Source organism: Streptomyces sp. NBC_01261 (assembly GCF_036226385.1).
Lineage (GTDB): Bacteria > Actinomycetota > Actinomycetes > Streptomycetales > Streptomycetaceae > Streptomyces.
Genome location: NZ_CP108463.1, coordinates 10,156,927 through 10,214,597 on the forward strand (window position 1 = coordinate 10,156,927; position 57,671 = coordinate 10,214,597).

General features: G+C 70.1%; 53 protein-coding genes and 1 pseudogene (1 of these 54 running past the window's edge). 33 read left to right on the forward strand and 21 right to left on the reverse strand.

The window, feature by feature from the left end:
- Positions 1–59: 59 nt before the first annotated feature.
- The 3 genes from OG226_RS45060 (at position 60) to OG226_RS45070 (ending at position 2,289) form a co-directional block, all read left to right on the forward strand.
- Positions 60–644 carry a dihydrofolate reductase family protein gene (locus OG226_RS45060; RefSeq protein WP_329352365.1) on the forward strand — a complete coding sequence of 195 codons (585 nt, stop codon included), beginning with the start codon at positions 60–62 and terminating at the stop codon, positions 642–644.
- Positions 641–1,054 (forward strand): VOC family protein, encoded by a 414-nt coding sequence (locus tag OG226_RS45065; protein WP_329352366.1) that lies wholly within the window; start codon positions 641–643, stop codon positions 1,052–1,054. The genes OG226_RS45060 and OG226_RS45065 overlap by 4 nt, the downstream gene beginning before the upstream one ends.
- A gap of 278 nt (positions 1,055–1,332) precedes the next feature.
- Positions 1,333–2,289, forward strand: a complete 957-nt coding sequence (locus tag OG226_RS45070) for a DUF4232 domain-containing protein (RefSeq protein WP_329352367.1) — start codon at positions 1,333–1,335, stop codon at positions 2,287–2,289.
- Between the two features lie 416 nt (positions 2,290–2,705).
- Here OG226_RS45070 and OG226_RS45075 read toward each other — a convergent pair whose 3' ends face one another.
- The gene (locus tag OG226_RS45075) at positions 2,706–3,344 is read right to left on the reverse strand and encodes a TetR family transcriptional regulator (protein ID WP_328685295.1); all 639 of its coding nucleotides are present in this window, start codon (positions 3,342–3,344) and stop codon (positions 2,706–2,708) included.
- Between the two features lie 231 nt (positions 3,345–3,575).
- Here OG226_RS45075 and OG226_RS45080 point away from each other — a divergent pair, with 231 nt between their 5' ends.
- From OG226_RS45080 to OG226_RS45130, 11 genes are all read left to right on the forward strand, one after another.
- On the forward strand, positions 3,576–4,229 hold the full coding sequence (locus tag OG226_RS45080; protein ID WP_329352368.1) for a nuclear transport factor 2 family protein: 654 nt from the start codon (positions 3,576–3,578) through the stop codon (positions 4,227–4,229).
- 14 nt (positions 4,230–4,243) lie between these two features.
- Positions 4,244–4,588, forward strand: coding sequence for a DUF6368 family protein (locus OG226_RS45085; RefSeq protein WP_329352369.1), 345 nt, complete (start codon positions 4,244–4,246; stop codon positions 4,586–4,588).
- 234 nt (positions 4,589–4,822) lie between these two features.
- The gene (locus OG226_RS45090; RefSeq protein WP_328685298.1) at positions 4,823–6,844 is read left to right on the forward strand and encodes an APC family permease; all 2,022 of its coding nucleotides are present in this window, start codon (positions 4,823–4,825) and stop codon (positions 6,842–6,844) included.
- Between the two features lie 93 nt (positions 6,845–6,937).
- The gene (locus tag OG226_RS45095; protein ID WP_328685299.1) at positions 6,938–7,453 is read left to right on the forward strand and encodes a potassium channel family protein; all 516 of its coding nucleotides are present in this window, start codon (positions 6,938–6,940) and stop codon (positions 7,451–7,453) included.
- A 417-nt stretch (positions 7,454–7,870) separates the two neighbouring features.
- Positions 7,871–9,073, forward strand: coding sequence for a 3-oxoacyl-ACP synthase III family protein (locus OG226_RS45100; protein WP_329352371.1), 1,203 nt, complete (start codon positions 7,871–7,873; stop codon positions 9,071–9,073).
- A gap of 590 nt (positions 9,074–9,663) precedes the next feature.
- A complete protein-coding gene (locus OG226_RS45105; RefSeq protein WP_329352372.1) occupies positions 9,664–10,557 on the forward strand; it encodes an SDR family NAD(P)-dependent oxidoreductase in 894 nt (297 codons plus the stop codon).
- 52 nt (positions 10,558–10,609) lie between these two features.
- Entirely contained in the window at positions 10,610–11,407 is a 798-nt protein-coding gene (locus tag OG226_RS45110) for an AfsA-related hotdog domain-containing protein (protein WP_328685302.1), read from the forward strand.
- Positions 11,404–13,275: an acyl-CoA dehydrogenase gene (locus OG226_RS45115; protein ID WP_329352374.1), complete on the forward strand. Its 1,872-nt coding sequence runs from the start codon at positions 11,404–11,406 to the stop codon at positions 13,273–13,275. Before OG226_RS45110 ends, OG226_RS45115 begins: the two co-directional genes overlap by 4 nt.
- Positions 13,272–14,342 (forward strand): beta-ketoacyl-ACP synthase III, encoded by a 1,071-nt coding sequence (locus tag OG226_RS45120; protein WP_328685304.1) that lies wholly within the window; start codon positions 13,272–13,274, stop codon positions 14,340–14,342. Before OG226_RS45115 ends, OG226_RS45120 begins: the two co-directional genes overlap by 4 nt.
- Positions 14,315–14,557: an acyl carrier protein gene (locus tag OG226_RS45125; RefSeq protein ID WP_328685305.1), complete on the forward strand. Its 243-nt coding sequence runs from the start codon at positions 14,315–14,317 to the stop codon at positions 14,555–14,557. Before OG226_RS45120 ends, OG226_RS45125 begins: the two co-directional genes overlap by 28 nt.
- A 29-nt stretch (positions 14,558–14,586) precedes the next feature.
- Positions 14,587–15,789: a beta-ketoacyl-[acyl-carrier-protein] synthase family protein gene (locus OG226_RS45130; protein WP_328685306.1), complete on the forward strand. Its 1,203-nt coding sequence runs from the start codon at positions 14,587–14,589 to the stop codon at positions 15,787–15,789.
- 503 nt (positions 15,790–16,292) lie between these two features.
- Here the strand turns inward: OG226_RS45130 and OG226_RS45135 are convergent.
- From OG226_RS45135 to OG226_RS45150, 4 genes are all read right to left on the reverse strand, one after another.
- Positions 16,293–17,510, reverse strand: a complete 1,218-nt coding sequence (locus OG226_RS45135) for an IS110 family transposase (protein ID WP_329352327.1) — start codon at positions 17,508–17,510, stop codon at positions 16,293–16,295.
- A 205-nt stretch (positions 17,511–17,715) separates the two neighbouring features.
- On the reverse strand, positions 17,716–18,012 hold the full coding sequence (locus OG226_RS45140) for a hypothetical protein (protein WP_329352376.1): 297 nt from the start codon (positions 18,010–18,012) through the stop codon (positions 17,716–17,718).
- A gap of 62 nt (positions 18,013–18,074) precedes the next feature.
- Positions 18,075–18,215, reverse strand: a complete 141-nt coding sequence (locus OG226_RS45145; protein ID WP_328685307.1) for a hypothetical protein — start codon at positions 18,213–18,215, stop codon at positions 18,075–18,077.
- A gap of 282 nt (positions 18,216–18,497) precedes the next feature.
- Positions 18,498–19,604: a hypothetical protein gene (locus tag OG226_RS45150; RefSeq protein ID WP_328685308.1), complete on the reverse strand. Its 1,107-nt coding sequence runs from the start codon at positions 19,602–19,604 to the stop codon at positions 18,498–18,500.
- A 207-nt stretch (positions 19,605–19,811) separates the two neighbouring features.
- Between OG226_RS45150 and OG226_RS45155 the strand changes: the two genes are divergently transcribed.
- Positions 19,812–20,936: an NAD(P)/FAD-dependent oxidoreductase gene (locus tag OG226_RS45155; protein WP_328685309.1), complete on the forward strand. Its 1,125-nt coding sequence runs from the start codon at positions 19,812–19,814 to the stop codon at positions 20,934–20,936.
- Between the two features lie 529 nt (positions 20,937–21,465).
- Positions 21,466–22,464: a L,D-transpeptidase gene (locus OG226_RS45160; RefSeq protein WP_328685310.1), complete on the forward strand. Its 999-nt coding sequence runs from the start codon at positions 21,466–21,468 to the stop codon at positions 22,462–22,464.
- 40 nt (positions 22,465–22,504) lie between these two features.
- Here OG226_RS45160 and OG226_RS45165 read toward each other — a convergent pair whose 3' ends face one another.
- Together OG226_RS45165 and dacB are read right to left on the reverse strand one after the other, a co-directional pair.
- Complete coding sequence (locus OG226_RS45165) at positions 22,505–22,792, reverse strand: DUF6355 family natural product biosynthesis protein (RefSeq protein WP_328685311.1); 288 nt, start codon at positions 22,790–22,792, stop codon at positions 22,505–22,507.
- Positions 22,793–23,014: 222 nt separating this feature from the next.
- Positions 23,015–24,346: a D-alanyl-D-alanine carboxypeptidase/D-alanyl-D-alanine endopeptidase gene (gene dacB, locus OG226_RS45170; RefSeq protein ID WP_328685312.1), complete on the reverse strand. Its 1,332-nt coding sequence runs from the start codon at positions 24,344–24,346 to the stop codon at positions 23,015–23,017.
- Between the two features lie 239 nt (positions 24,347–24,585).
- Between dacB and OG226_RS45175 the strand changes: the two are divergent.
- The 6 genes and pseudogenes from OG226_RS45175 (at position 24,586) to OG226_RS45200 (ending at position 29,563) form a co-directional block, all read left to right on the forward strand.
- Positions 24,586–25,382 (forward strand): annotated as a pseudogene (locus OG226_RS45175) (DUF1206 domain-containing protein).
- A gap of 389 nt (positions 25,383–25,771) precedes the next feature.
- Positions 25,772–26,521: an RNA polymerase sigma factor SigF gene (locus tag OG226_RS45180; RefSeq protein ID WP_328686612.1), complete on the forward strand. Its 750-nt coding sequence runs from the start codon at positions 25,772–25,774 to the stop codon at positions 26,519–26,521.
- Positions 26,522–26,573: 52 nt separating this feature from the next.
- On the forward strand, positions 26,574–27,020 hold the full coding sequence (locus OG226_RS45185) for a hypothetical protein (RefSeq protein WP_328685314.1): 447 nt from the start codon (positions 26,574–26,576) through the stop codon (positions 27,018–27,020).
- Positions 27,021–27,099: 79 nt separating this feature from the next.
- The gene (locus OG226_RS45190) at positions 27,100–27,909 is read left to right on the forward strand and encodes an alpha/beta fold hydrolase (protein WP_328685315.1); all 810 of its coding nucleotides are present in this window, start codon (positions 27,100–27,102) and stop codon (positions 27,907–27,909) included.
- A complete protein-coding gene (locus OG226_RS45195; protein ID WP_328685316.1) occupies positions 27,909–29,204 on the forward strand; it encodes a PP2C family protein-serine/threonine phosphatase in 1,296 nt (431 codons plus the stop codon). The genes OG226_RS45190 and OG226_RS45195 overlap by 1 nt, the downstream gene beginning before the upstream one ends.
- Positions 29,201–29,563: an STAS domain-containing protein gene (locus OG226_RS45200; protein ID WP_328685317.1), complete on the forward strand. Its 363-nt coding sequence runs from the start codon at positions 29,201–29,203 to the stop codon at positions 29,561–29,563. The genes OG226_RS45195 and OG226_RS45200 overlap by 4 nt, the downstream gene beginning before the upstream one ends.
- Positions 29,564–29,567: 4 nt before the next feature.
- On the opposite strand, the gene OG226_RS45205 is transcribed toward OG226_RS45200, so the two are convergent.
- The 6 genes from OG226_RS45205 to OG226_RS45230 form a co-directional block, all read right to left on the reverse strand.
- The gene (locus OG226_RS45205) at positions 29,568–30,503 is read right to left on the reverse strand and encodes an anti-sigma factor RsbA family regulatory protein (protein ID WP_329352379.1); all 936 of its coding nucleotides are present in this window, start codon (positions 30,501–30,503) and stop codon (positions 29,568–29,570) included.
- A 169-nt stretch (positions 30,504–30,672) separates the two neighbouring features.
- Positions 30,673–31,023: a PRC-barrel domain-containing protein gene (locus OG226_RS45210; protein ID WP_328685319.1), complete on the reverse strand. Its 351-nt coding sequence runs from the start codon at positions 31,021–31,023 to the stop codon at positions 30,673–30,675.
- Between the two features lie 49 nt (positions 31,024–31,072).
- Positions 31,073–31,243 carry a hydrophobic protein gene (locus OG226_RS45215; protein WP_078652406.1) on the reverse strand — a complete coding sequence of 57 codons (171 nt, stop codon included), beginning with the start codon at positions 31,241–31,243 and terminating at the stop codon, positions 31,073–31,075.
- A gap of 187 nt (positions 31,244–31,430) precedes the next feature.
- The gene (locus OG226_RS45220; protein ID WP_328685320.1) at positions 31,431–31,886 is read right to left on the reverse strand and encodes an RpiB/LacA/LacB family sugar-phosphate isomerase; all 456 of its coding nucleotides are present in this window, start codon (positions 31,884–31,886) and stop codon (positions 31,431–31,433) included.
- Positions 31,887–32,009: 123 nt separating this feature from the next.
- Positions 32,010–34,745: a ricin-type beta-trefoil lectin domain protein gene (locus OG226_RS45225; protein WP_443067027.1), complete on the reverse strand. Its 2,736-nt coding sequence runs from the start codon at positions 34,743–34,745 to the stop codon at positions 32,010–32,012.
- Between the two features lie 206 nt (positions 34,746–34,951).
- Complete coding sequence (locus OG226_RS45230) at positions 34,952–35,524, reverse strand: dihydrofolate reductase family protein (RefSeq protein WP_328685322.1); 573 nt, start codon at positions 35,522–35,524, stop codon at positions 34,952–34,954.
- A gap of 234 nt (positions 35,525–35,758) precedes the next feature.
- On the opposite strand from OG226_RS45230, the gene OG226_RS45235 reads away from it, so the two are divergent.
- Entirely contained in the window at positions 35,759–36,490 is a 732-nt protein-coding gene (locus tag OG226_RS45235) for an MgtC/SapB family protein (protein ID WP_328685323.1), read from the forward strand.
- Positions 36,491–36,671: 181 nt separating this feature from the next.
- Complete coding sequence (locus OG226_RS45240; RefSeq protein ID WP_328685324.1) at positions 36,672–37,394, forward strand: dienelactone hydrolase family protein; 723 nt, start codon at positions 36,672–36,674, stop codon at positions 37,392–37,394.
- 242 nt (positions 37,395–37,636) lie between these two features.
- Here the strand turns inward: OG226_RS45240 and OG226_RS45245 are convergent, their stop codons facing one another.
- From OG226_RS45245 to ppk2, 4 genes are all read right to left on the reverse strand, one after another.
- The gene (locus tag OG226_RS45245) at positions 37,637–38,296 is read right to left on the reverse strand and encodes an MSMEG_1061 family FMN-dependent PPOX-type flavoprotein (RefSeq protein ID WP_328685325.1); all 660 of its coding nucleotides are present in this window, start codon (positions 38,294–38,296) and stop codon (positions 37,637–37,639) included.
- Between the two features lie 185 nt (positions 38,297–38,481).
- Entirely contained in the window at positions 38,482–39,333 is an 852-nt protein-coding gene (locus OG226_RS45250) for an alpha/beta hydrolase (RefSeq protein WP_329352382.1), read from the reverse strand.
- Between the two features lie 365 nt (positions 39,334–39,698).
- Positions 39,699–41,441, reverse strand: a complete 1,743-nt coding sequence (locus OG226_RS45255) for a SulP family inorganic anion transporter (protein WP_328685327.1) — start codon at positions 41,439–41,441, stop codon at positions 39,699–39,701.
- A gap of 22 nt (positions 41,442–41,463) precedes the next feature.
- Positions 41,464–42,267 (reverse strand): polyphosphate kinase 2, encoded by an 804-nt coding sequence (ppk2, locus tag OG226_RS45260; RefSeq protein WP_328685328.1) that lies wholly within the window; start codon positions 42,265–42,267, stop codon positions 41,464–41,466.
- Between the two features lie 182 nt (positions 42,268–42,449).
- Between ppk2 and OG226_RS45265 the strand changes: the two genes are divergently transcribed.
- On the forward strand, positions 42,450–42,815 hold the full coding sequence (locus OG226_RS45265) for a ferredoxin (protein ID WP_328685329.1): 366 nt from the start codon (positions 42,450–42,452) through the stop codon (positions 42,813–42,815).
- Between the two features lie 200 nt (positions 42,816–43,015).
- Positions 43,016–44,194: an acyl-CoA dehydrogenase family protein gene (locus OG226_RS45270; RefSeq protein ID WP_328685330.1), complete on the forward strand. Its 1,179-nt coding sequence runs from the start codon at positions 43,016–43,018 to the stop codon at positions 44,192–44,194.
- A 51-nt stretch (positions 44,195–44,245) separates the two neighbouring features.
- On the opposite strand, the gene OG226_RS45275 is transcribed toward OG226_RS45270, so the two are convergent.
- Positions 44,246–45,127: a bacteriocin fulvocin C-related protein gene (locus tag OG226_RS45275; protein ID WP_328685331.1), complete on the reverse strand. Its 882-nt coding sequence runs from the start codon at positions 45,125–45,127 to the stop codon at positions 44,246–44,248.
- A 615-nt stretch (positions 45,128–45,742) separates the two neighbouring features.
- Here OG226_RS45275 and OG226_RS45280 point away from each other — a divergent pair.
- The 6 genes from OG226_RS45280 (at position 45,743) to OG226_RS45305 (ending at position 55,880) form a co-directional block, all read left to right on the forward strand.
- Positions 45,743–48,016, forward strand: coding sequence for a serine/threonine-protein kinase (locus tag OG226_RS45280; RefSeq protein WP_328685332.1), 2,274 nt, complete (start codon positions 45,743–45,745; stop codon positions 48,014–48,016).
- Between the two features lie 833 nt (positions 48,017–48,849).
- Positions 48,850–50,421 carry a phytoene desaturase family protein gene (locus tag OG226_RS45285; RefSeq protein WP_328685333.1) on the forward strand — a complete coding sequence of 524 codons (1,572 nt, stop codon included), beginning with the start codon at positions 48,850–48,852 and terminating at the stop codon, positions 50,419–50,421.
- Positions 50,418–51,191, forward strand: coding sequence for a class I SAM-dependent methyltransferase (locus OG226_RS45290; protein WP_329352384.1), 774 nt, complete (start codon positions 50,418–50,420; stop codon positions 51,189–51,191). Before OG226_RS45285 ends, OG226_RS45290 begins: the two co-directional genes overlap by 4 nt.
- A gap of 78 nt (positions 51,192–51,269) precedes the next feature.
- A complete protein-coding gene (locus OG226_RS45295; protein ID WP_329352386.1) occupies positions 51,270–52,382 on the forward strand; it encodes an NAD(P)H-dependent flavin oxidoreductase in 1,113 nt (370 codons plus the stop codon).
- A gap of 281 nt (positions 52,383–52,663) precedes the next feature.
- A complete protein-coding gene (locus tag OG226_RS45300) occupies positions 52,664–54,214 on the forward strand; it encodes an acyl-CoA synthetase (protein ID WP_329353705.1) in 1,551 nt (516 codons plus the stop codon).
- 169 nt (positions 54,215–54,383) lie between these two features.
- Positions 54,384–55,880, forward strand: a complete 1,497-nt coding sequence (locus OG226_RS45305; RefSeq protein WP_329352387.1) for an acyl-CoA synthetase — start codon at positions 54,384–54,386, stop codon at positions 55,878–55,880.
- Positions 55,881–55,894: 14 nt separating this feature from the next.
- On the opposite strand, the gene OG226_RS51745 is transcribed toward OG226_RS45305, so the two are convergent.
- Together OG226_RS51745 and OG226_RS51750 are read right to left on the reverse strand one after the other, a co-directional pair.
- A complete protein-coding gene (locus tag OG226_RS51745; protein ID WP_443066958.1) occupies positions 55,895–56,128 on the reverse strand; it encodes a MerR family DNA-binding protein in 234 nt (77 codons plus the stop codon).
- Positions 56,129–56,152: 24 nt separating this feature from the next.
- A complete protein-coding gene (locus OG226_RS51750) occupies positions 56,153–56,263 on the reverse strand; it encodes a MerR family DNA-binding transcriptional regulator (RefSeq protein ID WP_443066959.1) in 111 nt (36 codons plus the stop codon).
- Between the two features lie 106 nt (positions 56,264–56,369).
- On the opposite strand from OG226_RS51750, the gene OG226_RS45315 reads away from it, so the two are divergent.
- On the forward strand, positions 56,370–57,050 hold the full coding sequence (locus OG226_RS45315) for an amidohydrolase family protein (protein ID WP_329352388.1): 681 nt from the start codon (positions 56,370–56,372) through the stop codon (positions 57,048–57,050).
- Positions 57,051–57,182: 132 nt separating this feature from the next.
- Here the strand turns inward: OG226_RS45315 and OG226_RS45320 are convergent, their stop codons facing one another.
- A protein-coding gene (locus OG226_RS45320; protein ID WP_328685339.1) for a TIGR03620 family F420-dependent LLM class oxidoreductase crosses the window boundary here: on the reverse strand, positions 57,183–57,671 show its 3' portion. 402 nt of this gene lie beyond the right edge of the window; the window shows 489 of its 891 coding nt (coding positions 403–891); its start codon lies off the right edge, out of view; the stop codon is at positions 57,183–57,185.

The window sequence follows — 57,671 nt, forward strand, 5'->3', positions numbered from 1 at the left end:
TCGTCGGCGGGTCAGGAAACACCGGATCCCGGTGTCATGGAGGAGAGCTGGAGGCCAGGATGAGCAATCCGATTCGGCTGTACATGTCGATGGCGCTCGACGGCTGTATCGCCGGTCCGGACGATCGACCGGGCCAGGAGCTCGGACGCGCCGGCGGACGGCTCTTCAACTGGCTCGACGACCGGAAATCCGACGGTCCCAGCGGCCAGGTCTACCGCGAGGCGCCGGCGACCGGCGCCGTGATCTCCGGCCGACGGACCTTCGAACTCGCCGGGTGCTGGCAGGGCGACCATCACGACGGCGTGCCGATCCTCGTCCTCACCCATCACGTGGACGACGGGGACGTACCACCCGGCCACGCGCGATTCGTCACCGACGTCGAGGACTGCGTCCGTCAGGCTCGCGCGGCTGCCGGGGACCGGCCGGTCATGGTCCATGGCGCGGGCGCGGCGCAGGCGCTCCTCCGAGCCGGGCAGATCGACGAGGTGGAGATCCACCTGATCCCGGTCCTCCTCGGGGACGGCCGACGGCTGTTCGACCACCTCGGTGCCGATCACATCGAACTCGACCTCGTCCGACGGCTTGACGACCGAGATGTCACGCACCTCCGCTACCAGGTGCGTCGTACCGAGGAGGCTGCGTGAAGACGCTCTTCGTCTCCTACCGCGTCACCGATCTGGACCGCTCGCTCGCCCTCTACGCCGCTCTGGGCTACGGCGAGTTGGGCAGGGTCGAGACCGGCGACGGGGCTCGCCTCGTGATCCTCAAGTTCCCCGACGAACCGTCGGCCTCGCTCGAACTGGTCCACCGCCCCGGCGACGGACCGGTCGACGTGGGCAGCGGTTTCGACCACCTGGCGATCCAGGTGGACGCACTGGCCGCCACCCTGGAGCGGCTGACCGCAGCCGGCCTGGACCCGGGACCTGTCCAGCACCCGGGCGGCCCGCAAGGCCCGAAGACGTCGTGGCTCACGGACCCGGACGGCTACCGCATCGAGTTGGTGGAGTGGCCGTCCGGACAACCCGACGGCATGACCGCAGCGGACTTCGCCTGAGGCGGTGATGGTCTATGGAGAAGGTGTCGCGGAGGGTGTTGCTCTGGATGAGCGGGCGGTTCGCCGACGAAGGCGCCTCGGTCGCGCCGACGGCAGGGCAGGTGGACGGGCACGTGAACGGGCTGGATTTCGCAGGGTGCGCTGAGGCGGTGCCCACGCTGTCACGGCAGCCAGACACGCCCAACTACCCCCATCCTCAAGGAGCTTGTGACAGCCCTGTGACTGGAATTATGGCCTCCATCACATGCCCAGGGTGCACACGCTGATCAGATGACCGGATGCCCAGACCCGCCCCACTCCACCCAACTCTCGCCCGCACCGTGCCCTTCCTGTCGGCCCTCGCAGCGACCGCCCTGCTGCTCACGGCCTGCGGAACGGAGCGCACCGGTGCCGGGAACGCCGGCGCGACCACGGCCGAACCGTCGTCCCGCACGCAGGTCGACGACCCGGGCAAGGACGGCGTACGGATCACCTCCCTGACCCTCCCGTCGGTCTCCCCGTCGCCCACCCGCAGCACCTCTGTCTCCGCCGAGAGCCTCCCTGGGGACTCGGGGATCTCCGCCACCTACGAGGTGACCAACAAGGGCACCGAGACCCTGACCTACTCGGTCGTCTTCACCTTCATGAGCGCCGACGGCGGGGCCATGGCCAACCAGACCGCGACCGTCCGCGACGTCGGCCCCGGCAAGACCGTACGAGGCACGGTCCGGGCCGGCGAACTGCCGCCCAGCACACCGCGGGTGACGCAGGCCAAGGTGCTCGAAGTGCACAAGGTCCCCTCAAGCGAGGCGCCGGCCGCGGCGGGCACGTGCCCCGCCTCCGGGATCCGGGTCACCGCAGATCAGGGCGACGCCGCCATGGGGCTGCGCGTGGTGGGCCTGCGTCTCGACAACTGCGGTAAGCGCGACTACGGCGTCGACGGCCACCCGCTGCTGGAACTCCTGGACGACGATCTCAAGCACGTCGACGGCATCAAGATCCTCGACGGCGGTGGCGAGATCACCCCCGGCAGCGTGGACGACAAACAGCCCGGTCCCGTCACGCTCAGGCCCGGCGAGTCGGCGACCGCCAGCCTGGTCTGGCGCAACACCACCGAGTTCGGCACGCAGGTGAACGTGCCCTATGTGCGCGTCCGGGCGAAGGCCGGTGCCGACCCGGTGATCGTGACCCCGAACCTCGACCTCGGAACCACCGGAAAGCTCGGGGTCACAGCGTGGCAGAAGGACGAGGACTGAGCGGACCCTGCGAGAGGGATGATCACCGGTGTCCGGCGACGGATGGTTGTGCGTCGAATGCGGGTCCGCGGTGTCGCGTACAGCTACAGCTCAACGCCGTCGGGAGCGGGGTTGCTTGCGATGGCGGGCGTGGAACTGGCCGAACCGACAGCCCAGTTGAGGGCGGAAATCACCGAGGCCATGCGGGTTGGCGAGGAGGCCGGGCTGCGGTTCGAGCCGGGCCCGCCCGCCCCCACGCGTCACGGCATCCTGCCCGGCCGGCCCGGCGCCCGACGACGGGTGGGGCGCACGTCGGTCTGGCCGTCGATGTGGGGGAGTGCTCCCGAGCGAGGCCCTCTCGGATGTTCCACTTCCAAGATCCCTGACAGCGCCAAGCCAAGCGAAGGCGAGCCAAGCGAAGCCGAGCCGAGGCCAGGTCAGCGGTCGCCGCCGCCGTCCCCGCGAAACGCCCCGGCCACCACAGGCACCAACTGCCGCTCGATCTGCTCGGCTGACATGGCGGCTAGCTCGCTGCCGATCGGCGCGAGGGCGAGCCAGTTCAGCAGGCCGGCCGCGCAGCGCGTACGGAAGATCAGCTCCTGCTCGTCGACTCCGGGAACGTGAGGCGTCAGCACCCGCAGGACATCCCGGCGACTCTGGACGAACTTGGCGGTCAGCCGCTCCCACCCCTGGGGCGGTTCGATGCCGACCCGTGCCACGGTCCGCATCACGGCCAGATCCTGCCCACCGGCCGAAATCGCGCGCACCATCGGCCCGGCGAACGCCGCCGCCACCTCCTGGAGGGTCGGAGCGGAGCCAAGGGAATCGATGGCCTGCATCTGCGCGTCCAGATACCGTTCCAACGCGTGCTCGATCGCCGAGTCGCACAGCGCCTTCAGTGACCCGAAGTGGTAACTCACCGCGGCGACATTGGCTCCGGCGCGCTCCGTGATCTCGCGGAGCGTCAGGCCGTCCTGGCCTCGCTGAGCGAGCAACTCCAGGGCTGCCGCCTGTAGACCGTCCCGCGTGCGCTGGCCGGCCTCGCGACGCAGGTCTGTCTTTTCCACCCTGGTCATGGCGGGTATTCAAGCGGTTGCTTGAGTGCATTGTCAAGCGGTGGTCCCGCGGGTGGATCCGGTCCCGCCGGGCCTCCGGGGTCGCGTGATCACACAATTCAAACAGTCGCTTGACAGCTTGCGTCGCCGTTCATAAAGTCAAGCCAGCGTTTGATTTACTAAGAATCCGCGGAGGGTCGAGCCCGTTGCGACGGACCTCGGATCCTGTCGGCGAACCTGGAGGAATACGTCATGAAGCTGCTCAGCCGGAAGTCGATCACCGCCGCGACCGCGATAGCGATCCTGGGCGGTCTCTCCATCGCCGCCGTGCCGTCACAGGCGGCGAGCCCCGTCCACAACAAGTCGGCGGTGCAGGACAGTTCGGCGGCTCCGACCCTGACCGCCCGTCAGCTCGCGAAGCTGCCGCTCACCGACCGCCAGCTGACCAAGCACGAGAAGGCCAACCTCGCGATCGTCCTCCGCGACTACTACGTGGCGGAGGGCAGCCACATCGACGTCCCGACGTTCGTCAACAGCTTCACCAGGGACGGCGTCTTCGACGACATGGTCGCCGGCCAGGCCTACCGGGGTAAGGCGCTCGGCAGCGTGCTGCCGTACATGAAGGGCCTCTTCTCCGACGTTCACCGTGACCTCAAGCGCATCACCGTGAATGGCGACACGATCAGCATCGAGCTGTCGATCCAGGGCACGTTCGACGGACAACTCCCGTCGCCGACGGGCGGCTTCGTCCAGGGCAACGGCCGCAAGGTCGACGCGCCGACCGCCGACTTCTGGTACCTGAAGAACGGCAAGGTCACGACGTTCAACTGCTTCGTCGGCTACTCGAAGATGTACTCCGACATGGGCGTGAACTTCGACTGGGCCTCGGCCGTCAACAAGCACTGAGCCGACCGTCCCCGGTGCTGACGGTCCATCAATCAGCCAACTCCGTAGCCGTAGTCGGCGTCGCGTGCTCGGGTGCGACGAACCACGTGCCGCTCAGCCGTCTGACGCCGCCTCTCGCCCGCAGACTCGGCGCGCTGATCGACTTCGACGGTCTCCTGACCGACCACCCCACCGGAGGAGACGGCGCGGGGAACGAAGCAGTCCTGGCCCGGGCGAGAGCACTGGCATCAGCTCTCCCGGGAAGAGTCACGGAGGTTTCCTACGACACCTGCGGCGATGGGCGGTGGCTTCGACACGTCGGAGACGTGGAGTTCCTGGAAGCCTGGCTGCACCATCCCGAATTCCACTTGATCAAGTAGCGCCTCGGCGTCGATCCCACAAGCTGGGCAAGTCAGTGCCAGGAAGCCTCTCCGGCGCACTCCGGTCGCGACCGCCAAGGCGCGGGACGCCGTGATCATGTACCCACCGCGCGGGCCCCGTCCGCCCCCGTCCCGCCCGTCCCAAGGATCACCGTCCCCCCGGCCGGGTGCAGTTCAGGGACCTCACGGGTGATCCTCGACAGATGCCGTCACGAGTCCGGGTGTGATGGTTCCATGACCGACCCCGCCGTACCCGCCCCGGACGCGTCCGACCATTCCCAGGCGCCCCAGCCACCTACCGAGTACCTTCCCGAACCGCTCACCTACCGTCTCAAGCGTCGGCTGCTCGGGCCGCCGTTGGTCACCGGGCGCATCCAGCGGGAGAAGCTCGACAACCGGACGGCGCTCGGCGTCCTCGCCTCGGACTGCATCAGTTCGTCGGCGTACGGCAGTGAGGAGATGCTGCGGGTCCTGGTGCCGGTGGTCGGGGTCGCCGCCTTCACGCTGCTGATGCCGGTGACGGGCGCGATCCTGCTGATCCTGGTGCTGCTGACGCTCTGCTACAGCGACGTCGTCACGATCTACACGCGGGCCGGCGGGTCGTACGTCGTCGCCCGCGAGAACTTCGGCCCCGACGTCGCGCAGGTCGCCGCCGTGGCGCTCCTCGTCGACTACGTCGTGACGGTCGCCGTCCAGGTCTCGGCGGGCACCAACGCGCTCATCTCGCTCGCCCACCTCGTCGGCAACGGCTGGACCGGCATCGACCACCTCCAACTCCCCGTCAGCGTAGGGGTGGTGCTGATTCTGGTGTACGGCAATCTGCGCGGCCTGCGCGAGGCGGGGCGGGTGTTCGCGGTGCCCGCGTACCTGTTCATGGCGGCGGTCGGACTGATGCTCGCCGTGGGAGTGGCCCGCTGGGCGTTCGGGGATCTGCCGCACGCCGACGTCCACGCGCAGGGTGTCGTGCCGCTCGGTACGCCGGGGGACGGGTGGCTGTACGGGGCGTCGCTGTTCATGGTGCTGCGCGCGTTCGCGAACGGCGGCTCCTCGCTCACCGGCCTGGAGGCGATCTCCAACGGCATCTCCGTCTTCCGCGAACCGCAGGGCCGCAACGCCCGCCGCACGCTCATCACCATGAGCTGCGTCCTGGGCGTCCTCGTGCTCGGCGTCTCCGGTCTCGCCCACCTCACCCACGCCGTCCCCTACACGGACGGCACGCCGACCGTGATCGCACAGGAGGCCCGACTCGTCTTCGGCAGCGGGGTGTCCGGCACCGTGGGGCTGGTGTTCGTGCAGCTCGCCACCGCGCTGATCCTCTACACCGGGGCGAACACGCCCTTCACGGGCTTTCCCTACCTGGCCAGTTTCGTCGCCGAAGACCGCTTCCTGCCACGGCAGTTGACCCGGCGCGGGCACCGACTGTCCTTCTCCAACGGCATCATCACGCTCGCCGTCGTCGCCCTCGCCCTCCTGTTGGTGACCGACGCCAACGTGGACCGGCTCGTCGCGCTGTACGCCATCGGCGTGTTCACCGCGTTCACGATGGCGGGCGCCGGACTGACCGTCCACCACGCACGCCGACGCGAACCCGGCCGACGCTGGAAGATCGCGGTGAACGCGACGGCGGCCGTCGTCTCGGCGCTCGTGGTGCTCATCTTCGCGGTCACCAAGTTCACCGAGGGCGCGTGGCTGGTCGTCGTGGTCTTCCCGCTCGGGGTGTGGGCCCTGATCCGCATCAACCGCGAATACCGCGCGGAGACCGCCGAGGTGGAGTCACTCCCGCCCGCCGGGCAGAGCGACCGGCCACGCCGGCGCCGCCATGTCGTGTGCGTCCTCGTCGACGCCGTGGACCCGGCCGTCTTCCACGCGCTGCGCTACGCCCACGAGTTGAGGCCGGACGAGGTGCGGGCCGTGCACGTCGCGGTCGACGCGGTGCGCGCCCGGCATCTGGTGGCGCGCTGGGAGGCCGTAGGCACCACCGATGTCCCGCTGGAGATCGTCGACTGCCCCGACCGCCGACTGGAGCGGGCCCTGACCGAACTCGCCGCCCGCGAGACCGCCGACGGCCACACCGCGCTCACCCTGCTGATCGCCCGCCGCACCTACACCACCGTGCTCGGCCGCCTCCTGCACGGCGGCACCGCCGAACGCATCGCCCGCGCCCTGGAGGAACTGCCGTCCGTGGTGGTCACGATCCTGCCGTACAGCGTGGTGGTCGGCGGCGGTCCGGAATGCCGGCCGGACCCGCACGGGTGACCGGGGTCCGGACCACCTCCGTACGAGTGACCGAAGCCCTGGCGGAGCGTGCCGGACGTCGCTGACGTGCGGCCCGTCCCACACGATCCGAACATGCTGCCCGGATTCCTGACCAAGGCGATGAACCTGCTGCTCGCCCGGGAGGGCCGCTCGCTGCACCTGAAGACCGCGGGCGCCGCGACGGCCGTCCTCGTCGTGGTGATGCTCGTCGCTTCGTACGCGGTCGTGGCCGCCGAGGACGGGGCGAAGCGCGCCAACCTGACCACGTATCCAAGGGCGTTGTGGTGGTCGATCGAGACCGCGACCACGGTCGGCTACGGCGACTTCTACCCCGTGACGTTGTGGGGCCGGCTCGTCGGATCGGTCGTCATGGTCGTCGGGATCACCACGTACGGCCTCGTCACCGCGGCGCTCGCCACCTGGTTCGTCGGCCGGGAACAGACCCGCCGCCACCACCTCGTCCGGAGCGCGGAACACGACCTCCACGAGGCGTACGACGAGACCGCCCACGCCCTGCACGAACGGTTCGACCGCCTGGAACACCTGCTCACCACCAAGGGAGAGGCCAAGGGAGAGGCCAAGGGCGAGGCCAAGGGCGAGACGCAGTGAACGGCACCGGACGGGTGTGGTGCGTCTCCGGGCATGAACTGTTCGGCGTGGTCCGGCTGTTGTCGTATGTGCCGGGTGTCTCCGGAGTTTCTGCATTCCGGGGCTCACGTCGGAACTCGCCGAATGCCTTGTCCGTAGGCAGTAATTGACGCCAGAGGTACCGGAGTTCGCATAAGCCGGATTCAACACGCTCAACATTCCTGTGTGTTGCACGGCATCCCGTGGTGAATCGGCGTGGATCAGCGTGAATTGGGGTGTGTGGAATCGCGGGGGGTGTAAACCGAATTCGACGAGTGCTTCAACCTCTTCCTTCGCGCCCTGCTGGACATCGTGCCCGGCGGGCAATCTGGCGGAAGCCGACCGTGCGTACGGATTCCGGCGAACTGGCAAACCCCGCAAGCCATTTGGAGGTACACGGTGTCCCCAGCGCCGAGCATCGGCGTCCTCGCCACCGGCACGTGCTTACCCGAGGGCATCCTGACCAACGACGAGGTCGCCGAGGCGGCCGGCGTCGACCCCGACTGGATCGTCCAGCGGACCGGCGTACTGCGTCGGCACATCGCGGAGCCCGATCAGGCCGCCTCCGATCTCGCCGCCGAAGCCGTGCGGAAGGCACTCACCGCGGCCGGTCTCCCGGCATCCGCACTCGGTCTGCTCGTCCTCGCCACCTCCACCCCCGACGAGTTGGGACCGTCGACCGCGTGCAGGGTCCAGGCACTGGTGGGCGCGGACCGGGCGGTCGCCTTCGACGTGGCCGCGGCCTGCTCCGGCTGGCTGTTCGCCGCCCGGGTCGCCCACGACTGGCTCCGCTCCGGCACCGGCGAACGCTATGCCGCCGTGGTCGGCGTCGAGGTCTACTCCCGTTTCGTCGACCCGTCCGACCGCGCCACGGCGGTGCTGTTCGCCGACGGAGCGGCGGCGACGATCCTCGGGCCCGTCCAGGGAGGCAAGGGGTTCGCCTCGATCCGGCTGGGGTCGGACGGTACGGCGGCGGGCGACGTCCTCATCCCGGCCGGCGGCAGCCGACTGCCCGCCTCCCCGCAGACCCTCGCCGACCGGCGCCACAAGGTCCACATGAACGGCAAGGCCGTACGGGACTTCATCCTGCGGATCTTCCCCGAGGTCCTCGGCGACGCCCTGCACCGCAACGACCTGCGCCTGTCGGACATCGACCTGCTGATCTCCCACCAGCCCAACCCCCTCCTCCTACGTCGCGCCGCGGCCGACGCCGGAGTCCCCGAGGACCGGGTGGTGATCGTCGGGCACGAGGTCGGCAACATCGGCGCGGCCTCCATCCCGTACGCCCTGGCGAGCGCGGACCACGACGGACGGCTCCGGGCCGGCAGCCGGGTGCTCGTCACCGCGTTCGGCGCGGGCCTGACCTGGGGGAGCACGGTCCTGACCTGGACCAGAGCACAGCGGCACGGCATCGTCCCCGCACCCCGAACCGAAGCCCCCAACACGAAAGCATCTCGAACTGAGGTCCCCGAACTGAGGCCCCCGAACCGAACTCCCCGAACCGAAGCTCTCCGGACCGAAGCGCTTAGCGTCATAGCCCCTCGCATGGGAGCGCCCGGTGCCGAAGCCCCCGAACCGAAGCCCTCCGACCGAGGCGCTTAGCGCCGTAACTCCTCGCACGGGAACGTCCCGCGCCGAAGCCCTCGAATCGAAGCCCTCCGACCGAAGGGCTTAGCGCCGTAACCCCTCGCACGGGAGCGCCCCGCGCCGAAGCCCCTGTGCCGAAGCCCCGGACCGAAGGGCTTAGCGCCGTAACTCCTCGCACGGGAACGTCCCGCGCCGAAGCCCTCGAACCGATGCCCTCCGACCGAAGGGCTTAGCGCCGTAACCCCTCGCACGGGAGCGTCCCGCGCCGAAGCCCCCGAATCGAAGCCCTCCGACCGAAGGGCTTAGCGCCGTAACCCCTCGCACGGGAGCGTCCCGCGCCGAAGCCCCCGGACCGAAGCCCTCCGACCGAAGGGCTTAGCGCCGTAACCCCTCGCACGGGAGCGTCCCGCGCCGAAGCCCCCGGACCGAAGCCCCTCGCACCAAACGCCGTCGCACCGACGCCGCTTGCACCGATGCCTCTCGTGCCGAAGCGCCTCGTAGCGAAGCCCCCCGTACCGAAGCGCCTAGCACCGAATCAGCCCTCGCCGAAGCGCCCCGCACCGAAGTCCCTCGCACCGCGAACCCCGCCCCGAAGGAGCCCAGTCGTGACCGAGCCCCTCTCGTCCACCGCCACCGTCTCCACCGACCCCGCCGCTCTCGGCCCCCTCGCCTCCCTCTTCCGTCTCGACGGCGCCCGGGTCCTCGTGACCGGCGCCTCGCGCGGCATCGGCCGTGCCATCGCGGTCGCCTGCGCGGAGGCCGGGGCGGATGTCGCGCTGGCGGCCCGTAGCGACGACGCGCTGCACGACGCCGAGCAGGAGGTGCGCAAGCTCGGGCGGCAGACGGCGATCACGTGCGGTGACCTCGCCGACTCGGGGACGGCCGCACGCCTCGTCGACGAAGCGGTCACCGGTCTTGGCGGCCTCGACATCCTCGTCCACAACGCGAGCGCCTTCCCGGCCGACGACACCGGCACCTCGTACCTGGTCCCCTTCGCCGAGAGCAGCTCCGCCGAGTGGGACCCGCTGCTCGCCGTCAACATCGGCGCCACCGTCGACCTGTGCCGCGCCGCCCACCCCCACCTGGCAGCCTCCCCGAAGGCGGCCGTCGTCCTGGTGTCGTCCGTGGCCGGACTCATCGCGACGCCCGCGATGGAGGCGTACGCCGTCACCAAGGCAGCCCAACTCTCCCTGATGCGCTCGCTGTCCGTCGGCTGGGCCCGGCAGGGCATCCGGGTCAACGCCCTGTGCCCCGGCTGGGTGCGCACCGACATGACCGAGCCGATGCAGCAGCACGCGCCGCTGTCGGACTGGCTCATGAGCCATGTACCGCAAGGCCGTTGGCTGACGGCCACGGAGGTCGCCGCCGCCGCGCTCTTCCTGGCCGCACCCGCGGCCTCGTCCGTCACCGGACACGCCCTGGTCTGCGACGGCGGGGTCTCGGTCCCGGACGGCGGCCTCGCCGGCATCCCCAAGCCCGCCTCGCCCTTCGCCGCCTGACCCCGTACGCGCCCCGTCCCGGGACCCCCAACTGCAAGCGCAGGAGCGACAGATGACGGACTATCAGACGCGGTCGTCGGAGCCGAACGACACCGAGTCCCTCCACCAGGACGACGACTCCCGCCACCAGTGGGTGGTGGGCGAGTCCTTCCAACACGCCAGCGTCCAGCCGGACTTCACCACGGCGTCCCAACTCCGCGACCGACTGCGCCGCCGGCCCCCCGACCAGGACAACCCGCTGCGCATCCGTCCCGGACTCGGGGTCGACGACACCGAGTGGAGCGACCTGACCTCCGAACTCCTCAAGGCGTACGGCGCGGCCGTACTCCCCGAGGGCCGACCGCCGACCGCCGTGCCCCGGCACAGCGTCCTCAAGCACAGCCGCGACAACGTCCTCATCGGCGACGCACACGTCGAAGGCGACGCTTTCCAGGCGCAGTTGGCCGTCGTCAACGACACCGAGATGCTCCGGGACCACACCGCCGACCAGCAGCACGTACCCGGCATGCTCCTCATCGAGGCGTCGATCCAACTCGTCACCTGGGCGGTGTCGGAGATCTGGCTCCCACCCACCGGCCATCCGCCCTACTACGCGGTGATGCACGCCAGCGCCTTCGAGTTCAGCCGTTTCGTGTTCCCCCTGCCCACCCTCCTCACGGGCACGTTCACCCGCACCGGCCCGGCCGAGGACGACAAGATCCCCCTGAGCGCGGAGGTACGGGTGCGACAGGCCGGCCAGGACTGCAGCCGCGTCCGCATCGACCTGCACGCCTTCCGCCCCGCCCTCGTCTTCGCCATCGAGGACGGCCAGGCCCGGCGCACCCTGCTGCGCGCCGCCCCCGCCGCATGACCGCCGACCAGGCGGCCACTGACACCGCCCAGCTGCTACGGCGACTCGTCCATGGCGACACAAGGCCCGATGCCGACGCCCTGGACGGCCTGCTCGACACCCCGCCGTTCAAACGGTCCGCACCGCCCTGCGGCCCCGAACGCCACGCCCGGACCTACGACCGGCTGCGCGCCCTGGGGGAGTGGGTGGGCGGAGCGAACGCCCTGCAGCGCGACCCGGCCCGACTCCTCGCCGTACTGGAGTGGTCCGCCACCGTCGACCCACCCCTCTTCCTCGCCGGCACCGTGCAGTACGCGGTGTGCGTCGCCGCCATGACCGAACTCGGCAGGCCCGGCCCGTACTTGGACCCGCTGATCGGTGAAGTCGACCGGCACGAGACCTTCGGCTCCATCATGATCACCGAGATCGGCCGCGGCAACAGCCACCTCGCCACCCGCACCGAGGCCCGATTCGACCCCGCCACAAGGGAGTTCACCTTACGGACCCCCGACCCCACCGCGGCCAAGTTCATGTCCCACGTCGCCGGCACGGGTCGCTCCCACATGGCCATCGTCTACGCCCGCCTCCTCCTCGCCGGCCAGGAGTGCGGGGTGTTCCCCTTCGCGGTCCGCGTCCGCGACGCCGACCGCATCACGGACGGCATCCACATCACCGAACTCCCCGAGACCACCTCGGTCCCGCTGAACTACGCCCTCGTCACCTTCGACAACACCCGTGTCCCCTACGACGGTTGGCTCCGCGACGACGCCTCCATCGCGCCCGACGGCGAGTTCTCCGACCCCCTCGGCGACCCGGACCGACGTCTGGTGCGCTCCCTCTCGGTCTCCTCCAACGCCTCCACCGGTGCCGCGGCCGCCCTCACCGCGGCAGCCCGAGCCGCCGTCACCATCGGCATCCGCCACAGCCAACACCGCCTGACCATGGGCCGGTTGGGCACCGACCTCCCCGTCCTGAACTACCGCACCCAGCAGGACGCCCTCTACGGCGCCCTCGCCGAGGTGTACGCGTGCGGCTTCCTCGTCGCCCGGATCAAGGCGCAGTACGTACGACAGCGCAGGGCCCCCACGGACCTCTCCGCGGCGCGGCGCCCGGTGTGGGCACCCTGGGCCTCGGTCAGCCGCGAACAGGCCCTGACCAAGGTGGCCGCGACCCGCATCCTGCGGAACGCGGCCGGAGTCAGCCGCGAACGAGCGGGCGCCCAGGGCCTGTTGACCGTCAACCGGCTCCTTGAGTACGAGGGCCTGGCACAGGTGTACCAGGCCGCCGCGGGCGACAACCTCCTCATCCGGTTGGACGCGGGCAAGCAACTCGTCGAGGACCTCACCCACACGGTCCCCGTCCCGCCGGCCGTTGGCGAACTGGTCTCCCCGGCTGGGGCGTTGGCCTTGGCGCTCCTCCGCGAACGCGGCCTCCTCACCGAACTGCGCGGCTGCGTCGAAGGCCTCCCCGTGGAGGAGAAGACCGCCTTCGAGACCTGGAACCCCCTGCTCCCGGGCCTCGTCACACTCGCCGACGCACACCAACAGCGCCTGCTGCTGGAGGCGTTCGCGGCGGCGGTCGCCGAGGCCGAGTCCACCCGTACCGGCACCGACCCGGCGCCCCACCTCCCGGCGCTGCACGCCCTCCACGCCCTCTACGCCATGACGTCACTGGAACAGACGCTGAGTTGGCACCTGGAGAACGGATCACTCACCCCCTCGGACGCCCGCCGCGTGCACCAGGAACGCGACCGCGCCCTGGACGCCGTACACCCTCATCTCGCCGTACTCCTGGACGGATGCGCGCCGCCGGACGCGCGGTTGAGGGCTCCGATGGCCGAACAGGACGTCGTGGCGGCCCTGTTCGCGAGCGGTGGGCAGACAACATGACCGCCGCCGCGGTGATCACCGGGCTGGGGGCGGCTCTGCCACCGGACCGGATCACCAACGAACAACTGGTGCGCGAAGGTCTGGACACGTCAGACGCGTGGATCCGGGGCCGCACCGGAATCGAGAGCCGCCATCGCGTCCGACCAGGCACCTCGACCGGTGATCTGGCGGTGGCAGCCGCGCGCGGCGCACTGGAGTCGGCCGGCGCGCACGACGCCGGTCTGCTGATCCTCGCGACCACGACACCAGACCGCCGATGCCCGGCCACAGCACCCGAGTTGGCCGCCCGGCTCGGCATGACCGGCACCCCGGCGTTCGACCTCGCGGCCGTCTGCTCGGGCTTCGTCTACGCGGCCGCCGTCGCCTCGGCGCTGCTCATGGCGGGCGCGTACGACAGCGTGCTGCTCGTAGCGGCCGAGACGTACTCGACGATCGTGGACCCGCGCGACCGGGAGACCGCCGTCATCTTTGGCGACGGCGCGGGCGCCGCGTATCTGACGCGAGGAAACCGGCCGGATCCCGGAGCCCTGGTCCACTTCGACCTCGGCAGCGACGGCACGGGCAGCGACCTCATCACGATCCCCGCGGGCGGCTCCAGTTCGCCGTACACCGACGAACTGCCTCGCCAGGAACGCTACTTCCGCATGCGCGGCCGGGAGGTGTACGCCCGAGCCGTACGGCAGATGGCGGCCTCCTCGCGTACGGTTCTCGACCGGGCGGGCTGGACCACCGACTCCGTCGCCGCCTTCGTCGCGCACCAGGCCAACCAGCGCATCCTCGACTCCGTCGCCGACCGGCTGGGCATCCCGCCGACCCGCTGTCACGGCAACCTGCGCGAGGTGGGCAACACCGCGGCGGCCTCGCTTCCCCTGGCCCTCGCCGACACCGCCGCCCGAGGCGTCGTACGGCCAGGCGCCCGCACCCTGCTCACCGCCTTCGGCGGCGGCCTGACCTGGGGCTCCATCGCCATGACGTGGCCCGATGCGAAACCCGTGCGGCACACACCCCAACCCCGCCCCACACGCAAGGAGTTCGACTCATGTCCGCCGTCTACGACCACCTCGTGACCACACTGAGCGGCAAGTTCGAGGTACCCGCCGGCACCGTCCGCCCGGACATCTCCTACGACGACCTCGGCCTCGACTCCCTCGCCGTGATGGAACTGTTCCTGACCCTCCAGGAGGAGTGGGCGATACCGCTGGAGGACTCCGAGGCGGTGGGCACCCTCACCGTGCAGGAGACCGTCGACCTCGTCGAAAAGCTGAAAGCGGCGACGTCGTGACAACTTCCGCTGGCCGGGCGGAAGCTGTGGTGACCGGGATCGGTCTGGTCACCCCGGCAGGCATCGGGCGCGAGCGGACCTGGGAACGCGTCTGCTCGGGCCACCCCACGGCCACGGACGACCCGGAACTGGAAGGCCTGCCGGTTGGTTTCTCCTGTCGCGTCCCCGGCTTCGACCCGGCCACCCTGGTACCGGGAGTGCCGCACTGGCGCGTCGACCGCTACACGCTCCTCGCCCTCGCGGCGGCGCGGGAGGCGGTCGTCGACGCCGGGCTGACGCCGGAGACCTGGGACGGCGACCGGGTCGCCGTGGTCATGGGTTCGGCCGCCGGCGGTGTCGCGACCCTCGAAGCCCAGCAGGACCGCTTACGGGAACGGGGCCCGGGCCTGGTCTCGCCGCTCACGCTGCCCATGTTCCTGCCCAACATGGCGGCCGGCCACATAGCCGTCGACCTGCACACCCGCGGGCCGAACATGCACACGAGCACGGCCTGTGCCTCGGGCGCCACGGCGATCGGTATCGCCGTGGACCTGCTCCGCTCGGACGCCTGCGACATCGCGCTGGCGGGCGGCGCCGACGCCATGGTGACCCGGCTCTGTTCGGCGGCCTTCGCCCGGATGGGAGCCCTCTCCCGACGTGCCGAAGACCCGGCGACGGCATCCCGCCCCTTCGACAGAGACCGCGACGGATTCGTCCTGGCCGAGGGCGCGGGCGTCCTGGTCCTCGAACGCGCCCCCGACGCGACCGCCCGCCGCGTCCGCCGCTACGCCACCCTCGCGGGCCACGGCGCGTCCGCCGACGCCCACCACCAGACGGCACCCCACCCACAGGGAGCGGGCGCCGAACTCGCCCTGCGCCGCGCACTGTTGGATGCCGACGCCTCACCCGCAGACGTCGACCATGTCAACGCCCATGGAACCGGCACCCAGTTGAACGACCGAGTCGAAGGGGCACTGATCGAAAGGCTGTTGAGCGGCGGCCCGTCCGTGACCGGCACGAAGGGTGTCACCGGCCACACCATGGGCGCCGCCGGAGCGATCGAGGCCGCGCTCACCGCCCTGACGGTCTTCCATACGATCACCCCGCCCACGGCCAACCTCCAACACCCGCTCGACGATGCCGAGTTGGACCTGGTGAGCGGCACGGCCAGAACCGGCAAGGTCTCCCTGGCGCTCAGCAACTCGTTCGGCTTCGGCGGGCAGAACGCTGTGCTGGCCTTCCGGCCGGCCTGAGCGGTGCGCGGAGCGGCGGGCGGATTCGGCGTAGCGCGGGTCGAACGGATCAATCACAGTGATCGCGCCCCTCGATGAGCTGGCCAGTGATCTGGAAACGGCGGGCCGGGAATTGAGCGAAGGATAATGATCAATATCTTTCAACCGGTCCGAGGCGTGACGTGGAGCCGCTTGGGCCAGCCCTGCGCGCCCCAGTTGGCCCGCCCCTCGCGTGACGAGGTATCGCAGAATGCCGGGCCTCACAGCGCGACGGCGACCGCTCCCACGGTGGTCGCCGCCGCCGCGACGACAAGGGCCAGGACGCTGAAGACGATCTCGGATGCGCGGGAACGGTGTTCGGACGCGAGGTCCAGGGTGAAGACGGCCGGGTTGTCGGGCGTGTAGTGGATCGTGATGTCGCGGCCGTACGAGTTCGTCGGGTCGGGCAGCCCGTCGGGGGGGTGCCTCTATGTCCTTCGTCAAGGCGTCCCTGTGGGGTTTGGGGTGATTCGGTCTTGCTGGGGTCATGCGGCGAGCTCGACGTCCGCGGGCGTGCGGGATTCGTAGAAGGTGCCGTCTCGGAGCATGGCGAACAGGACGCTGATGCGTTGGCGGGCGAGGCGGAGGAGGGCCTGGGTGTGGTTTTTGCCGCGGGCTCGTTGCTTGTCGTAGTAGGTGCGTGAGGCGGGATCGGCGTTCATGCAGGCGAAGGCGGAGAGGAACATGGCGCGTTTGAGCTGGCGGTTTCCGCCTCGCGGGGCGTGTTCGCCGTGGACCGAGGTCCCCGACGACTTCGTGGTCGGGGCGAGTCCGGCGTAGGAGGCCAGGTGGGCGGCGCTCGGGAAGCTGGTGCCGTCGCCGACGGTGACCAGGAGGACGGCGGCGGTCCTGACGCCGACGCCGGGCATCGACGTCAGGACCGGGGAAAGAGGGTGGGCCTCCAGCAGGGCGTTGATCTGGGCTTCCAGGGCCCGGCGCTGTTCGTGGACAGCGGCGAGAGAGCGGGCCAGGGAGGGCACGACGATGTCGAGGGTGCCGGTCCCGGGGACCACGACGGTCTGCTCGTCCAAGGCCTGGAAGACGTCGTCGATCAGCCGCTGTGCCATGCGCGGGGCCTTGGGCCGGATGAGCTCGACGAGCCTGCGGCGGCCGGCTTTGCGCAGTGCGGCCGGGGAGCCGTAGCGCTCCAGCAGCCAGGTGACGGCCTGGTGGTCGAGGCGGGGGCCCAGGACGCGCTCCAGTGACGGGTGGAACTGGGTGAGCAGGCCGCGTATGCGGTTGGAGGTGCGGGTGGCCTCGGCCGCGAGGTCCTGGTCGAAGCCGACGAGGACCGTGAGTTCGGCGGTGATCTCGTCGGTGAGCTCCAGGGCGCGCAGGGTGTGCGGCATGGTCCGGGCCGCGTCCGCGATGACCGCGGCATCCTTCGCATCGGTCTTGGCCTCGCCCGGATACAGGTCGGCGATCCGCCGCATCGCGAGTCCGGGCAGGTAGGCGACTTTGCAGCCGGCGTCCCGGGCGACGGTGAGCGGGAGGGCTCCGATGGATGCGGCCTGGTCCACGATCACCAGGACCGTGCCGAACTTCGCGGCCAGTTTGTCGAACACGGCCCGCAGTTTCGGCTCGCTGTTGGGCAGTTGCTTGTCGAAGACCTTCTTGCCGGTGGGAGTCAGCCCGTGCCCGTGATGAAAGCTCTTGCCGACGTCCAGGCCGAGGAACACGCCCACGTCTTCGGTGTCGAACATCGCGCCCTTCCAAGGGAGTTGAACGTGCCGGCCTCGGCGTTGGTGTCGTACGCGCGCATCCACGTTATGCAGACCTGCCGCCCGCGAGCTGTCCGGCATTGCGCCGGACCGGGCGGTGGCCGGACCTCTCATCAGCGTCTCCGACGGCACCTCCCGGGCCCGGTGACACCACCCCCCAGGTCATGCCTTCGACAGGGGGCAACAGTCATACCGGGCCCGGAGGCCAGCGGCCCTCTTGCAGGACCGCGGAAAACATAACGGGGTAGGCGGTGACGGTCGTGCCCTCGTGGGTGGTGAAGGTGATGACCGGTGTGTGGCCGGTGGAGGTGTAGCCCTCGTTGTCGGTGCTGGTGTCCGTGAGGACGGCGACAATCCGGCCCTGGACGGGCAGTTGGGAGGCCGGCGCGTCGTACGGCGGCTTGCCGCGCGTGCGCTCTGCGGGAGGTGGCAGGCGACGGAGACGGTCCAGGGTGCGCCGAAGCCGAGCAGGGCCCAGGGCCAACCCCAGTCGTTCGCGGCGACGGCGACAAGACCGACGTAGAGGAGGAAGAGTGCGAAGTTGGGTCAGGCGCGGCCGTGTTGGTCGGCCTGGAGGTCGGTGGTGAAGCGGTAGGCGTGTGGTCTGCCGCGCCGGTAGCGGATGCCGATCTCGCGGACCGTCCAGGCGGCGGTGATCCGGTGGCCGTGGTCGGCGTCGTTCGTCACGGTGAACTCCCGTCCGGTGGAAGGGTCTTGGAAGGAGACGACCAGCGGAATCCCGTCCTTCTGGGAGCTTCCGTGCCGGGGTTCCCGTACCCGCTCGACCCGGCCATGACCCGAACCGTGCGCTGGGCCCGGGTCAACCTCGCCAGCGACATGCCGTATCCGAGCACGCCCACGCGCCTGACACCGCGCACCACAGCACCAGATATCCGTGCCAGCCCATGTCGCTTGCCCTTCTCCTGTTCTTGGTTGTCCATCGCGTCGCCGAACTGAGCCTCGGTGCTGTCAGCGGGCCGGGGTGCGCCGCACCACCTCGCCCTTGCCGTTCGCCTCAAGCGAGGCCGTGCCGTCGGAGCCGGTCACGCCGACGCGGATGGTGAGGGAACCGGTGAGGCGGTCGGTGGTGATCTGCCAGGTCTGTGGGGAACGGATGCCGAGGGCGGACCTGGCCTCTTCGACCAGGGCGGGGAAGCGTTCGTAGGGGACGGAACCCGGGTCGAAGTGCGGGGCCTGTGAGCCGGTGGGGGCGAACACCACTGACAGCAGGCGTTCTTGTACGACGACCGTGAGCGCCTGGCCGGTGTTCTTGCCTTTGCCCTTGGTCAACGAGTCGACAGCGCGGCGGAGTTCGCCCTTTTCGAGGAACGACTGGCCGGGGCCGAGGGCGACCGTGCCGGACGCCGACGACACGACCGTGGTCGAGGACGAGGAGGAGACGGAGGGCTCGGTGGAGGAGGGTTGCTGCGCGGAGGTGTCCTTGTCGAACAGGTCGGCGCGGAACAGCAGGATCACACCGGCCGCGGCGAGGAGCAGCGCGAGCAGCGTGACGAAGCCGACGGCACGGCCCGCGGAGGGTTCGCTGACCACGGCCGGGCCCGGTGCCGAGTCCAGGCGGGCGCCGGCCATCCGGTCCTGCCATTCCGGTGTCGGCCGTTTCACGATCCGGACCTTCCACAGCCGGTCCGGTGGGTACTCGACCACCACGACGCCGCCGGGGCGGTAGTCGGGCAGGTCGGCGAGGTTGATGTGCTGGGTGAACCGGACGCGGTACGCCGGTATGCCGTCGTCCGGGGCGACCGTGACATCGAAGCGGACCGCCACGTCGCTCGTCGCCTCGCCCCCGACGGCCTCCAGGCTCTCGATCTGCGCGAGTGCCGTGCGGGGCGGGATCGCCGCCTCCCGGGCGCGCCTCGGCATACCGGTGAGGAAGAAGAGCAGGCCGTAGACCGCGGGCAGGGCCACGCCCGTGACGCACAGCGGCACGCTCTCGATGACGCAGCCGACGACGAAAGCCGCCGACGACGCGCCGATCACACCGCCCGTCACCATCCCTCGGGCGAGGGCGACGGGAGTGTTGCGCGTGGGCGGCGGTGCGCCCTGGGTGATCGTCACACGGGGGATTGTGCCGGGCCCTGGTGATCGCCAGTAGGTACGGAAGGTGTCGATATCGGTACGTAGGCGGCATGGGTTGGACATCTTCGGCCGTTTCGCACGTCGATCGCGCAGCTTTCTCCGGCTCGTCCGTAGTGCTCGCCGTTCCCCGTCTTGCATGCTGGGAACGGGAGTTGAGTGCACCCGTGATCCAGGAAGGGGGCGTTCATGAGGGCCGAGTCCGGGAGGCAGTCTCGACGTGTCGCTGTCGTCGGCGTGGGCATCCTCGGAGCCTGCGTGGGCTGGAACCTGGCCCGGCGCGGTGCCGAGGTGGTCCTCATCGACGCCGGCCGGCCGGGCGAGGGCGTCACCGACTGGTCCTTCTCGTGGGCCAACGCCAGCAACAAGACCGTGACCAGGGCCTACTTCGACCTGAACGTCGCGGGTATGGCGGCGCACCGTGAGTTGGCCGGGATCATCGGGCCGGACTCGTGGTGGTATCCCAGCGGCCATCTGCGCTGGACGGACGATCCCGTGGCGGAGGCGAGGTTCCTGAAGACCGCCGAGTTGCTGGGCAGTTGGGGCTACCGGGTCGAGGTGTCCACGGGGGCCGAGGCGCGGCGCCGCCTCGAACCCGCTCTCGCGCTGCCCGACGAGGTTCCCGTCGTGCTCTACCCCGACGAGGCCTGGGTGCACGGACGTCGTCTCGTCGACCGCCTGGTCGGCCAAGCCGTCGCAGCAGGAGGGGAGTTACGCTCCGACACCGAGGTCCGTGACATCGGGACCGGAGCCGACGGGAGCGTCCGGACCGTCGACCTGTCCGACGGCAACACTCTCGCCGTGGACGTCGTGGTGAACGCGGCGGGCCCGCGTGCCTCCCACGTCGCCGGTTTCGTAGCACGGCAGTTGCCGATGCGCCGGGAGCCCGGCGTCGTCACCCGGATCGACTGTGCTCCGGTCCCGATCCACCGGACCGTGCACGCGCCGCACATCGAGATGCGCCCTGACGGAGACGCCTCGATGGTCCTCCACAGCCGTGAGGTCGACGCACTCATCGACACGGGCGAGGAACCGGCGGAACTCGCGCGGCTGCTCCACGAGTTGGCGCGGCGCGTCATTCCCGACCTCGCCAACTCCCGTATCGCACAGGCGCAGGTGGCGTTCCGGCCGATCCCGGCCGACGGATTCCCCTCGGTGGGAGCGGTGCCGTCCGTTCCCGGCTACTACGAGGCCGTCACTCACAGCGGCATCACGCTCGGGCCGGTGATCGGCCGGCTGCTCGCTGCGGAGATCCTCGGCGGGGAGAGGGACGAGTTGCTGGCGGACTTCCGGCCGGAGCGGTTCCCTCGGTGACGGTTCGGGCAGGCGCCACCGGTGCGGTGATCGTCTACGGGGTGCGACGGCGCGGGAGCCGCTCACGTCTGCGCCGGCGGAGACCGACGTGACTCGACGCCGACGTTGACCTTGGCCCCACTGATACCGGTGCGGATCACGCTGTGCCCTGGCCTGGAGAAGATCAGCCCGTTCGACGTGCCGAACCCCATGGGGACGCGGTGGTCGGAGTCGGTCAGGTCGAACCGCCGCGGCCTCCGTCGTCACCGAAACGACCCCGGCGAACTCGAACCGGTGCTCGGGTTCGGCATACCTCGGCCCTTTCGTGGTAGACGCCAGGGCGGCGGCAGAGGTCGCGATCGGGCTCGGGGCCGGGACCGGGATCGGGCGGGGTGCGGCAGCCGGAGGCGCCGGGCACTCGTCGTCACAGATCACTCGGTGCGTACCGAGTCTTGAGAGACGTTTTACGCGACGCACGCAACTGAGGCCCCCTCTGTCGCTGTCTGACAGTGAGTCGGGCCCGTCAGGGTCGAGGTCGAGGAGCTAGAGAGTGGGGCAAGTCGTGGGACGGCGCAAGGGCAGCATAGGGATCGCACTCGTCACGGGTGCGGTGCTGGTGGGTGCGACTGCCTGTGGTGGGGGCGGCAGCGACAAGGCGAGCGGGGACGACGCGAAGGCGTCGGACAAGGCGAGTGCGACCGCCTCTCCGTCGCCGACGAAGCCCTTGGGCCCGCCGATGCTGCTGGACACGATCACCCCGCAGACGGGAACCACGGTCGGCGTGGCCATGCCGATCTCGGTGATCTTCACGAACCCGGTGGCGTCCAAGGCGCGGGCCACGGTCGAGAAGCACATGAAGGTCAGCGCCTCGCAGTCGGTCGTCGGCGCCTGGCACTGGATGGGCGACAAGCGCGTCGACTGGCGCCCGAAGACGTACTGGCCCTCCGGTACGACGGTGAAGATCGACGCCGACATGAAGGGCGTCACCAACGGCAACGGCCGGTACGGCGTGCACAGTTACACGCACACCTTCAAGGTCGGCGACGACGTGCGCGCGGACGTCTCCGTCACCAACCACACCATGAAGGTGACCAAGAACGGCGCGGCGGTACGCACCCTGTCGATCAACGCGGGCAGCGCCGAGTACCCGACGTGGGACGGCACGATGGCCGTCATCGACAAGCAGAAGAAGGTCCACATGACCTCCTGCAGCGTCGGCATCAGCTGCGACAAGGGCAGCGCCAACTACTACGACCTGACGCTGCCGTGGGACATCCACCTCACCCAGTCCGGCACCTACGTCCACTACTCGACCGGCGACCCGAACCCGGGCAGCGGCAGCGCCCGCGGCTCGCACGGCTGCGTCCACCTGTCCCTGTCGGACGCCGAGTGGTTCTACGGCCAGGTCAAGCAGGGCGACCCCATCACCATCACCGGATCGCCCCGCGGCAAGGCCCCCGCCGACAACGGCTACGCCGACTTCAACCTCGACTGGGGCCAGTGGCTCGCGGGCAGCGGCTCCGGCGAGGGGACGACCGCGGCGCTGTGACGCGCCGCGGTGGGGTCACCGGGCAGCACGACGATCGATGTCAGCAGGTGCGCCCGGTGTAGTGGGCGCCCTGGATCTCACGGGCGGAGCCCAGCCAGGTCGTACCGTGCGCGACGCACCGCTCGTAGTCGCGTGCGCGGGCGACCTCGACCTTGATGACGACCCGCGAACCGTCGGTCGTGCAGTGCCGGTAGAAGGCGTCCGACCCGGTCTCGTAGAACCCGCAGGGCCCGGCCGCCGCGGAACTCGCGGCGGCCACCCCGCCGAGCGAGCCGAGCACGAGCGCGGCGGACCCGAGGGCGCTGATCACCGTACGACGAAAGCGCAAAGGAACTCCTTGGCCAGGGAAGGGGCAGTCCTGGAAGGACTGTCGCTGCCGAGCGGGACGACAGCCGTTCCAGGATTGCCGCACCGACCTGCGCGGCCGGTCGTAAGCCGCCTCGGTCACCCGGCGAAACGATTTGTCGCTACGTCGACCGGATGGTTCCGGCACCGGGGCCGCATAGGCCGCTGATGCCCGGAACCGGTCAGTGTGGGCTGGGCCGGGCGCCTACGCCCAGCATCCGTTCACCGTGGCCGCGAGCCCGTCAAGCGCATCCTTGGTCGCGTCCGGCGCGGCCGTCGAGTTGTTCTCGATGAACGAGAAGATCTTCCAGCGGCCGTCGTCGGCCTTGGTCAGGCCGCTCAGGGCGATCGCGCCGGTGAGCGTGCCTGTCTTGGCGCTGACCTTGCCGACGGCGCACTGGGAGTCCGCGGTGTCGAAGCGGCCCCACTCGGGGCCCAGGGTGGAGCCCGCCTCGCCCGCGACGGGAAGGCCGTCGACGATGTACTTCAGGGTCTGGGCGTTGGCGGGGTCGTCGGCCACGTCGAGGATGTCGGCGATCGTCTGGGCCGGGATGCGGTTGGAGCGGGAGAGGCCGCTGCCGTCGTGGATCTCGAAGTTGGCCAGGGATACGCCGTACTGGGTGAGGACTTGGCGGACGACGGCCGTGCCGTCCTCGAAGGTGGCCGGGCGGCCGGCGGCCAGCGCGGTGCTCCGGAGCAGGGTCTCGGCGATATCGTTGTCACTCACCTTGAGCATGTGCTCCACGATGGACGACAGCGTGCCGGACTCGTGCTGGGCCACGGGGACGGCTGCGGTGGCGGCGGTGCCGTGGGCGACGCTTCCGGTGACGGTGACACCCTGCCGGGCGAGGAGCTTCGCGAAGATCTGGCCGGCGTCCAGGGACGTGTCCGTGACGTGGCGGCCGTCGACCACCAACGCCCGTACGGGGGCTATGGAGTCGGGGTAGTAGCCGTCGTTCCAGCCGGTCGCGAGGGTGGGCGCGGGGAAGAGGCTGTCGTCCACCGTCACCTTCACCGTGGTCAGGCCCGCGTTCTTCAGGCCCGCCACGGCAGTTGTGGCCATCGCGGTGAGGTCGGCGGTGGTCAGGGTGCGGTCCCCGCCACCGACCAGGGTGAGGGTGCCGTTGCCGTAGACGACCTTCGTGGTGAAGCGGTGATCGGGGCCGAGGATCGTCAACGCGGCGGTCGACGTGGCGAGTTTGGTGTTCGACGCCGGCATCAGCGCCGTGGTCGCGTCGTGGCCCCATACGGCCTTCTTGGACTCCGAGTCGATCACGACGCCGCTGAGCGTGCTGCCCAGACGGACGTCCTGGACACGGGTGTTGAGGTTGTCCGCGATCTTCTGCTCGGCGGTGTCGAGCGTGGCGGCCGTGGTGGAGACGGTCTTCTCGGCGGCGAAGGCGGAGCTGCCGAACAGGATCGTCCCGGCGACGGGGGCGGTCACCGCTATGACGGCGGCGCGGCGGAGCGCCGGACTCATCGTCCTGCTCTTGCGGTGACGTCCGCTCGCGCCGTCTACGGAGGGGGAGTTGGGCATGGGGGCCTCGCCGCGGGGTGTGTGGGTGGGGGAGGGGACAGAAGATCCGGGGATCTTGGAAAGGAAAATAACAGCTGTGAGTGGCCTATGCGGCGCGATCGGACGAGGCCGTCCCCGCGACGCACGACGAGGCGTCCCCCGCTACGCACATCGAAGCCTGCGCCGGGGGCACGCGACAGTGGTGGACGCGTACCGCGCGACCGCTTCTCGGCTCGTCCAGTGCCCCGAGGAGAGGCATCATGACCTCGTCGCGCACGCACAAGTGGGGGTTCCGGAGGGCGAGTTCGACCGCCCGGAGCCACACACCGGGAGAGGCCGAGGAGAAGCGGGCGCTGTCCGTCACAGGGCGCGCCGGGTTCGTCGCACGCGGTGTCGTGTACGTCCTGGTGGGCGCGCTCGCCCTGCGGCCCGCCAGATCGCCATGCAGCCGAAGCCGACGACGAGCATCCACAGCATCACCTTCCCGAAGGGCTGCGCGGCCTCCCAGGCGCTGCTCGCGAACGGGCCGAAGAACAAGGTCGGTTCGCGCCTGCTGGACGGGGGCCGTGCCGTGTTCTACGGCTTCGTCTGCTGGGGTACGGCCTCCTTCGCCGCCGGGACCGGCGGGTCGTCCGGCAGCGACGCCAAGTCGCAGGACTGGACCGCCTCGGCGTTGAAACTCCCGGGCGGCCAGGTGCTGGTGGGGATCGTCGGCTGCGTCCTGATCGGGGTCGGCGCGACCCTCGCCGTGCGCGCGGTGACGCGGCGCTTCCTGCGGCGGCTGGATACCGGGAGGATGAGCCCCCGGGTACGGCAGGCCGTCACCGGCCTGGGCGTGGGCGGCGGTGCCGCGCGCGGTGTCGTGTTCGCCGGGGCGGGTGTGTTCGCGCTGGTGGCCGCCATCGGCTTCGACCCCCACCAGGCCAAGGGCATGGACGGCACCCTGCGTACCTTCGCGCACACTCCGGCGGGGCCGTGGCTGCTGGTCGCCGTCGCCACCGGGCTCGTCCTGTTCGGCGGCTTCTCGTTCGCCTCGGCATGCCGGCGCCGCCTGTGAACCCCGGCGGCGCGGCACCCGGCCGTGACCCGGCGGCGCGGCACCCGGCCGTCCGGCCGCGACCCCGCGCACGGCAGCGTCGTAGAACGGCCGAAGGGGTGTGAAGGAACCGCGAAGTGTGTGAAACCGCGTGGGTTTCCCGAGTCGGTTGAGCCCGAGGGGGCAGGCTTTTTGGGCCGGGTGCGGAATTGTGAGGTCCGGGGAGACATGGTTGTGCCCGAAGGGGGCACGCGACGTTCGTCCTGTTCTCCAGTTAAGGCGGCACCGTGGCTTCCTCCGTGAAGGCTCTCGAAGCAACTGCTCCTGTCAGCGCGGGAGCACCGGATGTCGTGGACGACCTCCCGTGGATCGAGGACGGGGCCAAGGTCGCTCCCAAGGACGCCCGGGCGATGTCCCGGATCTTCCTCGACCGGCTGCAGGAGCTGGAGGAGGGCACCCAGGAGTACCAGTACGCGCGGAACACGCTGATCGAGATGAACCTGTCGCTGGTGTCCTTCGCCGCGCGCCGGTTCCGCAACCGGGGCAGCGGTGACATGGAGGACGTCATCCAGGTCGGCACGATCGGTCTGATCAAGGCCATCGACCGCTTCGACCTGTCGCGCGAGGTCGAGTTCACCTCCTTCGCGATCCCCTACATACTCGGCGAGATCAAGCGCTTCTTCCGCGACACCACCTGGGCCGTGCACGTCCCGCGCCGCCTCCAGGAACTCCGGGTCGACCTCGCGAAGAGCAAGGAGACCCTCGGCACCGAGCTGGGCCGTACCCCTACGGTGAAGGAACTCGCCGCCCACCTGGAGCTGACCGAGGACGAGATCATCGAGGGCCTGGTCGCCGCGAACGGCTATGTCGCCGGATCCATCGACACCCCGAGCGGTGACGACGAGTCCGACAGCGCGCCGAAGTACGCGGACACGATGGGCGACGACGATCCGGCACTGGAGCTGTTCGAGGACCTGCACACGCTCGCCCCGCTGCTGCAGCAGCTCGACGAGCGGGAGCGGATCATCATCGAGATGCGCTTCGGCCAGGAGCTGACCCAGGCGGAGATCGGCCGCGAGCTGAACCTCTCGCAGATGCACATCTCCCGCCTGCTCAACCGCACCCTCGCCAAGCTGCGCACCGGCCTTCTGCCCACGTGATCCGCCCGCCCGACAGTCCTCCCCTCGCGCGGCACCGAAAGGATCACCCCGCATGAGCACCACGAGCACCGACCACGATCCCCTGCACCAGCCCGCCGCACCGATCGTGACCGAGCCCGTGCCCGACCTCCAACTCCAGATGCTGGTACGGCTGATCGGCCAGGACGCCGAGGCGGCCCTGCCCATCACGCTCACCGTCGGAGGCGTCTTCCTCTACGGCGACCTGATCTCCCACGAGGCCTGGACCACCGACTGGGCACGCAGCCTGCACGGGATGGACGGCACCGGCGCCCAGCTGCTGGAGCGGTTCCCGCAGCAGGTGGACGAGGTGGTCGAGGACAGGCAGGGAGGACCCGGCCCGCAACGGCTGCCGCAGTGGATCCATCTGCGCGACGCCACCGGAGTCGCCGGTGGGGGCGGAACCGCCGTCATGCCCTTGTGGCGCGGCCGGCTCACGGACGTGTCCGGCTGGTCCCTGGGCAAGCCGAAGCAGCCCTGAGGCGCCGTAGGCATCGGAGGCGTCGGTACAGGGTGGGCGCGGTGGGCGGAGAAGGAAGCGGTCTGTGAGGATGTGCCGCATGCGTATGCGGAGCAGGAACCATGTGACGGTGTCGGGCCGGGCCGGTGGGCCGGTCGTGATGCTGGCGCACGGCTTCGGGTGCGACCAGCACATGTGGCGGCTGGTGGTACCGCTCCTGGAACGCGACTTCACCGTGGTGCTCTTCGACCATGTGGGCGCCGGCCGCTCCGATCTGTCCGTCTGGAGCCCGGAGCGCTACTCCACGCTGGACGGCTACACCGATGACGTGCTGGAGATCTGCCGTGAACTGGCGCTCGGCCCGGTGACGTTCGTGGGGCACTCCGTGAGCGCGATGATGGGCGTCCTGGCCGCCGCACGCGAGCCGGAGGCGTTCGCCGGTCTGGTGCTCCTGGCCCCCTCGCCGTGCTTCGTCGACGACCCGGCCACCGGCTATCGCGGCGGGTTCAGCGCAGAGGACATCGACGAACTGCTGGAATCGCTGGACGCCAACTACCTGGGCTGGTCGGGCGCCATGGCACCTGTGATCATGGGCAACCCCGAACGCCCGGAACTGGGCGAGGAGTTGACCAACAGCTTCTGCCGCGCCGACCCCGACATCGCCCGCGTCTTCGCCCGCGTCACGTTCCTCTCCGACAACCGCGCCGACCTCGCCGAGGTGACCGTGCCCACGCTGGTCGCCCAGTGTTCCGTCGACGCGATCGCGCCCCCGGAGGTCGGAGCCTTCGTACGGGACCGGATCCCGGGCAGCCGGCTGGTCACCCTGAGCGCGACCGGGCACTGCCCGCAGCTCGCCGCCCCGGAGGAAACGGCCGCCGCGATCACCGACTTCGTCGAGTCCGTGCGCTGATGGGTGCGAGCGGCGACAGCGAGAGCGGCGACCATCGGCCGCCCGAGAGATCCCACGGGAAACCGCCCGGCAAACAGCCCGGTGACGACCACGCGGCGTTCTCCGCGCTCCTTGAGGACAGCGTCGAGGACCTGTACGAACACGCGCCGTGCGGCTACCTCTCCACGCTGCTCGACGGCACCATCGCGAAGATCAACACGACACTGCTCGACTGGCTCGGCTACGACCACGGGGACCTGGTGGGCCGTAGGACCTTCTCCGACCTGCTGACCGTGGGTGGCCGGCTCTACCACGAGACCCACTTCGGCCCGCTGCTGCGCATGCAGGGGGAGGTCAGCGGGATCGCCCTCGAACTCAAGGCGACCGACGGCAGCCGGCTGCCCGTGCTGGTCACCTCCACCGTCAAGACCGGTGGCGACGGTCATCCGCTGCTCATCCGCACCACCGTCTTCGACGCCCGCGACCGCCGCGCCTACGAGACGGAACTGCTGCGCGCCCGACAGCAGGCAGAACACGAACAGGAGGAACTCAAGCGCCTCAACGCCACCCTCCAGCAGACCCTGTTGCCCCCAACTCTCGTGAACGTGCCAGGACTTGACGTCGCCGCGCATTACCACGTCGCCTCCACCGACATGGTCGGCGGCGACTTCTACGACCTCTTCCCCCTCTCCGCCGGGACCTGGGGGCTGTTCCTCGGGGACGTGTGCGGCAAGGGCGCGGCGGCGGCCGCCGTCACCTCGCTGGCCCGCTACACGCTGCGGGCCGCCGCCGTCTACGACCCCGACCCGGCCGCCGTGCTGAGCAACCTCAACACCGTCCTCAACCACGAGTACAACGGCCACGACCCGCGGTTCTGCACCGTCGTGTTCGGACTGCTGACCCCCGAGGGCGACCGCGGCGGCTTCCGCATCACCCTGGCCAGCGGCGGCCACCCGCCGGCGCTGCTCCTGCGCGCGGACGGCAGCGCCGACCATGTGCACACCCCCGGAGGACAGCTCATCGGCGTGCTGCCCGACGCCCATATAGCCACCGCCACCGTCCACCTGGCGGCGGGCGACACCCTGCTGCTCCACACGGACGGGCTCACCGAAGCCCGCTCGGCCCACACCAGGGGCGCCGACCGATACGGCGACGACGCCCTCCTCGACTTCGCCCGCGCCCTGGCTCCCACCACCGCCTTCGCCGCCGTCGCCGCGATCCGCGACCTGCTCGACACCTTCGGTACCGGCGTCGACGACGACACCGCCGTCCTCGCCATCAACGTGCCCCGACCCACCAGCGAAGAGCAGCCGTGACCCAACTGGCCATCCGCACCCGGACCACGCCCGCAGGACCCGTCGTCGAACTCACCGGAGAACTCGACTACGACAGCTTCCCCCGGGTGCGTGAACTCCTGCCCCGGCTGGCGCTGTCGGACGGCCAGCAACTCGTCGTCGACCTGGCCGGCGTCACGTTCTGCGACTCCAGCGGCATCACCGCCCTGCTCGCGGCCCGCAACCACGCCCTCGCCGCCCGGGCGGGCATCGCGCTGGCGGCGGTCCCGGGTCACATCAGCCGCATCTTCCACATGGTCGGCCTCGACCAGGTCTTCCCGACCCATCCCACCGCTCAGGACGCGGAAGCGGCCTGGACACCTCCGGCGACCCGACCCTGAAGCGTCAACGGGCCAGGTAGAAACGGATGGTTGTGCCGTCCGCAGCCGTATGGACGCGGACGAGATCGGCGACGTAGTGCACCAACAGCAGCCCTCGTCCGCCGGGTTGGTCACGTGACGGCGGGCGCCGGCCGGCCAGCGGGTCCGTCAGCCGGCCGTGGTCGTGCACCTCGCAGACGATCCGCTCGTCCTCCGCCCAGATCCGCAGCGTCCCCGAACCGCCGCCGTGCAGCACGCTGTTGGTGGTCAACTCCGCGACGGCCAGCGTCAGATCCTGCAGCCGTAGGCCCGCCAGGCCCAGCCGCTCGGCCTCCTGGACAGCGAAATAACGGGACTTGGGGAGTTCTCCCGCGTCGAACGCGATGGACGCGGCGCCCGGCGGGTGGGGGAGCGGTTCGTTGTAGCGGGCGATCGCGCGCTGCGGATCGTAGGCGGAACTGGGGAGTTGGGCGCCTTCGTCGATGACGACCGGGTGGGTGACGCGGGCGTCGGCGAGCACGTCGGGCTCCAGCCGGTCCGCGTCGTACGGGCAGAGGATCGTCACCTCGCGATCCCGGAACGCGGAGTTGATCAGCGCCTCGTGCTGGACGCACGCCGGGTACTCGACGGCGGTCCGGCCGGGCCAGATCGGCTCCCCGACGACCCGCACCCGGCCGCCGCTGTCGGCATGGGCGTCGGCGAAAGCCCGCAGCACGCCGGGGATGATCCGCCCCGGATTGCGCCCGACCTCGGTCATGTCGAGGAACCGCACATCGGCGCCGCTCGATCCGAGTCCGGCCCTGATCAGTTCGAGATGCGGGCCGGGAACGGCGACCGCGACGGCCTCTCCGGCGGCCAGCCCCGCCCGCACGAAGGGCACCGTACCGGCCGTGTACTGCTCCTCGCCCCGGTAGAACAGCGCGGGATGCGCGAACGGTGCACCGTCGGTGGACGTACTCATCGCGCCGCCACCTCGATCCTTGTCGGGCCGGGCCAGGACATGTCCACGGCACGCGGTGACAAGGAGGACGGCGGTCACCGCCCCAGCAGTCTACGGGGGTAGCACGACAGGGTGGTGGGCACCGGCAGAAGTGCCGGTGCCCACCACCCTGTCGAGCCACGAATGCCGATCAGGCGCGGGGGTGCCCGTAATAGCCGCCGACCTGCTCGTGGTACCCGGCGTCACCGGGGTGCTTGTCCTTGTCGAACTCCGGGGAGTTCTTGATCTCTTCCTTCGTACGGCCGACGTGGATCGTCCGCTCCGCGACGTCGATGGACGCGATCGTCCCGACGGGCAGCAGCACGTGCTTGCCGAAGATCCACACACCGGTGTCCACGACGATGTACATGGCCCCGACGTCCTCGGAGTGCTTGTCCACCTTGCCGATCGAGCCGTCACTCGCCTCGACCTTGAATCCGGTCAGATCCGTACCGGTCTGGTGACCCGACTCGGCCTGGTAGTCCCACATGTTGTCCGCCATGTAAACCTCGCTTTATGGTGAGTGAATTTCGAGATCGGTGATTTATCTCCTACCAGCGGTACCAACGCCCTCGGGTACCACCGGAACCCGTCGAACGGGCGACAAATCCCAGCAGCCACAGGACGAGAACGACGATTGCGACCCACCAAAGAATTTTGATGGCGAATCCCGCACCGAAAAGCAGCAGTGCCAGGAGAAGAACAAGGATCAGGGGAAACATATGTATCGACCTCCAGGCGTCCTAGTGCCCTTGCGGAAATGATTCATGCGCAGGGAGGAAACAAAAAATGCCCGGTGCGCCGTTCGAGGGCGATCCGACACTGTGCGGTGGCCGGCGGCGACAACGGTGCGAACGCGCTGGTGCTCGCGGACGAGGCGGACGACAGAGCCTGGCCGCTCGAACTCGCCTACAGAGCAGGCCTGTTCAGGTCGAGGTGTCCGATGCGGGACACGTTCTCCCGGTCGTCGGCGTCCTCGCTGGCCTCCGCGGTGAACCAGGCGTCGAGGATCTCCTTGAGCAGGGGCTCGGACGTCAACCGCAGGCTGAGGGCGAGTACGTTGGCGTCGTTCCAGCGGCGGGCGCCGTCCGCCGTGTAGGCGTCCGTGCACAGGGCCGCCCGTACGCCAGGCACCTTGTTCGCGGCGATCGACGCGCCCGTGCCGGTCCAGCAGCACACGACCGCCTGGTCCGACGTCCCGGTCGCGACCTCGCGGGCCGCCGCCTCCGAGCAGACCGCCCACCGCGGGTCGTCCCCGGGACGCAACGCCCCGTGCGTCACCACCTCGTGGCCCCGGTCGCGCAACTCCGCGACGAGGGAACGGGCCACAGGTTCGTCCATGTCCGAGGAAACAGAGATCCGCATGGATCGCAGGCTACTCAGCGGATCAGCGAGGTGCCAGCTCGGAACGTGTGTGTGGCGAGGCTGTCGCCGGACCGTGGGCAGGAGAGGTCCTACTCGTCCACGACCCGGCGGAAGCCGGCGATGCTAGGACCGGCGCCAGATCTGGTTCGCGCCGCCCGTGCAGGTCCAGATCTCCAGCGCCGTGCTGTTGGCCGTGCCGTGGCCGACCGCGTCCAGGCACTTGCCGGAGCCCACGTTGACGACACTGCCGTCGGAACGCACCCGCCACTGCTGGGCCGCGGAACTGCCGCAGTCCCAGATCTCCACCGGACTGCCGTCGGCGGTGGCGCCGCCCGTGACCTCAAGGCACTTGGAGTCGTAGACGGACAGTTGGTTGGTGGTCGTGGACGTCCACGTCTGGTTCGTGCCGCCGTTGCAGTCCCAGAGGGCGGGCTGGGTGCCGTTGGTCTGGTTCGCGCCGGGGACGTCGACGCAGCGGCCGGACTCCTGCCCCTTGAGAGGTGCCGGGACCGCGCCGCGCAGCCAGCTCTGGTTGGTGCCGCCGGTGCAGGACCAGAGCTCCAGCAGGGTGCCGGGGGTGGTGGCTCCGGCCGTCGCGTCCAGGCACTTGCCCGAGGTGGGGTTGACCACCGTGCCGTCGCTGTTCACGGTCCACTTCTGGGCCGCCGAGGTGGTGCAGTCGTAGATCTGCACCGGAGTGCCGTCCGTCGTGCCGCTGCCCTTGGCGTCCAGGCACTTCGCACCGCCGTAGACGGTGAGTTGGCCGGCGGGCGTCAGGGTCCAGGACTGGTTGGCGCCGCCGTTGCAGTCCCAGAGGGCGAGTTGGGTGCCGTTGGTCCGGCTCGCTCCGGGGACGTCCGCGCACAGGCCGGACTGGCGGCCCTTGAGGATGCCGCCGTGGTTGCCCGGCGGGTTGGCGGTGACGGACAGGTTGTCGAACTGGTCGGTCTGGTAACCCACCACACCGATGCCGATCTGGCCAGTGGAGTACGAACTGTCGTTGGTGGTAACGAGGTTGGCGCCGTCGGCCGTGGCGGTGATCTGGTCGCCCGAGAAGCCGAGGGCGAGCGTGTGCCACGCGTGCGTGCCGAGCGCCGACCGGGTCCCGGAGGTCAGCGTGGTCAGGGCCCCCGCCGCCGAACTCCTGACGATCGACCAGGCACCCGTGTCGCTCACCCGCAGCAGGTACGCGGCCTGGTGACTCTGCGGGCGGTTCTGGGTGTTGGCCCGGCCCAACAGCTCGACCGTACCGGCCTGTTGGAGGTTCACGTCGGCCTTGACGGTGTAGTCGGCCCACGTCGGATCGCCGAGCAACGAGAAGGCGTCGGAGTCGTCCTGCCACTCGATCGGTCTGACCGGCGTCACCTGCTGCACACACTGTCCGCTACGGCCGTCCGCACACGGGCGCGCCTCGAACGAGCCCTGCATGTCGGACAGATACGTCGCCTCGGTGCTGGTGGCATCGTTGTCGAACGTGTCGTCGTACGGCAGCGCGAGGGCGTGCGCGGCCGGCGCGGTGGTGGTGCCCTTGCCCTGGCCGGTGGTCGTGGTGACCGTGTAGATCCAACCCGGCTGAAGCGTCAGCGCGTACGAGCCGGCGGTCGGGGTGATGTCCTGCGTGTGCGTGAAGTCGGTCGACGGGCTCGGGCTGTTGACCCGGGTCGCCCACACGTGCACCGCACCGGTCGAAAGACCGCCCTGTACGTGAACGTTGACCGTCTGCGCCGCCGTGGCGGTGGTGGTCTCCAGGACCGTGGAGTAGTCGGAGCCGTTCGGCGACTTCAGGGTCGCGTACGTGCCGTTGGACTCGGTACCGCCGAGGTAGCCCGACGCGGAGTCGATGAACTTCCAGCCTGGCTGGGCGAATTGGGTGACCTGCGCGGTCGCCCAGGTGTTCTCGCCGATCGCGTAGTTCCCGGACCACGGCGAGTTCGCGGTGGCCAGGCCGACCGTGCCGTACGGCAGGTTGGGGTAAATGGCCGCGACCAGTGGCCAGTTGAGGTACGCGGTCATGCGCGCGTCCACGTATCCGCGCACGATCGACCGGATCAGTGCGGGGGCTCCGGCGTCCATGTCCAGTGAGCCGTTCTCCGACGCCCACAGCGGCTTGCCGTTGTTCTTCGCCGCGGTGGTGCTGGAGCAGGTGTCCGCGCTGCCGCCGTCGCCGCCCGCGCAGGGGTAGTGGGCGCCGATGACCGACACGGCGTTGTTGAACGCGGCGTTGTTCGCCATGTCGTCCGCGACGCTCCAGCCCGAGTCGTCGCCGACGATCTGCACGCCGCCGTATCCGGCGCTGTCGAGGGCGGACCGCAACTGGATGTACCAGTTGACGTCGTGGCCGCGCTCGTTCCAGCCGCCGAGGTAGCTGATCGTCAGACCGTGCTGTTCGGCGCAACCCAGCCAGGAGATCAGGTAGTTGATGGTGTCGGTGGACCAGAATCCGCCGCTGATCCAGCCGGGGGCGGCCCAGGCCAGACCGTACAACTTGATGTCCGGGTTACGGGCCTTGGCCTGCTCGGCGAGCCAGAACTCGTAGCCGGCGTCGCAGTTGATCTGTCCCTTGGTGTGCTCGATGGACGGTTCCGAGCCGTCGGTGGAGTTGGCGTCTCCGCCGATCTCCAGTTTCAGCAACTGGAGGTTCGCGCCGTAGCCCGGCTTGAACAGGTAGTCCAGGATCTGCGCCTGCTGGGCGGCCGGATAGTCGCGCAGCAGCCGGGAGTTGCCCCCGCCGCCGCTGATCGCCCCGATCCCGTCGAACGTCCGGCCGCTCTGGCCGCCGTCCACGGTGATCGAGGTGGCCGCCGCTGCCGCTTGGGCCGGTTGCGCGCCGACCGAGCAGAGGGCGGCGACCAGGGCCATGACCCATAAGGGCAGGAGGTGTCGCACGAATCTTCGCACAGTGTCGTCCTTCTCCAGCGGGGGGTGAGGACAGTCCCAGAGAGCGCTCTCAGGAGCGGGAGGACGCCGTCCTGACTGTCCGTGGAGGTTTGGGCGACAGTGTGGAGTTGTGTTGAATCGGAGTCAAGGGTCTACACCTGTTGAGATGCGCTCCGGCCGAGGCGTGGTCAGCGCACGACGTCGAGGACGTTCAGCTGCAGGCCGTTGGCGTACACGGCGTGCTCGACCAGCTTCAGCTTCTGGGTGTCCTTGTCGGAGGCGGGGAACAGGCGCTTTCCGGCGCCGAGCAGCAGCGGGAAGACGAGCAGGTGGTAGCGGTCGACCAGGCCGGCGTCCGCGAGGCCGTGGTTGAGGGCGGCGCTGCCGTGCACGATGATCGGGCCGCCCTCGGTCTCCTTGAGTGCGGCGACCTCGTCGAGGGAGCGCAGGATCGTGGTCTCGCCCCAGTTCGACACGAGCTTGTCGTCGGTGAGGGTGGTGGAGACGACGTACTTCGGCAGCGTCTTGTAGTGCGCGAACTCGTCCATGGCCGGCCACACCGGACTGAACGCCTCGTAGCTGGCCCGGCCCATCAGCATCGCGGCGGACTCCAGCTGCTCCCGCCCCTTGATGTCGAACGACTCGGGCAGGAACTCGACCTCCTTGAAGGTCCACCCGGTGTTCCGGTAACCGGGTTCGCCGCCCGGGGCCTCCATGACGCCGTCGAGGGAGATGAAGGCGGTGCTGATCAGGGTGCGCATGGCGGGTCCTCGGGTGGTTGGTGTGCGGGGCCTGCGTGTGGGGCTGTGTGGTGCCTGTGTGCGTGCCACTCCAGGATCCAACCGACAAAAAAAATTGTCAAGGAGGGGTGAGTTGTCGGAGGGGAGGTGAGGGGGAGTTTGCCGGGTGGGCATGGATCCGCCCACCCGGGTAGAGGCGTACGGGGAGAGGCGTAGAGGCACTGTCGCGGCAAGGAGCCGGAAGGGAGGTGCGGGGTGGCTGGACTGGCGGTCCCGTTGTGGGACGTGAGCAACGGGCAAGGGCTGCGCCAACTCGCCGAACTGGGGCTGGCGTTGCTGCTGTCGACCCTGATCGGCTGGGAACGCGCGGCCCAGCAGAAGAGTGCCGGGCTGCGCACGCACACGCTGGTCGGGATCGCCAGCGCGCTGATGATGGAGGTCTCCCAGCACGGCTTCACGAATGTCCTGGGCCTGGTGAACGTGTCCTTCGACCCGTCCCGCGTGGCGGCCCAGATCGTCTCCGGGATCGGTTTCATCGGCGGCGGCCTGATCTTCGTACGCCGGGACGCGGTACGAGGGCTGACGACCGCCGCCACCATCTGGCTCACCTGCGCGGTCGGCATGGCCTGCGGCGGCGGCCTGCCGATCCTCGCGCTGGTCACGACCGCCGTGCACTTCCTCGTCGTACGTGGGTATCCGTTGCTCTTCGCCCGCATGATGCCCGGCGCCGAGGCGGGGTCGTTCGAGGTACGGCTGACCTACCGGACCGGAACGGCGTTGCTGCCACAGCTGATGGAGACGTGCACGCGGAGGGGGTTCCGCATTCAGGAGGTCAAGGTCGATCGGTTGCCGGAGCGGGCCGATCCGGCGGCGCGGGTGTTGTTGCGGCTGGAAGGGGCGGCTGACGCCGGGCAGTTGACGTCCGAGCTGTTCCAGAGCGAGGGCGTGACGGAGGTTGAGCTGACGGCTGCCGGTGATGAGGAGTAGCGCCGCGAAAACCCGTTGGCGGACCACGGCGACCACTGCTACTTTCCGGGAGGCCGTGCGAGAGAACGAGGAGGTGGTACCCGTGAACACAGTTCTGACATGGGTGCTCCCCTCTGGGGTCACGGTCGGGCGGTAGGTCGTCCGGGAGCGCCGTAGAGCAGCCCTCCCGAAAGGTACGACCATGCACTTCACTTCCGAGCGGCGCCTCGACGACGGCGTCCTCGAACGCGAATTCACCCTCGGCGAGATCCCCGGCACCCTGTGGACGCCTGAATCCGCCGCACCGGCCCCGCTGATCCTGATGGCCCACAACAACGGCCTCCCCAAGGCGGAACCCCGGCTGGTGGCCCGGGCCCGACTGTCCGCGGCGTACGGCTACGCGGTGGCCACCATCGACGCCGCCGGGTGCGGTGACCGGCCCCGCTCCGCCGCCGACGAGCGGGCCCGCGCCGAGCTGCGCCGGGCGATGCGGGCGGGTGAGCCGGTCGATGACATCTTTGAGTCCCTTGTCGCCCCGCTGGTCGAAAACGCGGTCCCGGAATGGCGGTTGGCTCTGGACGCCCTCTTCGCGCTGCCCGAGATCAGCGGCCCGGTCGGGTACTCGGGGTGGACCGCCCTCGGCATTCGGCTGGCGGTCGTCGAGCCGCGCATCGCGGCAGCAGGGTTCTTCGCCGGGGGGTATGTGCCGCTCGCTCAGCGTGAGGAGGCTCGGCAGGTCGGCATTCCGCTGCTGTTCCTGCTGCAGTGGGACGACGAGGGGAATCCTCGGCAGCGGGCGCTGGATCTGTTCGACGCCTTCGGTACGAAGGAGAAGACGCTGCACGCGAATCTGGGCGGGCACACCGGGACGCCGTGGTTCGAGCGGGAGGACGGGGATCGCTTCTTCGGGCGGCACTTGAAGTGAGGGCGGCCTGACGGGGTGGCGGGTGCTGGAGCAGCCGTAGACGCGTGATCGTCCCGGTCGCGGTGGTACTGGACAGCGCAGTACCGGCGGTCGGGGCGGCGCTCGGTCGTCGGTGCGGCGATCAGGCGGTCCCATGCCGCGAGGGACGACGACGTCCTACGAGGCGCTCCGCGAGTGAACTTGGGGCGGGCCGGACTGAGTGTCAGGCAGGCTGGTGGGTTCAGCAAGCGCGGCTCGGCCCGCTACTCGTACCGGTACTTCAGCGAGTCCGCCTCCGACTGCTCGATGTCGGCGATCGTCAGCTCCGGCATGCGCAGTTGGGCCAGTGTCACCTCGGCGGAGGTCGGTTGGGCGTCCGTCGGCAGCCACTGCTCCGGCTTCCAGGCCGCGCTGCGCAGGAGGGCCTTGGGACAGTGCGGGTAGACCTCCTTGATGCCGAGCACGAGTGCACTGGCCGGCGGTTTGCCCACGGCGGTCAGTCGGGACAGCAGCTCCGGGTGGGTGGAGACGCAGGCGCGGCCGTTCACCCTGAGGGTCGTGGTGCGTCCTGGGATGACGAACAGCAGGCCGGCCCGTCCGGTGGCGATGACGTTCTGCAGGGTGTCGAGACGCTTGTTGCCGGTCGCGTCCGGAATCGCCACCGTCCGGGCGTCCAGGACGGCGACGAACCCGGCGGGGCCGCCGCGCGGGGAGACGTCACAGTTGCCCTCGGTGTCCGTGCTGGCGACCAGGACCAGCGATGAGCAGCCGATCAACTGCCTGGTCTGCTCGGTGAGTTCGGTCATCTGCTTCCGCATGGCGGTGTCACGCGGGAGTCCGTAGACCTGGCGCAGCGCCTCCTGGTCGCGCACGGCGTCGAGGCGGAGCGAGTCGAATGCGCTGCCGGTAAGGGATGACGTCATGCCTCCGAGCCTAACGAGCCGACCTGCGATTGACCTTGGTCGGTGAGCGCGGGGACGTATGGACGGCATCGCGAGCTCGGTCTGCACTGACCGGTTCCTGGTGGCGTTGGTTCAGCTGAGGACCCGGCTCACTCATGAAGCGTGCCCCGGTCCCTGCTCATGGACCGGGGCACTGTCCGCGAGTGTCAGCTGACCGCCCTGGCCGCGTCCGTGATGAGGGCGGCGACGACCTTGGGGTGGCTGATCATCGCGACGTGGGACGAGCGCGGGACTTCGACGACCTTGCGGGCGTTCGCCCGGCCGTACATCCAGCGCTCGCACGCCGGCGGGATCGCCTTGTCCTGGCCGGCCACCAGGCCCCACGACGGGATCGTCTTCCAGGCCGCGGCCGTGGTCGGGAAGACGAACGAATCGGCGTCGAACGGCCGCTGCGTGGCCTGGAGGACCCGGAAGTCGGCGGTGGAGATGTCGGCGGCGAAGGCCGCCTGGCCGTCCTTGCTCAGGTACAGGTCGGTTCCGGTCGTGCCGTCGGCCTTCGTGTACGGGACCGGCACGCTGACCGGTCCGACCTCGCTGCCGGGGAACTTGGTGATGAGCTCGCCCTGGGTCTCGCCCACGTCGGGCACGAACGCCGCGATGTAGACCAACGCCTTGACGTTGGACTTCCCGGCGGCGGCGTTCGTGATGACCGTGCCGCCCATGGAGTGCGCGACCAGCACGACCGGTCCGCTGATGGAGTCCAGCAGACTCGTGACGTACGGGGCGTCGGTCGGAATGCCCCGCAGCGGGTTCGCCGCGCAGACCGTGGTGTAGCCCTTGTCCTGCAACTCCCCGATGGTGGCGTTCCAGCAGGACGAATCGGCGTATCCGCCATGCACCAGAACGATCGTGGGCTTCACCTCGGACTTCTCCTCACGGTTGCCAGTTGTGGCCGTCGCCGCGCCGGCCGTTCCTTCGGCGCCGGCGATCAGCGCCGCCGACCCGGCCAGCGCCGCTCCGGCGGCCAGTACCCGCCGGCGGGAAACATCGGAACTCATGGGACTCCTCAGGCATGGAGATGGGGAAAGGGGAGGGCTGACGAAGCGCTCGCCGCCGAGCTGCTGTGCGAGGGCGGCGGGCGCCAACTGAACAGGTCGCCGTAGGAGTTCGGCTCGGTCGGCGGGCTCAGCCGCGCACGGGCGGCTTCATCGGTGTGGCATGTCATGGACCCTACGAGGAGCGCTTTCGCGGTGGCATCGGCAATGTGACCTAGATGCCGGGGTCGGCCGCCCGGCCGTTGCCTTCAGTAGTGGGTCGAGCGCCGCCTACGTGCGGCTGGCGATCCGGTTCTACGACGGATACAGGGAACCGCCCCCGCCGCGTGCCGCGTGCCCAACCTCCGGCCCCACGACGGAAACTGGCGCTACGCCACCGTCCCCGCCGCCCCCTCACCAGGCACACCGCTCCACTCCCGGTACGCGGCCACAGCCGTGGGCAAGGTCGGGAAGATGTGGTCCGTGCCGACGGACTCCACCAGGCCGTACGCCTCCAGGTCTGCCAGGAGGTCCTGCTTGACTCGGGCGAGGGCGAACACGACGCCCCGGTGGGCGAGTTCGCGGCGGAGTTCGTCGACCGCGTCGAGGGCGGTGATGTCGACCTCCACGTTGGCCTCGGCGTTGAGGACGAACCAGCGGACGGGGACGGTCTGTTGGGCTACGGCGGCCAGGGCGCGGCGGCGGAAGTTCTCCGCGTTGGCGAAGAAGAGGGGGGAGTCGTAGCGGTAGACGAGCAGGCCGGGGATCGTGCGGGCCTGCGGATAGTCGTCCACGTCGTGCATGCCGGCGACACCGGGGACCAGGCCCTCGACGGCGTCGTGCGGACGGGCCACCCGGGTGAGGAGTTCGGCCACCGACAGGCCCACGGCGACGATCACGCCGTAGAGGATGTCCAGGGCCAGTACTCCGGTCAAACAGCCCAGGGCGAGGAGGAGTTCGCGGCGGCGGAAGGTGGCCAGGCGGTGGAAGCCGGTGAGGTCGATCATGCGGACGGCGGCGTAGACGACGAGGGCGCCGAGGACCGCCGAGGGGGTGCGGGAGAGCAGGGGGCTCAGGAAGAGGAGGACCGAGAGGACGAGCGCTCCGGCGATCAGTGAGTACGCCTGGCTGCGGGCGCCGGACGAGGAGGCGAGCGCGGTGCGGCTGGCACTGCTGCTCACCGGGAAGCCGTGGAGGACACCGGCGCCGAGGTTGGCCGCGCCCAGCGCCAGGAACTCCTGGTCGGCGTCCAGACCGGGACCGTCGTCCTCGGCGCCGCCGGTGAAGGCGCGGGCGGTGAGGATGAAGTCGGTGTAGGCGACCAGCAGGACACCCAGCGCGGGCAGTACCAGGTGGGGGAGTTGGGTGAGGTCGGGCAGGCCGATCGTGGGAAGTCCCGCCGGGACATGGCCGATCACCTTGATGTCGTAGCGGTCGTCGAGGTCGAGGACGACCACGGCCGCCGTGCCCAGCACCACCGCCAGCAGCGGGCCGGGCACCATCCGGGACAGCCGCGCCACCGTGAACAGGAACGCGAGCGTGACGGCGGCGAACAGGACTGTGGGCGCGTGGAGTTGATCCAAGTGGCTCAGGAACGACCAGAGTTGGGGGAAGAACGCCGAGCCCGTCGTCGACACCCCGGTGAGCTTGGGGAGTTGGTCCACGATCATGATCAGGGCCACGCCCGCCAAGTAGCCGATCAGGACCGGGCGGGAGAGGAGATCGGCGACGAAGCCGAGGCGTACCGCCCATGCGACGAGGCAGAGCAGGCCGACCGTCACCGCGAGGGCGGCGGCGAGGGTGGCGTAGCGGGCCGGGTCGCCTGCGGCGAGCGGACCTACGACCGTCGCCGTCATCAGCGCGGTCGTCGACTCGGGGCCGACCGAGAGGAGCCGGGACGAGCCGAGGACGGCGTAGAGCGCGAGTGCGGGGAGGATCGCCCACAGGCCCGCGACCGGCGGGAGGCCGGCCACCCCGGCGTACGCCATCACCTGCGGGACGAGGTACGCGGCGACCGTGACTCCGGCGAGCAGGTCGCCGCGCAGCCAGGCGCGCCGGTATCCGGCCAGCGCGGCGATTCCGGGCGTCAGGCGTCGCCAGTTCAGGACGCGCCCGCCCGGGCTGGGGGACATGGTGCTCCTCGATCCGACCCGCTCAGAGGCTCGCCGCGTGGTCCGGGACGAAGGTCTGCAGGTCGCGCGGGGGGCGTTCGTAGCCGGTGGACGGCGGGCGGGGCGGGAGTTCGAGGACCGGGGGCGACACCTCGTGGTAAGGGAGGGAGCCGAGCAGATGGGCGATCATGTTCAGGCGGGCCCGGCGCTTGTCGTCGCTCTCGACCACGTACCACGGGGCCTCGGAGATGTCGGTGTGCACCAGCATCTCGTCCTTGGCCCGGGAGTAGGCCTCCCAGTGGGTGAGGGACTCCAGGTCCATCGGCGACAGTTTCCAGCGGCGCAGGGGATCGTCCAGTCGGCGGCGGAAGCGCTCCTCCTGGACGTCGTCGCTCACCGAGAACCAGTACTTGCGCAGCACGATCCCGTCCTCGACCAGCATCCGCTCGAAGATGGGGCACTGGCGCAGGAACAGCTGGTACTCCTCCTTGGTGCAGAAGCCCATCACGTGCTCGACACCTGCCCGGTTGTACCAGCTGCGGTCGAACAGGACGATCTCGCCGGCGGCCGGCAGATGCTCGACGTACCGCTGGAAGTACCACTGGGTGCGCTGGCGGTCGGTCGGCTTCGGCAGGGCGGCGATCCGGGCGACACGCGGGTTGAGATGCTCGGAGACACGCTTGATGGTGCCGCCCTTGCCCGCCGCGTCCCGTCCCTCGAAGATCACGACCAGCCGGGTGCCCTCGGCCCGCACCCACTCCTGGAGCTTCACCAACTCCGTCTGCAGACGCAGCAGTTCGGTCTCGTACTTCTCGCGCGGCAGCTTTGCCGCCTTCTTGCCGGCCATGCCGCCTCAACCCCTCGGTGACGTGCGCGGTTCCTCGTGTCCAAGGTCGAACACCTGGACAGCACCGTACTGACCGGCGGGGGAGCGCGCACCCCGGATGCCCGCTCCGGATGCCTGCTCCGGATGCCTGCTCCGCCGGGTTTGTGCCGGACGGCAGCGGCAACCCGGACTGTGTGACAGCGATGACCACGCAACAGGAACTCGTCCGTTTCCTGGAGGACCGCTTCGCCTGCGCACAGGCCTGCACCAAGTGTGCGCGGGCCTGTGTGCTGCGCGTCAGCCGCTCCGATCCGGACGCCGGCGACCACGAGGCACTCGTACGACGCAAGGCACTGCTGTGCGCGGAGGTGTGCGACGCGACCTGCCGGATGCTGGCCGAGCAGAACCTCCAGGACGAGCCCGCCCTGCGCCTCCAGGCCAAGTGGTGCCTGCTCGTCTGCCTGGAGTGCGCGCAGGTCTTCGACGCGCAACCGGGCGCCGAGGCGGACGCGGAGGCGTGCCGGGACTGCGCGCGGGCGTGCACGGAGTTCATGGCCACGCTGACCTGACGTCCGCGGCGACCCTCGACTGACGTCCGCGGCGACCCGCAACTGACGTCTCTGGCCACGCTGAACTGCCGCGCGCCTACGGCCTCTTCAGGATCATCGCCGCTTCCTTCAGGGGCATTGCCGCCTCGCCATTCCCTATTTCTGGAACACGTTCTACGGTGTGCGCCGTCAGGACCGGCCTTGGGGAGCCTGGAGGCGCCGTGCATCTCGAATACACGCCCGAGCAGCAGCGGCTGCGCACCGAACTGCGCGCCTACTTCGCCGAGTTGGTGCCCGACCATGCCTACTCGCGCTACGACGACCCGGCCGCCCAGAAGCGCTTCTACCGCGAGACCATCCGCCGGCTCGGCACGGACGGCTGGCTCGGCGTCGGCTGGCCCGAGGAGTACGGCGGGCGCGGGCTGTCGCCGATGGAGCAGTTCATCTTCTTCGACGAGGCCGCGCAGGCGGGCGTACCGCTGCCGCTGATGGCGCTGAACACCGTCGGACCGACGATCATGCGGTTCGGCACCGACGAACAGAAGGCGTACTTCCTCCCGAAGATCCTCGCCGGCGAGATCGACTTCGCGATCGGCTACAGCGAGCCCGAGGCCGGCACCGACCTGGCAGCGCTCAAGACCCGCGCCGTACGGGACGGCGACGAGTACGTCGTCGACGGCCAGAAGATCTGGACGACCAACGGCGACACCGCCGACTGGGTCTGGCTCGCCGTCCGCACCGACCCCGACGCCCCGCCGCACAAGGGCATCACCATGCTCCTGGTGCCGACCGCCGACCCCGGCTACTCCTGCACGGTGATCAACACCCTCGCCTCGCACGACACCACGGCGAGCTACTACGAGAACATCCGCGTCCCCGTCACCCGTCGCGTCGGCAAGGAGAACCAGGGCTGGCGCCTGATCACCAACCAGCTCAACCACGAACGCGTCACCCTCGCCGCCCACGGCACCATGGCGATCCGCGCCCTGCACGACGTCCAGCACTGGGCCATGGAGACCAAACTCGCCGACGGCCGCCGCGTCGTCGACCTCCCCTGGGTCCGCCGCCTCCTCGCCCGTACCTACGCCAGGCTCGACGCGATGAAACTCCTCAACTGGCAGATGGTGAACGCCGTCGAGGAAGGCACCCTCACCCCCCAGGACGCCTCCGCCGTCAAGGTCTACGGCTCGGAGGCGCGACGCGACGCGTACGCCTGGCTGATGGAGATCGTCGCCGCGGCGGGCGCCCTGAAGGAGGGCTCGGCGGGCGTCGTCCTGCACGGCGAGTTGGAGCGGGGCTACCGCTCCGCCGTCATCTTCACCTTCGGTGGCGGCAACAACGAGATCCAGCGGGAGATCATCTCGTGGATCGGGCTGGGGATGCCCAGGGTGCGGCGGTAGCCCGGGTCGTGCACCGCCACAGGAAGGCGCGAGCGCCGAGCAGGGGTGGCCTTATATGCAGAACCCGCTGCACGGTCCCAGCCACAGTGGACCGCAGCCGTGATTGGTCCAGTTGCAGTAGAACGGTGAGGCGTAGCACACGGTGTCGCAACTGCCGCTCCCCGCGCACTGGGAATTGCAGTCGAGAACCTGGGTGCTCTGATCGCTCCGAGGCGCCACACCCTGTGTGTCGGCACCTTGTGTGTCGGCGGGGCCCAGCGTCCTGAGAATCGCCCGCGCCTCGGTCTCGCCGAACGCCGCCACAGTCGCCGTCTCCAGCCCTTCGGCGGCTGCTTCTTGCCGGCGCCCCGCGATGATCTGCGGTGCCGACCGCGTCGCGTCGTCCAGCACGGCGGACTGCTCGGCCGACAGACCGGGGTGTGTCTTCCGGTAGGCCGCGAAGTGCGCCACCCACAGATCACTCCGAGCCGAGGCGGGCAGCGCGCCGTAAATGGCACGCCGATAGTCCGCGGGGTAGGAGGCGAACTCGGAGTAGCCGGAGGGCAGTCGGTCGAGGTTGGCCTTCACCCATCGCGACGCCTTACTGCCTTTGGCGCGGGTCACCGCCTGCGCGGGTGAGGCCGCCAGGCCGCCGGTGACGAGGAACGTTCCCAGAGCCAGCCCCGGGACGGCCTTGAGGATTCCGCGACGGCTCGGAGGCCGCAGCACGTCGAGGTCGCGGAGCGCACGTACCACTCGCAGTGAGTCCGAGGGCCCCAGCAGCCGCGCCAGGCGGAGGGACAGCGCGGTCCCGGTCCAGGCCCGCACCTGGTCGCCGTCGACCGACAACAGGGTCGGGGCCCATTCGGCCCCTTCCCCCAGGGCACGCACGCGCAGGTCGCGAATACGGGGTTCCGTGAGTCCCGCGGTGGTCAACGTGCCGTCGACGGACACGCGAACCCGATCCACCACTTCCTCACAGAATCGGCAGTCCGCGTCGAATGCCAATATCCACTCGGTCACAAGATTCTCCCCACGATTTCGAGTCCATCTGAGGAGAAACCATTTGCCGAGACGTCCGGAAGCGTCAATCACTTCGACGGGGATCGAAAGGCTTTACATTCGCAGACCCCGCCGCCCTTCCTGAATGTGGACACGGAGATAGGGTCCGATGGGCTTCTTCGCCTGGAAAGTGCCTTCGGTCCCAGTGGATCCGCAGGTGGTGCGACGCTCTGCCCCGCTGTCCCCTCCTCTTCCCGGCGCGCGAGGTGCTCCGACGGCGCGTGACGCACTTGCCGCAAGCCTGCCGGCCGTCGTACGCCCATCAGCTCTACGGCGGACCGGTCCCCGTGCCCGCCACCGTCCCCCGGCAACTGCCCACCACAGGCACCCTGTTGCACTGCGTACCCGCACATGTGCTCCGGCACCAACCGCCCACGCGCATCCTGTGTGCCGTGTCACGGCTCGGGTCGGCTCGGGCACGCCCCCGTACAAAGTCGGACGATCGCTCGCCATACTGGACGAGCCAGGGGAGGGCGGGACGAACACCGACGGGGGCGAACGCGGGAGATGGGGGACAGCAGACTGATCCAGGGTCGCTACCGCCTGCTCGATCTGATCGGGCGCGGTGGCATGGGCGAGGTGTGGCGGGCGCGGGACGAGTCGCTGGGGCGGCAGGTCGCCGTGAAGTGCCTCAAGCCGCTGAACCCGCACCACGACCAGTCGTTCACCCGGGTCCTGCGCGAGCGGTTCCGGCGGGAGGCCCGGGTGGCCGCCGCGTTGCAGCACCGCGGGGTGACCGTCGTCCATGACTTCGGTGAGGCGGACGGGGTCCTCTATCTGGTGATGGAACTGCTCGACGGCCGGAACCTCTGCCAGCTCCTGGAGGACAACGAGCAGCGGCCGTTGCCCGTCGGTGATGTCGTCGACATCGCGGAGCAGGTCGCCTCCGCCCTCGCCTACACCCACCAACAGGGCATCGTGCACCGGGACTTGAAGCCCGCGAACATCATGCGGCTGACCGACGGAACGGTGAAGATCTGTGACTTCGGCATCGCGCGGCTCGGCGCCGACATCGGCTTCACCTCGCGGCTGACCGGCACCGGCATCGCGATGGGCACCCCGCACTACATGTCGCCGGAACAGATCAGCGGCACGGAGGTCGACCAGCGCAGCGACCTCTACTCCTTCGGCTGCGTGCTGTACGAACTCACCACCGGGGCACCGCCGTTCGACCTTGGCGACGCTTGGGCGATCCTCATCGGCCACCGCGACACCGCGCCCCGGCCGCCGCGCGCCGAGCGTGCCGAAGTGCCCGAGTACCTGGAGAAGGTCATCCTCGACCTGCTCGCCAAGCTCCCGGAGCAACGTCCCCATGACGCCCGCGAGTTGGGCCGCCGGATCACCATGGGCCGTACGACACCCCTGTACGTGCCGACCGTTGTGACCCCGCAGCCCCAACTGCGCCCGTCCGAAGCCGTTTCCGAGCCGGTGTCCGAGCCCGTGTCCGAGCCGGTCTCCCGTGAGGCGCGTCTGCCGTCCTGGACGCGCGGGATGACCACCGGGCACAAGGCCACCGGCGCCGGACTGCGCACCACCCCGCCGGACGCCGGAGCCGGACTCACCGGTGAATGGATCGCCCGCCCGACCAGCGGCCACGCGGAGGAATCCGCACCGGAGTCGTCGTCCGCGCCGTCCCTGGAGACCCTCAACTCCCTTGCCGGACGCCACAACGCGGGCCTGAGCCTGGGGAGGTTGGGCCGCTGGGCGGAGGCCGGCGAGGTACACCGCGCGGTCGCCGCCGAACGACGGCACCTGCTGGGCCCGGACCATCCCGACACCCTCGCCAGCCAGTACGAACTCGGCTTCACCCTCAGCCGTACCGGCCGCGCCGCCGACGCCCTGCACGAGTACACGCACGTCGCCGGCGCCAGGGAACGGGCGTTGGGCGCCGACCATGCCGACACGCTCGCCGCCCGGCAGGAAATGGCTTACGTGCTGGGGCAGTTGGGCCGTCACTTCGACGCACACCAGGTGTACACGTCCGTGCTCGCCGCCCGGGAACGCACGATGGGCCCCGACCACCCGGACACCCTGCGCTGCCGTCACAACCTCGCCTTCAACCTCAGCCGGCTCGGCCGCCTGGAGGACTCGTACCGCATGGCCTGCGAGGTCGCCGCCGCCCGCGCCCGCGTGCTGGGTCCCGGTCATCCCGACACCCTGGTCACGCGATATGAAGTGGCTTACGCACTGGGCCAGTTGGGGCGTTGGCCCGAGGCCCTGCACACCTACGGCGAGGTGGCCGAGGCCCGCGCGCAAGCACTCGGCCCCGACCACGCCGACACGCTCGCCGCCCGCTACGAGATCGGCATCAGCCTCGGGCGGCTCGGCCGCAGCGCCGACGCCCTCAAGCTCTACCGCGACCTGATCGACGACCGTACCCGCGTCCACGGCCCCGCCCACCCCGAGACCCTCCGCGCCCGCCACGGCCTCGGCGTCAACCTCGGGCGCCTCGGCCGTTGGGAGGAGGCACTCGCCGAGTCCCGCGACGTGTGCGCCATCCGCGAGCGCGTCCTCGGCGCCGACCACACCGACACCCTGGTCAGCCGCCGCGAGGTCGCCGTAGGCCTCGGCTGGCTGGGCCGCTGGGCCGACGCCCTCACCGAGTACCGCCGGGTGGCCGCCGCCCGCGAACGCGTCCTGGGCCCGGACCACCCCGACACCCTCGCCAGCCGCAACGACGAGGCCCACTGCCTGGAACAACTCGGCCGCAACGCCGAGGCGGTCGAGCTGTACCGCCGGGTGGCGGTACTCAGGCAGGGTCGGGCGGCCGGCGGGCACTGAGAGCCGCGCCACCAACTCCGGCCGCAGACGCGGACAACCCCGGCTGCCGACCGAAACGGCCGCGTCTGCCTCTGACCCTGTCCGGGTCCGTGCGCAGGTGTCAGTTACGGCTCCACTTTCTCCGGTTGTGTTCGCGACGGCTGCGCCGCCGTCCGCCTGCGGATGGGACGCCCGCGTCTGTTTTCGGTCCTGTCCGGGTCCGTGCGCAGGTGTCAGTTATGGCGCGACTCCCTCCGGTTGTGTTCGCGACGGCTGCGCCGCCGTCTGCTTGCGGATGGGGCGTCCGTGTTTGTCTTCGGTTCTGTCCGGGTCCGTGCGCAGGGGCCCGGTACCGCTCGCCTCCCTCCGGCCGTGCTCGCGGACGGCTGCGCCGCCGTCTGCCTGCGGATGGGACGCCCGCGTCTGTTTTCGGTCCTGTCCGGGTCCGTGCGCAGGTGTCAGTTATGGCGCGACTCCCTCCGGTTGTGTTCGCGACGGCTGCGCCGCCGTCTGCTTGCGGATGGGGCGTCCGTGTTTGTCTTCGGTTCTGTCCGGGTCCGCGCGCAGGGGCCCGGTACCGCTCGCCTCCCCCCGGCCGTGCTCGTGGAGGACCGCGCGCCCCCTTCCGCCCGCTGACGGGACGGCTGCGCCTGCCTCAGGCCCGGTTCGCATCCGCCTGTCAGCGCCCATGAGCGCCCGCCCCTCCGGCGCTGGGCGCGGGCACCCGCAAGCCCAAGCCCCCCACGGATGCGGCCGCCCACGCCTGCCCCGACCCGGTCCACATACGCCCACGGCCACCGAGCGCAACCCGCCCACCCCTGGCCGACCTAGATCACCTCGTGTTACGAAGAACCATGCCTGCACACGAGGGACCCGGACACCGGACGTACGACGCCGTCATCGTCGGCGGTGGACACAACGGCCTGGTCGCCGCCGCCTACCTGGCCCGGGCCGGGCGCTCCGTGCTCGTCCTGGAACGCCTCGACGGCACCGGCGGCGCCGCCGTGTCGACGCGCCCGTTCGCCGGGGTCGACGCGCGGTTGTCGCGGTACTCGTACCTGGTCAGCCTGTTGCCCAAGAAGATCGTGCGGGACCTCGGCCTCGACTTCCGCATCCGAGGCCGCACCATCTCGTCCTACACCCCCGTCGAACGCGACGGACGCCCCACCGGCCTCCTCGTCGGCGGCGGCGAGCGCCGCACCCGGGACGCCTTCGCCCGACTGACCGGCGGCGACCGCGAGTACGCGGCCTGGCAGCGGCTCTACGGCATGACCGGCCGCCTCGCCCAGCGGGTCTTCCCCACGCTCACCGAACCGCTCCCCACCCGCGACGAACTGCGCCGCCGCGTCGACGACGAGGACGCCTGGCGGATGCTCTTCGAGGAGCCGATCGGTGTCGCGATCGAGGAGAACTTCGCCGACGACCTGGTCCGGGGCGTCGTCCTCACCGACGCCCTCATCGGCACCTTCGCCGACGCCCACGACCCCACGCTCGCCCAGAACCGCTGCTTTCTCTACCACGTGATCGGCGGCGGAACCGGCGCCTGGGACGTCCCCGTCGGCGGCATGGGCGCCCTCACCGACGCCCTGGCCACCGCCGCGCGCACCGCCGGCGCCGTCCTCGCCACCGGGCACGAGGCCGTACGGATCGACACGGACGGACGCGCCGCCGAGATCACCTACCGCACGGCCGAGGGGGAGGGAACCGTAGCCGCCCGGCACGTCCTCGTCGGCGCCTCGCCGCAGCAACTGGCCGCCCTCACAGGCGACGAGCCGCCCGTCCCCGCCGAGGGCGCCCAGCTCAAGGTGAACATGCTGCTGAAGCGACTGCCCCGGCTCCGCGACACCTCGGTCGACCCGCGCGAAGCCTTCGCCGGCACCTTCCACATCGCCGAGGGCTACGACCAACTGGCCGCCGCACACGCCCAGGCCGCATCGGGTTCGCTGCCCGCCGCGCCGCCCTCGGAGATCTACTGCCACTCGCTCACCGACCCGAGCATCCTCGGGCGGGACCTCGTCGAGGACGGCTACCAGACCCTCACTCTCTTCGGCCTGCACACCCCGGCGCGGCTGTTCGAACGGGACAACGACGCCGTACGCGACGAGCTGTTGAAGGCGACGCTGGCCCAGTTGGACCACCACCTCGCCGAACCCCTCGCGGACTGTCTGGCCACCGACGCGGACGGCCGCCCCTGCATCGAGGCGAAGACCCCGCTCGACCTCGAACGCGACCTCAGACTCCCCGGCGGCAACATCTTCCACCGCGAACTGACCTGGCCCTACGCCCAGGACGACACCGGCCGTTGGGGCGTCGAGACCCGGCACGCGAACGTCCTGTTGTGCGGGGCGGGCGCGGTGCGGGGCGGCGGCGTGAGCGGGGTGCCGGGGCACAACGCGGCGATGGCGGTGCTGGAGGCGGGAGGGTGACGTCCTCCGTCCGGGAGTTCTACGACGCGCTCGCCGCCGACTACCACCGGATCTTCCCGGACTGGGACGCGAGCATGGCCCGCCAGGCGGCGGCGCTGGACGGCGTCGTTCGGAATCGGTTGGGCGCGGGGCCACACCAGGTGCTGGACTGTTCATGTGGGATAGGCACACAGGCGATCGGGCTGGCGGGCGTCGGACACCAGGTGGTCGGGAGCGATCTGAGCCCGGCCGCTGTCGCGCGGGCCGCCGTAGAGGCCGCGGCCCGGGGCGTCCGCCTTCCGGTGGCCGTGGCGGACATGCGGGCGCTGCCGTTCCGGGCGGGCGCCTTCGACGTCGTCGTCTGCGCCGACAACTCGCTGCCGCATCTGCTCACCGCCGACGACGTGCGCACGGCCCTGGTCGGCATGCGCCGGGTCCTGCGCGACGACGGGCTCCTCGTGCTGAGCATCCGGGACTACGACGAGATCCGCGCCGCCCGTCCCCCGTCCGCGCCCCCGCAGGTGTCGACGAGCGCCCAAGGCCGGGTGGTCACCTTCCAGTTGTGGCACTGGCACGAGGACGGCGCGCGCTACGACCTGGAGCACTTCCAGCTCGTCCCGAGCGAGGGCGACGGCTGGGAGGTGCGGGTACGGCGTACCGCGTACTGGGCTTTGACACGGCGTGAGTTGAGCGACGCGGTGGCCGACGCGGGCTTCGCGGAGGTCAGTTGGCACGACCCGCGGGACAGCGGCTTCCACCAGCCGGTGCTCACGGCTCGGCGGGTTCGGTAGGCCCGCGGCTCCAGGAAAATCTGACGGAGCATCAGAAAAGGCCTTCCGTCGTCCGGAGGACTGCGGCATTCTGCGCCCATGCAGACGGAGTTGAGCAAGAAACTGGGAGTCGAGCACGCCATTTTCGGCTTCACGCCGTTCCCCGCCGTCGCCGCGGCCATCAGCCGGGCCGGCGGATTCGGCGTGCTCGGCGCGGTCCGCTACACCGCCCCCGACGACCTCAAGCACGATCTCGACTGGCTGGAGGCGCACGTCGACGGGATGCCGTATGGCCTCGACGTGGTCATGCCGGCGAAGAAGGTCGAGGGCGTCACCGAGGCCGAGGTCGAGGCGATGATTCCGGAAGGGCACCGGCAGTTCGTCACCGAGACCCTGGCCAAGTACGGCGTCCCCGAACTCGCCGAGGGCGAGGTGTCCGGCTGGCGCATCACCGGGTGGATGGAACAGGTCGCCCGCAACCAGCTCGACGTCGCCTTCGACTATCCGATCAAGCTGCTCGCCAACGCCCTCGGTTCCCCGCCCGCCGACGTCGTCGCCCGCGCCCACGACCACGACGTGCTCGTCGCCGCGCTCGCGGGCAGCGCCCGGCACGCCCGCAAGCACGCGGAGGGCGGCATCGACATCGTCGTGGCCCAGGGCTACGAGGCGGGCGGACACACCGGCGAGATCGCCTCCATGGTGCTCACGCCCGAGGTCGTCGAGGCCGTCGACCCGCTGCCGGTGCTCGCCGCGGGCGGCATCGGCAGTGGACAGCAGGTGGCCGCCGCGCTCAGTCTCGGTGCCCAGGGTGTGTGGCTGGGCTCCATGTGGTTGACCACCACAGAGGCGGATATGCACTCGCCCGCCCTGACCCGCAAACTGCTCGCCGCCGGGTCCGGCGACACCGTCCGCTCCCGTGCCCTGACCGGGAAACCGGCCCGCCAGTTGCGCACCGAGTGGACCGACGCCTGGGACGACACGGACGGTCCGGGCACCCTCCCCATGCCCCTTCAGGGACTGCTGGTCGCCGACGCCGTCTCACGCATCCAGAAGTACGAGATCGACCCCCTGCTAGGCACCCCCGTCGGCCAGATCGTCGGCCGCATGAACAGCGAACGCAGTGTCCAGGCCGTCTTCGACGACCTCACCCGCGGCTTCGAGCACGCCGTCGACCGCATCAACCGCATCGCCGGAAGGAGCGGCCAGTCGTGAGCACAGAGGGAGCAGGCACAGAGGGAGCGACGACACGGGGTGCGGCACCCGAGGGTGCGGCCACACAGAGGGAGACGACACAGGGCGCGGTCACACAGGCGCCTACCACACAGGGCGTGAGCACGGAGGGCGTTGGCACACCGGGTGCCACCACTGGTGGGGCGGCCACACGGGGCGAGACCACACGTGAGGTGACCACACAGAGCGCGGCCGCACAGGCGTCGACGACACCGGGCGTGAGCACACGGGCGGCTACGACACAGAGCGCGGCCACACAGGGCGTGAGCACACCCCCCGCCGGTTTCTGGGCCCAGGCGGCTCAGGATCCCGACCGGGAGGTCCTCGTCGCGCCCGACGGCGAGGTGTGGACGGCCGGACGACTGCACGCCGCCACCAATCAACTCGTGCACGGTCTGCGCGCCGCCGGGCTCGAACGCGGCGACGCCTTCGCGGTCGTGCTGCCCAACGGTGTCGAGTTCTTCACGGCTCATCTGGCCGCCAGCCAGGCCGGGTTCTACCTCGTCCCCGTCAACCACCACTTCGTCGCACCCGAGATCGCGTGGATCGTCGCCGACTCCGGCGCCAAGGTGCTCATCGCGCACGAGCGGTTCGCCGAGCCGGCCCGGCAGGCCGCCGACGAGGCCGGCCTGCCCGCCACCCACCGCTACGCGGTCGGCACGGTCGAGAGCTTCCGGCCGTACACCGAACTCCTCGACGGACAACCGGAGTCGGCGCCCACGGACCGCACGCTCGGCTGGGTCATGAACTACACCTCCGGCACCACCGGCCGCCCCCGCGGCATCCGCCGACCGCTGTCCGGCAAGCCGCCCGAGTCGGCGTACCTCGGCGGGTTCCTCGGCATCTTCGGCATCAAGCCGTTCGACGACAACGTCCACCTGGTCTGCTCGCCGCTCTACCACACGGCCGTCCTCCAGTTCGCGGGCGCCAGCCTGCACATAGGGCACCGCCTGGTCCTGATGGACAAGTGGACCCCGGAGGAGATGCTCCGCCTCATCGACCGCGAGAAATGCACCCACACCCATATGGTCCCCACCCAGTTCCACCGCCTCCTCGCCCTCCCCGAGGACGTACGGGCGCGCTACGACGTCTCGTCCATGCGGCACGCCATCCATGGGGCCGCGCCCTGCCCCGACCATGTGAAGCGGGCGATGATCGACTGGTGGGGCCACAGCGTGGAGGAGTACTACGCGGCCAGCGAGGGCGGTGGCGCCTTCGCGACCGCCGAGGACTGGCTGAAGAAGCCCGGCACGGTCGGCAAGGCCTGGCCCATCAGCGAACTCGCGGTCTTCGACGACGACGGCAACCGGCTCCCGCCCGGTGAACTCGGCACCGTGTACATGAAGATGAGCACCGGCGGCTTCGCCTATCACAAGGACGAGGCCAAGACGAAGAAGAACCGCATCGGCGACTTCTTCACCGTCGGTGACCTCGGCATTCTCGACGAGGACGGCTATCTCTTCCTCCGCGACCGCAAGATCGACATGATCATCTCGGGCGGCGTGAACATCTACCCGGCCGAGATCGAGTCCGCGCTCCTCGCCCACCCCGCCGTCGCCGACGCCGCCGCCTTCGGCATCCCGCACGACGAGTGGGGCGAGGAGGTCAAGGCCGTCGTCGAACCGTCCCCCGGCCACGAGCCAGGACCGGCCCTCGCCACCGCCCTCCTCGACCACTGCGCCGAGCAACTCGCCGGCTACAAACGGCCCAAGAGCATCGACTTCATCACCGAGATGCCCCGCGACCCCAACGGCAAGCTGTACAAGCGGCGGCTGCGGGACCCGTACTGGGAGGGGCGGACGCGACCTGTGTGAGTGCCCTAGGCACTTGGAGGGGTCAGGGCGGGGTCCGGACCCATGTGGCTCCGACTCATGTGGTCCCGAGCCATGTGGTCCCGAGCCATGTGGTCTCGGCCCATGTGGGGCGGGCCCGCCCGACCAGCCCGCTTGACCTGCCCGGGTGGCGGCCCGAGGATCATGTGTCATGACGCCCGGACACGGCAGCACGGTTGACGGGGTACTGCGACGCAGTGCCCGGCGCACTCCCGCACGCGTGGCGGTGGACTACGGCGAGCGCTCCTGGACGTACGAGGAACTCGACGACGCCGTCTCCCGCGCGGCGACCGTGCTGCTCGACCAGGGCCTCGCACCGGGCGACCGGGTCGGTTCCTACGGCCACAACTCCGACGCCTACCTGATCGGCTTCCTCGCCTGCGCCCGCGCGGGCCTCGTGCACGTGCCGGTCAACCAGAACCTCACCGGCGACGACCTCGCGTACATCGTCGGCCAGTCCGGCAGCACGCTGGTGCTCACCGACCTGGATCTCGCCGGTCAACTCCCCGACGGCGTAAGCACGTTGCCCTTGCGGGACGCGGACGGCTCGCTGCTCGACCGGCTCGCGTCGGCGGCGCCGTACGACGGGCCCGAGCCGCGTACCGACGACCTGGTGCAGCTGCTCTACACCTCGGGTACGACCGCGCTGCCCAAGGGCGCGATGATGACCCACCGGGCCCTGGTGCACGAGTACTTGAGCGCGATCACCGCCCTGGACCTGAGCGCGGGGGACCGGCCGGTGCACTCGCTGCCGCTGTACCACTCGGCGCAGCTGCACGTGTTCCTGCTGCCGTACCTGGCGGTCGGGGCGACCAACATCATCCTCGACGCGCCCGACGGCGACCGGCTCTTCGACCTCATCGAAGCCGGGCGCGTGGACAGCCTGTTCGCCCCGCCCACCGTGTGGATCGGCCTGGCGAACCGCCCCGACTTCGCGACCCGCGACCTGAGCGGCCTCCGCAAGGCGTACTACGGCGCGTCGATCATGCCGGTGCCCGTCCTGGAGCGGTTGCGCGAGCGGCTCCCCAAGCTGGCCTTCTACAATTGCTTCGGGCAGAGCGAGATCGGCCCGCTGGCCACCGTCCTGGGCCCCGACGAGCACAAGGGCCGACTGGATTCCTGTGGGCGTCCCGTCCTGTTCGTGGACGCACGCGTGGTCGACGAGGACGGCAAGGACGTTCCCGACGGCACGTCCGGTGAAGTCGTCTACCGCTCACCGCAGTTGTGCGAGGGCTACTGGGACAAGCCCGAGGAGACCGCCGCCGCCTTCCGTGACGGCTGGTTCCACTCCGGCGACCTGGCGGTGCGGGACGCGCACGGCTTCTTCACCGTCGTCGACCGGGTGAAGGACGTCATCAACTCCGGTGGCGTACTGGTCGCTTCACGTCAGGTCGAGGACGTGCTCTACACCCACGAGGGCGTCGCCGAGGTCGCCGTGATCGGCCTCCCCGACGACCGCTGGATCGAGGCCGTCACCGCGGTCGTAGTGTCGCGCGGCGAGGTCACCGAGGCCCAACTCATCGACCACGCCCGGGAGAAGCTCCCTCACTTCAAGGCGCCGAAGCGGGTCGTGTTCGTGGACGAGCTGCCGCGCAACGCCAGTGGGAAGATCCTCAAGCGGGAGTTGCGGGAGCGGCTCGCAGACTGAGTGCCGTCGAGTAGTCAAGCGGGAGTTGGGCCCATACGCGATTCCGCGTTCGCGATCGTGTCCCGCAACACCTCACGTGCCGCGGCGAGTTCGGCGGCCCGGCGGTCGAGGTCGCTCAACTGGGCACGCAGGGCGTCGAGTACACCCGGGCAGGGCTGCACGTCGACCTCGTCCGTGGTGCAGGGAAGTACGTGCCGGATGACCCGGGTGGGCAGCCCGGCCGCGAGGAGTGCGCGGATACGGAGCACGGCGGCGGTGTCCGAATCGGCGTACTACCTATAGCCGTTGGGCAGCCGATCGGGTCGTAGCAGCCCCGCCCGCTCGTAGTGGCGCAGCAGTCGCTCGTTGGTTCCCGTCCGCTCGGCCGGCTCCCCGATCAGCACCGGCGCGTACCCCTCTCCGACTTGACCTTCCAACGATGTCAGGGATCAACACTGGCTCCCGCCCCCGGCATTCCGCCGGGCGGTCGGCCCGCTCAGGGAGACACACATGATCCTCGACGCCCACAGCCATGTCCACGACCCACTGGGCGCCCACCTGTTGTCACTCGACGACGCGGGTGAGCACCGCACGGTCCTGTTCCCCACCCGCGCGCACCCGGAACGGGCCACCGACCTGGACTCCCTCCACGAGGAAATGGGCGCCCTGGAGCAGGCGTTGGCCGGTGATTCCGGTGACGACGGATTCGCCCTGGCGCTAAGGGAGTTGGACGAGGCCCTCGCCGCACACCCCGACCGCTTCCTCGGCTTCGGCTCCGTCCCCCTCGGCCACCCCGGCGCCGAGATCGCGGCCCGGGTGGAGCGCGACGTGACCGGCCGCGGGCTGTACGGCATCGGGGAACTCACCCCGCCCCCGAACCGGGCGGCCCTCGTCGAGCCGGTGCTCCGGGCGGCCAACGACCATGCCGGACTCCCGGTCGTCGTCCACGGCTCCGCGCCCACCACCGCCGAGGACCTGCGCACACTCGCCCAACTGGCCGCCCGCTACCCGAAGGTGCCGCTGATCATCAGCCAACTGGCCGGGGCCCACTGGATGTTGGCGATCGAACTGGCCCGCGCCATCCCGAACCTCCACCTCGACCTCTCCACCGCGAACATCGTCCTCGCCGTCCGCCTCGCCGTCCACGAACTCCCCACCCGCACCTTCTTCGGCTCGGACGCTCCCTACTGAGACCCGGTCGTCGCGCGCACGACGGTGGAACGGGTCACGCGTCCGGGCGAGGTGCGAGAACGGGTGCTGGGCGGAAACCTGGCGGAACCGCTGGGGCTGGGCTGAGCCGGGAGAAGTGTCCCGTGGCGCGCCTCACCGCACCGGCAGCAACGCCTCCCCGAGCGCGCGCCAGTACGGCATCGCCGACCGGCCCGGCTCGATCCCGATCACCTGTACGGCGACGTGGTCGGCGCCTGCCTTCACATGGCCGTGGAGCTTCCCCACGATGGTGTCCAGGTCGCCCCAGAACACGAAGTCGTCGACGAGCCGGTCGCTGCCGCCCCCGGTGATCTCCTCCTCGGAGTAGCCCAGGCGGCGGAACTTCGCGATGTTGTAAGGGGTGTTGAGATAGCCGTGCAGATGGTCGCGTGCGATCGCGCGTGCCGTGCCCGGGTCCGACTCGAACAACACCGCGTGTTCCACGGCCAGGAAGGCGTCCGGACCGAGGATCTCCCTTGCCTGAGCGGTGTGTTGGACGTTGACGTGATAGGTCTTCGCGCTGCCGGTGCGGTCGCGTGCCAGCTCCAGCATCCTGGGCCCGTACGCGGCCAGGATGCGGCGCATCGGGGCTTGGGGCGTGGG

Excerpts from the sequence above, each read along its gene's own strand:
- OG226_RS45110 (WP_328685302.1), top strand. The coding sequence starts at position 10,610 with ATGACGGACTATCAGACGCGGTCGTCGGAGCCGAACGACACCGAGTCC.
- OG226_RS45195 (WP_328685316.1), top strand. The coding sequence starts at position 27,909 with ATGGGTGCGAGCGGCGACAGCGAGAGCGGCGACCATCGGCCGCCCGAG.
- OG226_RS45295 (WP_329352386.1), top strand. The coding sequence starts at position 51,270 with ATGCAGACGGAGTTGAGCAAGAAACTGGGAGTCGAGCACGCCATTTTC.
- OG226_RS45230 (WP_328685322.1), bottom strand. The coding sequence starts at position 35,524 with ATGCGCACCCTGATCAGCACCGCCTTCATCTCCCTCGACGGCGTCATG.
- OG226_RS45070 (WP_329352367.1), top strand. The coding sequence starts at position 1,333 with ATGCCCAGACCCGCCCCACTCCACCCAACTCTCGCCCGCACCGTGCCC.
- OG226_RS45125 (WP_328685305.1), top strand. The coding sequence starts at position 14,315 with ATGTCCGCCGTCTACGACCACCTCGTGACCACACTGAGCGGCAAGTTC.
- OG226_RS45115 (WP_329352374.1), top strand. The coding sequence starts at position 11,404 with ATGACCGCCGACCAGGCGGCCACTGACACCGCCCAGCTGCTACGGCGA.
- OG226_RS45285 (WP_328685333.1), top strand. The coding sequence starts at position 48,850 with ATGCCTGCACACGAGGGACCCGGACACCGGACGTACGACGCCGTCATC.
- OG226_RS45075 (WP_328685295.1), bottom strand. The coding sequence starts at position 3,344 with ATGACCAGGGTGGAAAAGACAGACCTGCGTCGCGAGGCCGGCCAGCGC.
- OG226_RS45080 (WP_329352368.1), top strand. The coding sequence starts at position 3,576 with ATGAAGCTGCTCAGCCGGAAGTCGATCACCGCCGCGACCGCGATAGCG.
- OG226_RS45120 (WP_328685304.1), top strand. The coding sequence starts at position 13,272 with ATGACCGCCGCCGCGGTGATCACCGGGCTGGGGGCGGCTCTGCCACCG.
- OG226_RS45250 (WP_329352382.1), bottom strand. The coding sequence starts at position 39,333 with ATGAGTTCCGATGTTTCCCGCCGGCGGGTACTGGCCGCCGGAGCGGCG.
- OG226_RS45060 (WP_329352365.1), top strand. The coding sequence starts at position 60 with ATGAGCAATCCGATTCGGCTGTACATGTCGATGGCGCTCGACGGCTGT.
- OG226_RS45240 (WP_328685324.1), top strand. The coding sequence starts at position 36,672 with ATGCACTTCACTTCCGAGCGGCGCCTCGACGACGGCGTCCTCGAACGC.
- OG226_RS45095 (WP_328685299.1), top strand. The coding sequence starts at position 6,938 with ATGCTGCCCGGATTCCTGACCAAGGCGATGAACCTGCTGCTCGCCCGG.
- OG226_RS45215 (WP_078652406.1), bottom strand. The coding sequence starts at position 31,243 with ATGTTTCCCCTGATCCTTGTTCTTCTCCTGGCACTGCTGCTTTTCGGT.
- OG226_RS45220 (WP_328685320.1), bottom strand. The coding sequence starts at position 31,886 with ATGCGGATCTCTGTTTCCTCGGACATGGACGAACCTGTGGCCCGTTCC.
- OG226_RS45280 (WP_328685332.1), top strand. The coding sequence starts at position 45,743 with ATGGGGGACAGCAGACTGATCCAGGGTCGCTACCGCCTGCTCGATCTG.
- OG226_RS45190 (WP_328685315.1), top strand. The coding sequence starts at position 27,100 with ATGCGTATGCGGAGCAGGAACCATGTGACGGTGTCGGGCCGGGCCGGT.
- OG226_RS45245 (WP_328685325.1), bottom strand. The coding sequence starts at position 38,296 with ATGACGTCATCCCTTACCGGCAGCGCATTCGACTCGCTCCGCCTCGAC.
- OG226_RS45255 (WP_328685327.1), bottom strand. The coding sequence starts at position 41,441 with ATGTCCCCCAGCCCGGGCGGGCGCGTCCTGAACTGGCGACGCCTGACG.
- OG226_RS45185 (WP_328685314.1), top strand. The coding sequence starts at position 26,574 with ATGAGCACCACGAGCACCGACCACGATCCCCTGCACCAGCCCGCCGCA.
- OG226_RS45225 (WP_443067027.1), bottom strand. The coding sequence starts at position 34,745 with ATGGCCCTGGTCGCCGCCCTCTGCTCGGTCGGCGCGCAACCGGCCCAA.
- OG226_RS45090 (WP_328685298.1), top strand. The coding sequence starts at position 4,823 with ATGACCGACCCCGCCGTACCCGCCCCGGACGCGTCCGACCATTCCCAG.
- OG226_RS45135 (WP_329352327.1), bottom strand. The coding sequence starts at position 17,510 with ATGTTCGACACCGAAGACGTGGGCGTGTTCCTCGGCCTGGACGTCGGC.
- ppk2 (WP_328685328.1), bottom strand. The coding sequence starts at position 42,267 with ATGGCCGGCAAGAAGGCGGCAAAGCTGCCGCGCGAGAAGTACGAGACC.
- OG226_RS45210 (WP_328685319.1), bottom strand. The coding sequence starts at position 31,023 with ATGGCGGACAACATGTGGGACTACCAGGCCGAGTCGGGTCACCAGACC.
- OG226_RS45180 (WP_328686612.1), top strand. The coding sequence starts at position 25,772 with ATGTCCCGGATCTTCCTCGACCGGCTGCAGGAGCTGGAGGAGGGCACC.
- dacB (WP_328685312.1), bottom strand. The coding sequence starts at position 24,346 with ATGCCCAACTCCCCCTCCGTAGACGGCGCGAGCGGACGTCACCGCAAG.
- OG226_RS45265 (WP_328685329.1), top strand. The coding sequence starts at position 42,450 with ATGACCACGCAACAGGAACTCGTCCGTTTCCTGGAGGACCGCTTCGCC.
- OG226_RS45205 (WP_329352379.1), bottom strand. The coding sequence starts at position 30,503 with ATGAGTACGTCCACCGACGGTGCACCGTTCGCGCATCCCGCGCTGTTC.
- OG226_RS45155 (WP_328685309.1), top strand. The coding sequence starts at position 19,812 with ATGAGGGCCGAGTCCGGGAGGCAGTCTCGACGTGTCGCTGTCGTCGGC.
- OG226_RS45315 (WP_329352388.1), top strand. The coding sequence starts at position 56,370 with ATGATCCTCGACGCCCACAGCCATGTCCACGACCCACTGGGCGCCCAC.
- OG226_RS45305 (WP_329352387.1), top strand. The coding sequence starts at position 54,384 with ATGACGCCCGGACACGGCAGCACGGTTGACGGGGTACTGCGACGCAGT.